General features: G+C 69.1%; 48 protein-coding genes. 19 read left to right on the top strand and 29 right to left on the bottom strand.

The window, feature by feature from the left end; translation table 11 throughout:
* A partial coding sequence (locus tag ACFE65_RS12890; protein ID WP_375382765.1) for a hypothetical protein occupies nt 1–219 on the top strand: 219 nt, incomplete at its 5' end.
* A 24-nt stretch (nt 220–243) separates the two neighbouring features.
* Here the strand turns inward: ACFE65_RS12890 and murA are convergent.
* From murA to ACFE65_RS12870, 4 genes are all read right to left on the bottom strand, one after another.
* Nucleotides 244–1,527, bottom strand: a complete 1,284-nt coding sequence (gene murA / locus ACFE65_RS12885; protein ID WP_375382764.1) for a UDP-N-acetylglucosamine 1-carboxyvinyltransferase — start codon at nt 1,525–1,527, stop codon at nt 244–246.
* 240 nt (nt 1,528–1,767) lie between these two features.
* Entirely contained in the window at nt 1,768–2,103 is a 336-nt protein-coding gene (clpS, locus tag ACFE65_RS12880) for an ATP-dependent Clp protease adapter ClpS (RefSeq protein ID WP_375382763.1), read from the bottom strand.
* Between the two features lie 167 nt (nt 2,104–2,270).
* On the bottom strand, nt 2,271–2,972 hold the full coding sequence (locus ACFE65_RS12875) for a phasin family protein (protein WP_375382762.1): 702 nt from the start codon (nt 2,970–2,972) through the stop codon (nt 2,271–2,273).
* Between the two features lie 96 nt (nt 2,973–3,068).
* Nucleotides 3,069–4,811, bottom strand: a complete 1,743-nt coding sequence (locus tag ACFE65_RS12870; RefSeq protein WP_375382761.1) for a PHA/PHB synthase family protein — start codon at nt 4,809–4,811, stop codon at nt 3,069–3,071.
* Nucleotides 4,812–4,926: 115 nt separating this feature from the next.
* Here ACFE65_RS12870 and ACFE65_RS12865 point away from each other — a divergent pair, with 115 nt between their 5' ends.
* The 6 genes from ACFE65_RS12865 (at nt 4,927) to ACFE65_RS12840 (ending at nt 11,238) form a co-directional block, all read left to right on the top strand.
* Entirely contained in the window at nt 4,927–6,144 is a 1,218-nt protein-coding gene (locus ACFE65_RS12865) for an LL-diaminopimelate aminotransferase (RefSeq protein WP_375382760.1), read from the top strand.
* An 89-nt stretch (nt 6,145–6,233) separates the two neighbouring features.
* Nucleotides 6,234–6,365 (top strand): hypothetical protein, encoded by a 132-nt coding sequence (locus ACFE65_RS12860; RefSeq protein WP_375382759.1) that lies wholly within the window; start codon nt 6,234–6,236, stop codon nt 6,363–6,365.
* Nucleotides 6,365–7,141, top strand: coding sequence for a sulfite exporter TauE/SafE family protein (locus ACFE65_RS12855; RefSeq protein ID WP_375382770.1), 777 nt, complete (start codon nt 6,365–6,367; stop codon nt 7,139–7,141). Before ACFE65_RS12860 ends, ACFE65_RS12855 begins: the two co-directional genes overlap by 1 nt.
* Before the next feature lie 215 nt (nt 7,142–7,356).
* Nucleotides 7,357–9,468 (top strand): RelA/SpoT family protein, encoded by a 2,112-nt coding sequence (locus tag ACFE65_RS12850; RefSeq protein WP_375382769.1) that lies wholly within the window; start codon nt 7,357–7,359, stop codon nt 9,466–9,468.
* Between the two features lie 64 nt (nt 9,469–9,532).
* Complete coding sequence (locus ACFE65_RS12845) at nt 9,533–9,853, top strand: hypothetical protein (RefSeq protein ID WP_375382758.1); 321 nt, start codon at nt 9,533–9,535, stop codon at nt 9,851–9,853.
* A gap of 332 nt (nt 9,854–10,185) precedes the next feature.
* A complete protein-coding gene (locus tag ACFE65_RS12840; protein ID WP_375382757.1) occupies nt 10,186–11,238 on the top strand; it encodes a glycosyltransferase family 2 protein in 1,053 nt (350 codons plus the stop codon).
* Between the two features lie 42 nt (nt 11,239–11,280).
* On the opposite strand, the gene ACFE65_RS12835 is transcribed toward ACFE65_RS12840, so the two are convergent.
* Nucleotides 11,281–12,009: a class I SAM-dependent methyltransferase gene (locus ACFE65_RS12835; RefSeq protein ID WP_375382756.1), complete on the bottom strand. Its 729-nt coding sequence runs from the start codon at nt 12,007–12,009 to the stop codon at nt 11,281–11,283.
* Between the two features lie 25 nt (nt 12,010–12,034).
* Nucleotides 12,035–12,451 (bottom strand): GtrA family protein, encoded by a 417-nt coding sequence (locus ACFE65_RS12830; protein WP_375382755.1) that lies wholly within the window; start codon nt 12,449–12,451, stop codon nt 12,035–12,037.
* Nucleotides 12,452–12,676: 225 nt separating this feature from the next.
* On the opposite strand from ACFE65_RS12830, the gene ACFE65_RS12825 reads away from it, so the two are divergent.
* Nucleotides 12,677–14,410: an AcrB/AcrD/AcrF family protein gene (locus ACFE65_RS12825; RefSeq protein WP_375382768.1), complete on the top strand. Its 1,734-nt coding sequence runs from the start codon at nt 12,677–12,679 to the stop codon at nt 14,408–14,410.
* Here the strand turns inward: ACFE65_RS12825 and ACFE65_RS12820 are convergent.
* The 6 genes from ACFE65_RS12820 to ACFE65_RS12795 all read right to left on the bottom strand — a co-directional run bounded on the left by ACFE65_RS12820 (nt 14,407) and on the right by ACFE65_RS12795 (nt 18,445).
* Nucleotides 14,407–15,030, bottom strand: coding sequence for a MarC family protein (locus ACFE65_RS12820; protein ID WP_375382754.1), 624 nt, complete (start codon nt 15,028–15,030; stop codon nt 14,407–14,409). The genes ACFE65_RS12825 and ACFE65_RS12820 overlap by 4 nt on opposite strands.
* Nucleotides 15,027–15,938 (bottom strand): bifunctional methylenetetrahydrofolate dehydrogenase/methenyltetrahydrofolate cyclohydrolase FolD, encoded by a 912-nt coding sequence (gene folD / locus ACFE65_RS12815; RefSeq protein WP_375382753.1) that lies wholly within the window; start codon nt 15,936–15,938, stop codon nt 15,027–15,029. Before folD ends, ACFE65_RS12820 begins: the two co-directional genes overlap by 4 nt.
* A gap of 4 nt (nt 15,939–15,942) precedes the next feature.
* Nucleotides 15,943–16,254 carry a YggT family protein gene (locus ACFE65_RS12810; protein WP_375382752.1) on the bottom strand — a complete coding sequence of 104 codons (312 nt, stop codon included), beginning with the start codon at nt 16,252–16,254 and terminating at the stop codon, nt 15,943–15,945.
* Between the two features lie 70 nt (nt 16,255–16,324).
* Nucleotides 16,325–17,221, bottom strand: a complete 897-nt coding sequence (gene argB, locus ACFE65_RS12805; protein ID WP_375382751.1) for an acetylglutamate kinase — start codon at nt 17,219–17,221, stop codon at nt 16,325–16,327.
* 55 nt (nt 17,222–17,276) lie between these two features.
* Nucleotides 17,277–17,744, bottom strand: a complete 468-nt coding sequence (locus ACFE65_RS12800; RefSeq protein ID WP_375382750.1) for a hypothetical protein — start codon at nt 17,742–17,744, stop codon at nt 17,277–17,279.
* Nucleotides 17,744–18,445: a queuosine precursor transporter gene (locus tag ACFE65_RS12795; protein ID WP_375382749.1), complete on the bottom strand. Its 702-nt coding sequence runs from the start codon at nt 18,443–18,445 to the stop codon at nt 17,744–17,746. The genes ACFE65_RS12800 and ACFE65_RS12795 overlap by 1 nt, the downstream gene beginning before the upstream one ends.
* A gap of 240 nt (nt 18,446–18,685) precedes the next feature.
* Here ACFE65_RS12795 and ACFE65_RS12790 point away from each other — a divergent pair, with 240 nt between their 5' ends.
* Complete coding sequence (locus ACFE65_RS12790) at nt 18,686–19,963, top strand: NupC/NupG family nucleoside CNT transporter (RefSeq protein ID WP_375382748.1); 1,278 nt, start codon at nt 18,686–18,688, stop codon at nt 19,961–19,963.
* 128 nt (nt 19,964–20,091) lie between these two features.
* Here the strand turns inward: ACFE65_RS12790 and ACFE65_RS12785 are convergent, their stop codons facing one another.
* The 8 genes from ACFE65_RS12785 to ACFE65_RS12750 form a co-directional block, all read right to left on the bottom strand.
* Nucleotides 20,092–21,105 carry a Gfo/Idh/MocA family protein gene (locus tag ACFE65_RS12785; protein WP_375382747.1) on the bottom strand — a complete coding sequence of 338 codons (1,014 nt, stop codon included), beginning with the start codon at nt 21,103–21,105 and terminating at the stop codon, nt 20,092–20,094.
* 174 nt (nt 21,106–21,279) lie between these two features.
* The gene (locus ACFE65_RS12780; protein WP_375382746.1) at nt 21,280–22,245 is read right to left on the bottom strand and encodes a zinc-binding dehydrogenase; all 966 of its coding nucleotides are present in this window, start codon (nt 22,243–22,245) and stop codon (nt 21,280–21,282) included.
* A 17-nt stretch (nt 22,246–22,262) separates the two neighbouring features.
* A complete protein-coding gene (locus ACFE65_RS12775) occupies nt 22,263–23,363 on the bottom strand; it encodes an inositol-3-phosphate synthase (protein WP_375382745.1) in 1,101 nt (366 codons plus the stop codon).
* Between the two features lie 60 nt (nt 23,364–23,423).
* Nucleotides 23,424–24,281 (bottom strand): CDP-alcohol phosphatidyltransferase family protein, encoded by an 858-nt coding sequence (locus ACFE65_RS12770; protein ID WP_375382744.1) that lies wholly within the window; start codon nt 24,279–24,281, stop codon nt 23,424–23,426.
* Nucleotides 24,282–24,299: 18 nt separating this feature from the next.
* Entirely contained in the window at nt 24,300–25,076 is a 777-nt protein-coding gene (locus ACFE65_RS12765) for an NTP transferase domain-containing protein (RefSeq protein WP_375382743.1), read from the bottom strand.
* Nucleotides 25,073–26,011 carry a beta-xylosidase gene (locus ACFE65_RS12760; protein WP_375382742.1) on the bottom strand — a complete coding sequence of 313 codons (939 nt, stop codon included), beginning with the start codon at nt 26,009–26,011 and terminating at the stop codon, nt 25,073–25,075. Before ACFE65_RS12760 ends, ACFE65_RS12765 begins: the two co-directional genes overlap by 4 nt.
* Nucleotides 26,008–26,811 carry a TIGR04290 family methyltransferase gene (locus ACFE65_RS12755; RefSeq protein ID WP_375382741.1) on the bottom strand — a complete coding sequence of 268 codons (804 nt, stop codon included), beginning with the start codon at nt 26,809–26,811 and terminating at the stop codon, nt 26,008–26,010. The genes ACFE65_RS12760 and ACFE65_RS12755 overlap by 4 nt, the downstream gene beginning before the upstream one ends.
* Complete coding sequence (locus ACFE65_RS12750) at nt 26,812–27,408, bottom strand: histidine phosphatase family protein (RefSeq protein WP_375382740.1); 597 nt, start codon at nt 27,406–27,408, stop codon at nt 26,812–26,814.
* Between the two features lie 164 nt (nt 27,409–27,572).
* Between ACFE65_RS12750 and ACFE65_RS12745 the strand changes: the two genes are divergently transcribed.
* From ACFE65_RS12745 to ACFE65_RS12715, 7 genes are all read left to right on the top strand, one after another.
* Nucleotides 27,573–28,688: an NAD-dependent epimerase/dehydratase family protein gene (locus tag ACFE65_RS12745; protein WP_375382739.1), complete on the top strand. Its 1,116-nt coding sequence runs from the start codon at nt 27,573–27,575 to the stop codon at nt 28,686–28,688.
* Between the two features lie 154 nt (nt 28,689–28,842).
* Nucleotides 28,843–29,901 (top strand): SDR family NAD(P)-dependent oxidoreductase, encoded by a 1,059-nt coding sequence (locus ACFE65_RS12740; RefSeq protein ID WP_375382738.1) that lies wholly within the window; start codon nt 28,843–28,845, stop codon nt 29,899–29,901.
* Nucleotides 29,898–31,241, top strand: a complete 1,344-nt coding sequence (locus ACFE65_RS12735; RefSeq protein ID WP_375382737.1) for a glycosyltransferase family 4 protein — start codon at nt 29,898–29,900, stop codon at nt 31,239–31,241. Before ACFE65_RS12740 ends, ACFE65_RS12735 begins: the two co-directional genes overlap by 4 nt.
* Nucleotides 31,238–32,458, top strand: a complete 1,221-nt coding sequence (locus ACFE65_RS12730; RefSeq protein ID WP_375382736.1) for a glycosyltransferase — start codon at nt 31,238–31,240, stop codon at nt 32,456–32,458. The genes ACFE65_RS12735 and ACFE65_RS12730 overlap by 4 nt, the downstream gene beginning before the upstream one ends.
* Nucleotides 32,455–33,540: a glycosyltransferase gene (locus ACFE65_RS12725; protein ID WP_375382735.1), complete on the top strand. Its 1,086-nt coding sequence runs from the start codon at nt 32,455–32,457 to the stop codon at nt 33,538–33,540. The genes ACFE65_RS12730 and ACFE65_RS12725 overlap by 4 nt, the downstream gene beginning before the upstream one ends.
* 133 nt (nt 33,541–33,673) lie before the next feature.
* Nucleotides 33,674–34,768, top strand: a complete 1,095-nt coding sequence (locus tag ACFE65_RS12720; RefSeq protein WP_375382734.1) for a glycosyltransferase — start codon at nt 33,674–33,676, stop codon at nt 34,766–34,768.
* Nucleotides 34,769–34,776: 8 nt separating this feature from the next.
* Nucleotides 34,777–35,268 carry a nuclear transport factor 2 family protein gene (locus ACFE65_RS12715; protein ID WP_375382733.1) on the top strand — a complete coding sequence of 164 codons (492 nt, stop codon included), beginning with the start codon at nt 34,777–34,779 and terminating at the stop codon, nt 35,266–35,268.
* A 75-nt stretch (nt 35,269–35,343) separates the two neighbouring features.
* Here ACFE65_RS12715 and ACFE65_RS12710 read toward each other — a convergent pair whose 3' ends face one another.
* From ACFE65_RS12710 to ACFE65_RS12675, 8 genes are all read right to left on the bottom strand, one after another.
* Entirely contained in the window at nt 35,344–35,697 is a 354-nt protein-coding gene (locus tag ACFE65_RS12710) for a HesB/IscA family protein (protein ID WP_375382732.1), read from the bottom strand.
* Between the two features lie 120 nt (nt 35,698–35,817).
* The gene (locus ACFE65_RS12705) at nt 35,818–36,291 is read right to left on the bottom strand and encodes an SUF system Fe-S cluster assembly protein (RefSeq protein ID WP_375382731.1); all 474 of its coding nucleotides are present in this window, start codon (nt 36,289–36,291) and stop codon (nt 35,818–35,820) included.
* Between the two features lie 10 nt (nt 36,292–36,301).
* A complete protein-coding gene (locus tag ACFE65_RS12700) occupies nt 36,302–37,480 on the bottom strand; it encodes a cysteine desulfurase (RefSeq protein WP_375382767.1) in 1,179 nt (392 codons plus the stop codon).
* A 182-nt stretch (nt 37,481–37,662) separates the two neighbouring features.
* The gene (locus ACFE65_RS12695) at nt 37,663–38,733 is read right to left on the bottom strand and encodes a SufD family Fe-S cluster assembly protein (RefSeq protein WP_375382730.1); all 1,071 of its coding nucleotides are present in this window, start codon (nt 38,731–38,733) and stop codon (nt 37,663–37,665) included.
* A gap of 151 nt (nt 38,734–38,884) precedes the next feature.
* Nucleotides 38,885–39,748 (bottom strand): Fe-S cluster assembly ATPase SufC, encoded by an 864-nt coding sequence (gene sufC / locus ACFE65_RS12690; RefSeq protein WP_375382766.1) that lies wholly within the window; start codon nt 39,746–39,748, stop codon nt 38,885–38,887.
* Nucleotides 39,735–40,196: a hypothetical protein gene (locus ACFE65_RS12685; protein ID WP_375382729.1), complete on the bottom strand. Its 462-nt coding sequence runs from the start codon at nt 40,194–40,196 to the stop codon at nt 39,735–39,737. The genes sufC and ACFE65_RS12685 overlap by 14 nt, the downstream gene beginning before the upstream one ends.
* Nucleotides 40,193–41,677 (bottom strand): Fe-S cluster assembly protein SufB, encoded by a 1,485-nt coding sequence (gene sufB / locus ACFE65_RS12680; RefSeq protein WP_375382728.1) that lies wholly within the window; start codon nt 41,675–41,677, stop codon nt 40,193–40,195. Before sufB ends, ACFE65_RS12685 begins: the two co-directional genes overlap by 4 nt.
* A gap of 3 nt (nt 41,678–41,680) precedes the next feature.
* Entirely contained in the window at nt 41,681–42,160 is a 480-nt protein-coding gene (locus ACFE65_RS12675; RefSeq protein ID WP_375382727.1) for an SUF system Fe-S cluster assembly regulator, read from the bottom strand.
* A gap of 157 nt (nt 42,161–42,317) precedes the next feature.
* Here ACFE65_RS12675 and ACFE65_RS12670 point away from each other — a divergent pair, with 157 nt between their 5' ends.
* The 3 genes from ACFE65_RS12670 (at nt 42,318) to ACFE65_RS12660 (ending at nt 47,241) form a co-directional block, all read left to right on the top strand.
* Complete coding sequence (locus tag ACFE65_RS12670) at nt 42,318–43,391, top strand: quinone-dependent dihydroorotate dehydrogenase (RefSeq protein ID WP_375382726.1); 1,074 nt, start codon at nt 42,318–42,320, stop codon at nt 43,389–43,391.
* A 162-nt stretch (nt 43,392–43,553) separates the two neighbouring features.
* Nucleotides 43,554–45,287, top strand: a complete 1,734-nt coding sequence (locus ACFE65_RS12665; protein ID WP_375382725.1) for a gamma-glutamyltransferase family protein — start codon at nt 43,554–43,556, stop codon at nt 45,285–45,287.
* 133 nt (nt 45,288–45,420) lie between these two features.
* The gene (locus ACFE65_RS12660; protein ID WP_375382724.1) at nt 45,421–47,241 is read left to right on the top strand and encodes an AMP-dependent synthetase/ligase; all 1,821 of its coding nucleotides are present in this window, start codon (nt 45,421–45,423) and stop codon (nt 47,239–47,241) included.
* Nucleotides 47,242–47,255: 14 nt separating this feature from the next.
* Here the strand turns inward: ACFE65_RS12660 and ACFE65_RS12655 are convergent, their stop codons facing one another.
* Nucleotides 47,256–47,471: a hypothetical protein gene (locus tag ACFE65_RS12655; RefSeq protein ID WP_375382723.1), complete on the bottom strand. Its 216-nt coding sequence runs from the start codon at nt 47,469–47,471 to the stop codon at nt 47,256–47,258.
* Nucleotides 47,472–47,616 lie beyond the last annotated feature (145 nt).

The following is a 47,616-nucleotide window of genomic DNA, read 5'->3' as shown; positions in this document are numbered from 1 at the left end:
CATGGCGGCGTAATGTTCAACCGCCCGCCCACACACGGAAATCCTGACAGTCCCGGCTGCTTCTTATGTGGATTGTCTGATGAACGAGTAATCTGGCGCGCCGCACCCCTGTTGCCGCTCGTAGTCGATCCCGACATGTTCACGATCAAGATAAATGAAGTCGTTGCGCAGGAGCGTGCTCGGCTAAAGCTGGAGCCTCTGGATAAACAAGCATTCTGACGTCCGTGATTCGCCGTCGCTCCATTACCCATCCCCCACCCGCTCGATATCCGCGCCCACCGCACTCAGTTTCTCCTCCAGCCGCTCGTACCCCCGGTCGAGGTGGTACACGCGGCTCACCTGCGTCTCGCCCTCCGCCGCCAGCCCCGCCAGCACCAGGCTCATCGAGGCGCGCAGGTCCGTCGCCATCACCGGCGCGCCGGTCAGCCGCGCGGCGCCGCGCACCACCGCGGTGCGGCCGCGGACCTGGATATCCGCGCCCATGCGCGCGAGCTCCGGCACGTGCATGTAGCGGTTCTCAAAGATCGTCTCGGTCAGCACGCTCGCCCCGTCCGCCAGCGCCAGCATCGCCATGAACTGCGCCTGCATGTCGGTCGCGAAGCCCGGATAAGGCGCGGTCGACAGCGTGAGCGGCGCGAGCGGTCCGGTGGCGGTGACGCGCACCGAGTTGCCGCGCTCCTCGATCGTCACGCCCGCTTGCCCGAGCGCGTCGAGCGTCGCGCGCATGTCGTCGGGAGCGACGCCGGTCAGCGTCAGGTCGCCGCCGGTGATCGCCGCGGCGCAGGCATAGCTGCCCGCCTCGATCCGGTCGGGCATCACCGCATAGGTCGCGCCGTGGAGCCGGTCGACGCCCTCGATCTCCAGCGTCTCGGTGCCGATGCCCTCCATGCGCGCGCCCATCGCGACGAGGCAGCGGCACAGATCGACGATCTCGGGCTCGCGCGCGGCGTTCTCGATCCGCGAGGGCCCGCGCGCGGTGACGGCGGCCATCACGACGTTCTCCGTCGCGCCCACCGACACGATCGGGAAGGTGTAGCGGCCACCTTTCAGCCGTCCGCCGGGTGCCGACGCCTTCACATAGCCGGCGGTGAACTCGATCGTCGCGCCGATCGCCTCCAATGCCTTCAGATGCAGGTCGATCGGCCGGTTCCCGATCGCGCAGCCGCCCGGCAGGCTGACGGTCGCCTCGCCCGCGCGGCCCACCAGCGGCCCGAGCACCAGGATCGAGGCGCGCATCTTGCGGACGATGTCATAGGGCGCGGTGGTGCCGGTAAGTCGCCCGGCGCGCATCGTCATCACCCGGCCGAAATCCTCCGGCCGCGACCCCTCGATCAGCGTCGAGACGCCGAACTGGTTGAGCAGATGCCCAAAACTGTCGACGTCGGCCAGCCGCGGCAGGTTGCGCAGCGTCAGCGGCTCATCGGTCAGGAGCGCGCACGGCAACAGCGTGAGGGCGGCGTTCTTGGCGCCGGAGATGGGGAGCTTGCCCGACAGGCGCCGGCCGCCGCGGATGAGGATACGGTCCATCGAAGCGCGCATGTGCGCAAATGCTTTTGCGCACAAGACGCGCAAGATCGGCCGGCGGTCGGCCACGCCGAACGATCCGACGTCACGCGATTACCTCGCGTGACCGGCCTTGGGGCGCGTCAAGCCCGGGGTGACGAAGGGGTAGAAGGGGTCACGGCAAAGCCGTGACGTCAGACGCAGCTGCACTGCGCTGGCCGAGCTTGCGCGAGGTAGGCGGACGTGGCCGCCTCCCGCGCTGCGCTAAGCCTTCTCCATCGTGCACTGCAGCGGATGCTGGTGCTCGCGCGCGAAGTCCATCACCTGCGTCACCTTCGTTTCCGCGACCTCGTACGAAAACGTGCCGCAGATGCCGACGCCCTTCTGGTGAACGTGCAGCATGACACGGGTCGCCTCCTCCATGCTCATCCGGAAGAACCGCTGGAGGCACAGGACGACGAACTCCATCGGCGTGTAGTCGTCGTTTAGCATCAGGACGCGATACGGCGTCGGCTGCTTGGTACGGCTGCGCGTGCGGGTGGCGAGACCCGTTCCGCCGCCCTCGTCGTCGCTGCCGCCCGGACGTCGGCGTTCGGCCATGGATAACGGCTCGGTGATCGGATCGCAGGACATCGCTCACCGGAATATGGCAGCGGAGGTAGCGGGAGCAAGCGCTCGACGCTCCGGCGATGCAAAAAAGGAGCGGCAACCCGTGGATTGCCGCTCCCCATCGATCGATCGGCCCCGCCAAAGCGGCGCCGGACAGGTCAGGCCGCGACCTTCATCTTGTCGGCCGCGATCGCGGCGCGGTTCGACAGCGGCTGCGCGACGTCGTTGGCGAGCTTCATCAGCAGCTCGGTCGACTTCGATGTCTCGGCGACCATCGTGTCGAACATCGAGCGGGCATAGTCGCTCTGCAGCTTCATGAACTCGGTCGGCGAGCGCGTGGCGGCCAGCGTCTTCATCGCCGCGGTCGCGCTCTCGAACTGCTTGCGGCTGAACTCGGCGGCGCCCTGGCCCAGCGTCTCGATCCCCTTGGCGGCGATCTTGGACGATTCGACGATCGCCTCGAGGTTGCCCTTGCCGAACGAGCCCAGCTCCTCGGCCATGCGCGTGGTCTTCTCCATCGCATCCTTCGCACGGCCGTTCATGTCGGCGAAAACGGCCTGACCGCGACCGGTCATCTGCTCGGCGGCATCGTTCGCGGTGGTATCGATCGTATCCATGGTCTCATCCTCTATCGGGGGTTCCGCCATGACCGTGGCGGGCGGGTCGAAGGAAACGGGAGGCGTCGGCGCGGAACCGAGCAGTTCGCTGTGCGGCACGGCCGGCTGCTCGGCGGCCGGCATGGCGCCGGCATCCGCCGCCTTGGCGACACGGCGACGCTGCGCGGACCGGGTCGCGCGCAACGGCCGTGCATCGCTCTTGGACGTCGAGACAGCCTCAACGATCTTGGTCGGCAGGTCCATCGCCTCATCCTCTCGTCTGCTGCACTGCACAATAAACCACCCTGGACGTTGAAACAAGGGTTTTTGTGCACTGCACCATTGTCCGTAGCGCACCGATCAGCGTTGGCGGACGTAGCGCCCCGGCGCGTCTTCGAGCCCGGGCAGCGCGCCCTCGCCGGGGATGCGCGAGCCTGTGGCCGCGACCGTCTCTTCCCCGTGCGAGCGGAGCCAGGCGAGCCAGTCGGGCCACCAGCTTCCCTTCGTCTCGCGCGCGCCGGCGACGAACTCGGTCAATGAGGTCGGCACCGGATCGTCGTTGGTCCAATATTGGTATTTGCCCGCCGCCGGCGGATTGACGACGCCGGCGATATGGCCCGAGCCCGCGAGCACGAAGCGGATCGGCCCGGTGAAATGGCGCGTGATCTGCCATACGCTCTCCGCCGGTGCGATATGATCCTCGCGTCCCGCCTGGACGTACGACGGCGTCGCGACGCGCGTCAGGTCGATCGGCGTGCCGTCGACGCTCAGCGCGCCGGGTTGGACCAGCAGGTTGTCGCGATACAGGTCGGTCAGATAGCCGCGATGCCAGGCGGCCGGCAGGTTGGTCGTGTCGCCGTTCCAGTGCAGCAGGTCGAACGCCGCATAGTCCTGGCCCAGCAGATAGTTGTTGGCGACCGTGTTCCAGATGAGGTCGCGCCCGCGCAACAGGTTGAACGTCGCGGCCATGTACCGCCCGTCGAGGAACCCGTCAGGCGTCAGCGCCTTCAGCCGCGCGATCTGCTCGTCGTCGACGAAATGCTTGAGGTCGCCCGCGCCCGCAAAGTCGACCTGCGCGGTGAAGAAGGTCGCGCTGGCGACCGTGTCCGCCCGGTCCCGCGCGGCGAGCAGCGCCAGCGTCGCCGCGAGCGTCGTGCCCGCGACGCAATAGCCGATGGTGTGCGCCGCCGGCACGTCCAGCAGCGCGCGGACGGTGTCGACGGCCTCGATCTGCGCGGCGACGTAATCGTCCCAGGCGACATCCTTCATCGACGCGTCGGCCGAGCGCCACGACACCATGAACACGGTCAGGCCCTCGCCCACCGCCCAGCGGATGAAGCTCTTCTCGGGCGTGAGGTCGAGGATGTAGAAGCGGTTGATCCACGGCGGGAAGATCACCAGCGGCATCGCCAGCACCGTATCGGTCGTCGGCGAGTACTGGATCAGCTCGTAGAGCTCGGTCCGGTGGATCACCTTGCCCGGCGTGGTGGCGAGGTTGCGGCCGATCTCGAACGCGTCGGGCGCCACATGCGTCAGCTGGCCCTTGGCGGCATCGGCGAGCATGTTGCCCATGCCGGTGACGAGGTTTGCCCCACGCGTCGCCAGCGTCCGCTCGATCACCTCGGGGTTGGTCAGCGGGAAGTTGGCGGGGCTCATTGCGTCGATGAAGCCGCGCGTCGCGAAGCGGAGCTGCTCGCGCCCGCGCTCGTCCAGCCCCTCGATCCGGTCGACGCCCTCGATCAGTTGCGCGGACAGCAGCTCATAGCCCTGGCGGATCAGGTCGAAGGCGGGCGCGCGCCAGGCGGGAGCGCGGAACCGCTTGTCGCCCGCCGGCTCGGCGCCGGGCGCGGGGGCGAGGATCGGCTGCCACAGCCGCTCGGTCAGCGCCCACAGGTCAGGGACTGGGGGTGCGGCGGGGCTCCGCGCGCCCTCCGCGGCCGGGCCCGACGCCGGCGCCGCGGCCATCGCCTGCGTCATCGCGGTCGTGGCCGCCGTCAGCATCGCGCGCTGCGCCTCCGCCAACGACCGGAACCACGGCAGCGCGGTCATCACGGGCTCAGGCGCCCCAGCGGTCGAACCGGGCGCATCGGGTTGATCTGCCATCGCGGCTCTCCTCTCGATCGCGGTCATACTCCTTGTCCCCCCGTCGACGGAAGCGCGGATGCGCTATCGTTCGGCTGGTCAAGCGGATAGGCTGACCAGCGAAAGGTCCTGAGCCATGCCGACCGCGCCCAACGACGATTTCTACCGCATCAAACGGCTGCCGCCCTATGTCATCGCGGAGGTGAACGCGCTTCGCGCGCAAGCGCGATCACGCGGCGAGGACATCATCGATCTCGGCATGGGCAATCCGGACCTGCCGCCCCCGCCGCACGTGATCGACAAGCTGATCGAGGTCGCGCGCAAGCCCGACGCGCACGGATACTCGCAATCGAAGGGCATCCCCGGCCTCCGCCGCGCGCAGGCGAACTATTACGGCCGCCGGTTCGGCGTCGACCTCGATCCCGAGACCGAGGTGGTGGTGACGATGGGATCGAAGGAGGGGCTCGCCAGCCTCGCCACCGCGATCACCGCGCCGGGCGACGTGATCCTGGCGCCCAACCCCAGCTACCCGATCCACACCTTCGGCTTCATCATCGCCGGCGCGACGATCCGCGCGGTGCCGACGACGCCGGACGAGGCGTATTTCGAAAGCCTGGAGCGCGCGATGGCGTTCACCGTGCCCAAGCCCAGCGTGCTCGTGATGGGCTATCCCTCCAACCCCACCGCCGAAGTGGTGGACCTCGCCTTCTACGAGCGCGTGGTGGCGTTTGCGAAGGAGCATGGGCTGTGGGTGATCTCCGACCTCGCTTATTCCGAGCTCTATTACGACGGCTGCCCGACGCCCTCGATCCTCCAGGTGCCGGGCGCCAAGGACGTGGCGGTGGAGTTCACGTCGCTCAGCAAGACCTATTCGATGGCCGGGTGGCGGATGGGGTTCGGCGTCGGCAACAGGACGCTGATCGCCGCGATGGCGCGGGTGAAGTCGTACCTCGACTATGGCGCGTTCACGCCGATCCAGGCGGCGGCGGTGGCGGCGTTGAACGGCCCGCAGGACATCGTCGAGCAGAACCGCCGCCTGTACCACAAGCGCCGCGACGTGCTGGTCGACAGCTTCGCGCGTGCGGGCTGGGAGATACCCTCCCCGCGCGCGTCGATGTTCGCCTGGGCGCCGCTGCCGCCCGCATTGCGGCACTTAGGCAGCCTTGAGTTCTCTAAACAATTGCTCGTTCACGCTCAGGTCGCGGTCGCGCCAGGGGTGGGATACGGCGAAAATGGGGAAGGCTTCGTGCGGATCGCGATGGTGGAGAACGAGCAACGGCTGCGCCAGGCGGCGCGCAACGTGCGGCGCTACCTGCAATCGATGGGCGTCAACACGCCCGCGCGCGCGGGCTGAGGCATTTGGCATATCGGGATCACGACTCCCGGATTGCCGCCGGATTGGGCTGCACTGCAGGATTGGCGTTCTTCTTATGGGCCGTCCCGATGCTGCTTTTCGGCCCGATCAGTAATGCAGGTGCGCATGTCGCCTTCTGGTGGACCGCGATCCTCATTGGTCCATTCTTTGTTGCCTGGGCTGTGGGCAGGATTTTCAGCTTTCTGCGCCGCCGCCCGTGATCCACGTCGACCCCCGCTACTCGATAGCCGGCGTCCTCGTCGGGCTGCTCGTCGGGCTGACCGGCGTCGGCGGGGGATCGTTGATGACGCCGCTGCTGGTGCTCGTCTTCGGCTTCCACCCGGCGACCGCCGTCGGCACGGACCTGCTCTACGCGTCTGCCACCAAGGTCGCCGGCACCGGCGTCCACGGGCTTCGCGGCACCGTCGACTGGCGGATCGTTCGGCGGCTCGCGTCGGGCAGCCTGCCCGCGAGCGTCCTGACCCTCGCCGCGCTCTCGATCGCGCACCGCCATGCGGAGGACACCGATCACTGGATCGTCGTCACGCTGGGCGTCGCGCTGGTGCTGACCGGGATCGCCACCTTCTTCCGCGCGGCGTTGGTCGCACGGCTGACGATCGCGTTCGAACGGGTCAGCGAACGGCGCGTCCCCGCGCTAACGGTCCTGCTCGGCATCATGCTCGGGACGCTCGTCACGTTGACCTCCGTCGGCGCGGGCGCGCTCGGCATGACCGCGCTGCTGGTGCTCTACCCGCGCGCGCCGCTCGCGCGACTGGTCGGGTCGGACATCGCGCATGCCGTGCCGCTGACGCTGATCGCCGGGATCGGCCATTGGGCGATGGGATCGGTGGACGGATCGCTGCTTGTCTCGCTGCTGATCGGCTCGATCCCCGGCATCGTCGCGGGCAGCCTGATCGCGAGCCGCATCTCGGACCGCGTGCTGGTGCCGACACTGGCGGCCACCCTGGTGGTTACGGGCGCCAAGCTGCTGTTCTAGATCGGTTGCGATCGGACTGGATTACCCCTTCTCCGTTCGTCCCGAGCGAAGTCGAGGGACATGATCCGAACACTTGGCCACGTGTCTCGACTTCGCTCGACACGAACGGTTGTGCGGTGGATCAAACGGCGCGAAAACCGCTCTAACGGCGATCGATCACGATAAGTCGGACAAGTGTGTTGCCAAGCCGCATGACCCGGCCCCATCTTGGTGCCGTGCTGCGCCAATATGAACTCGTCGATCGCGTCCTCGACTATGATCCCGATGCCGACGAGGCGCTGCTCAACCGCGCCTATGTCTTCTCGCTCCACGCGCACGGCGGGCAGAAGCGCGCGAACGGGGACCCGTATTTCAGCCACCCGATCGAGGTGGCCGGCATCCTGACCGACCTGCACCTCGACGACGAGACGATCGCGACCGCGATCCTGCACGACACGATCGAGGACACGGTCGCGACGCGCGAGGAGATCGAGAGCCGGTTCGGCGCGAGCGTCGCAAGGCTGGTCGACGGCGTCACCAAGCTTAGCAAGATCGAGGCGCAGACCGAGAGCGAGCGCGCGGCGGAGAACCTGCGCAAGTTCCTGCTCGCGATGTCGGACGACATCCGCGTGCTGCTGGTCAAGCTCGCCGACCGGCTCCACAACATGCGCACGCTGCACTTCATCCCCAAGCCCGAGAAGCGCCGCCGCATCGCCGCCGAAACGATGGAGATCTATGCGCCGCTCGCCGAGCGGATCGGCATGTACGAGTTCATGAAGGAGATGCAGACGCTCGCCTTCGAACAGATCGAGCCCGAAGCATACACCTCGATCACCCGCCGCCTCGCGCAACTCAAGGAGGGCGGCGGGGATCGAATCGCCAAGATCGGGTCGGGGCTGAAACTGCTGTTGTCGCGCTCCGGCATCGAGACGGAGATATCGGGGCGCGAGAAGCACCCGTTCAGCATCTGGAAGAAGATGCAGGAGCGGCACATCAGCTTCGAGCAGCTATCCGATATCATGGCGTTCCGCGCGATCGTGCCGACGGAGGAGGATTGCTACCGCGCGCTGGGCGTCATCCACCGGCGCTGGCCGATGGCGCCCGGCCGGTTCAAGGATTACATCTCGACGCCCAAGCGCAACGGCTATCGCTCGCTCCACACCAGCGTCATCCACGCCGAGAACACCCGCGTCGAAATCCAGATACGCACGCCCGAGATGCACGCGGAGGCCGAGTTCGGCCTCGCCGCCCACTGGGCCTACAAGCAGAAGCCGGGCGGCCTGAGCGTGCGCCCGGAGACGCAGCACAGCTGGATCGCGGACCTGGTCGAGATCCTCGACACCGCCGCCTCGCCGGAGGAGCTGCTCGAGCACACGCGGATGGCGATGTACCAGGATCGCATCTTCGCCTTCACCCCCAAGGGCGAGCTGATCCAGTTGCCCAAGGGCGCGACCGCGATCGACTTCGCCTATGCCGTCCACACCGATCTTGGCGACCAGACGGTGGGCGCCAAGGTGAACGGCCGCGTCGTGCCGTTGAAGACGGTGCTGGAGAACGGCGACCAGGTCCAGATCCTCAAATCGAAGGCGCAGGCGCCGCAACAGGCGTGGCTGACCTTCGCGACCACCGGTAAGGCGCTGGCAGCGATCCGCCGCCACCTGCGCGCCGCCGAGCGCGACGAGCAGGTGAAGCTCGGCCGCAAGCTGTACGACGACATCGTCGCGCGGCTGCCCGCGACGCTGGGCGCGGGCGCGCTCGATCAGGCGCTGGTGCGGCTGAAGCTCGCGGACGAGCCAACGCTGATGCAGGCGATCGCGCGACGCACGCTGCCCGACGCGGCGGTGATGGAGGCGCTGATGCCGGGATCGGGCGGCGCGGACGTCGCGCGGGCGATGCCGCCACAGGCGGGCGCGATCTCGATCACCGGGCTGACGCCGGGCGTCGCCTTCGACCTCGCCGACTGCTGCCACCCGGTGCCGGGCGATCGGATCGTCGGCCTGCGCCGGCCGGACGCGGGGATCGAGGTCCACACGATCGACTGCGAAGGCCTGAGCGACGCGGAGCGCGCCGACGACGCGGACTGGGTCGATCTCGCCTGGGGCGACAAGGCCGAAGGCGGCGTGGCGCGCGTCTCGGTCGAGGTGAAGAACGAGCCGGGCGCCTTGGGCGTGCTCGCGACGGTGATCGGCGGCCACAAGGCCAACATCATCAACCTGCGCCTCGACGCCCGCGACAGCGCGTTCCACACCAACACGATCGACGTGGAGGTGCGCGACGTCCCCCACCTGATGCGCCTGATCGCCGGCCTGCGCGCGACGGACACGGTGAACGCGGTGACGCGGGTTTAGGTGACGGCGGCTTTTGCCAAGAAGCGGACGTTGACTGTTCGACGTAGGAGCGCGATCAATTATCATGCACGATGAGACTGCCGCTGCTTTCGCCGCGCTTTCGTCGAGAGCGAAGATAATGGTTCTCGCGCAGACGATTCACATGGAGACAATCCACGTTCGTGGCGCTCATTTGGATGATCCTACCGACACGGATAAACTGTATTTATCAAGCGAGTTTATACATCGCTTGTCCGGTTCTATCATGTCGATTACTAATGAAGAAGCGGAGGTAGAGAGCACCGACTACATCGCACTGATGCTGATTGAGGGCGTGAAGCCACGAGGCGCGCCCTACCTCCGTATGTTAGCGGATTGGATTAGCGCCGCCGAGACGATCCGATAGCCTCTGCTCTCCAGTAAACCAAGACGAGCGCGCGTTCGCGATCCATTGCAATGTTGGAGTAGTCGTGACAGCCGGGTCGCCGCTATTTCGCATCGTTACCATGCCTTCCCGTCTGCGGAGCCGTGCGACGATAGCTCGACGCCGTTTCCAACGGTCGGACCCCCATCCAGTCCGTTCGTGCTGAGCCTGTCGAAGCACCTGCCCGGAAGATCGGTCGTGCCGACTGAGAAAGGTGCGTTTGGTGTTACCTACTGTTACCTACTTTCGCGCGGACACGACGGTTCGGCGTCGATAGTGACGCCGCGCCCGCGCGCCGCTACGGTCGTTGCCGCATGAGCCGTCCCGTCCGCCCCCCCGCCCTCTCGATCGTCGTGCCCTGCTACAACGAGGCGGATTGTCTCGATCTGCTGCACGCGCGCGTGTCGGCGGCGGCGCGGGACGCGGTCGGAGACGATTACGAGCTGGTGTTCATCAACGACGGGTCGAAGGACGCGAGCTGGCCCGCGATGCAGCGGCTTGCCGCCGCCGATCCGCGGCTGGTCGCGATCAACCTGTCGCGCAACCACGGCCACCAGCTCGCACTGACCGCGGGGCTGGACCTGTGCGCGGGCGACCAGATCCTCATCATCGACGCCGACCTGCAGGACCCGCCCGAGCTGCTGGCCGACATGCGCGCGACGATGGCCGCGCAACAGGCGGACGTCGTCTATGCCGTCCGTCGCCGCCGCGAGGGCGAGACGTTGTTCAAGAAGCTGACCGCCGCGGGCTTCTATCGCGTGCTCGACCGCGTCACCGACACGCCGATCCCGCTCGACACCGGCGATTTCCGGCTGATGAGCCGGCGGGCGCTCGACGCGTTCCTGTCGCTGCCCGAACAGGCGCGCTTCATCCGCGGCATGGTCGCCTGGATCGGGTTCCGCCAGGTCCCGTTCGCCTATGACCGTGCCGAGCGCCACGCGGGCGAGACCAATTACCCGCTTGGCAAGATGATGCGGCTGGCGTTCGACGCCGTCACCGGCTTCTCCACCGCGCCGCTGCGGTTCGCGAGCCACGCGTCAGTGATCCTGGCCTTCGCGTCGATCCTGCTGCTGTTCTACATCGGCTGGGGGTTCTTCGCCGGCAACCCGGTCCAGGGGTGGACGTCGACGATGCTGGTCGTGGTGGTGCTGAGCGCGATCCAGATGTTCGTCCTGGGCATGATCGGCGAGTATCTCGGCCGGCTGTACGTCGAATCAAAACGGCGGCCGCTGTATCTGGTGGCGGACGTCGCCGGCCCGATACAGGGCCGCGCGACGCTGGGGTTCAAGGCGGAGGCTCCAAGCTTCTACGCTCCTATCCCCGTCTACCCTGAGCTTGTCGAAGGGCTGCCTTCTTCCTCCGAGTAGAAGGACAGTGCTTCGACAAGCTCAGCATGAACGGTGGTTCAGTCAGGCCGGCTCCGCCAGCGTGACGATCGAGACACCCGGCGTCATCGGCACGCGGCCGACCAGGTGCCGCTCCAGCCGGAAGATGCGCTCGAACAGCCGGTTGACCGGGCCGGGCGGCGGTGAGTCGTCGCTGTCCTCGCGCCCCGTCAGCTTGCCTGCGATCCGCGCGGCGGCGGCGAGCGGGAACAGCAGCGAGTTGAAATAGCCAAGCTTCTTCGGCGCCAGCCCGGCCGCGCGGATCGCTGCATTGAGGGTCGCCTTCGAGTAACGGCGATGGTGGTGGTTCACCACGTCGTGCGCGCTCCACATCCAGGCGTGGGCGGGCACCGCGATCAGGATCCTGCCGCCGGGCGCCAGGCAGTCGCGCATCGCCGCCAGCGCGGCGACGTCGTCCGCGATATGCTCCACCACGTCGAGCACCGCGATGAGGTCGTAAGCCCCTCGCGCGATGCCGGGCAGCTCGGGCAGCGGCGCGTCGCCGACCGGCCGGCCGAGCCGCTCGGTCGCGATCGCGCGAGCGTGCGCGTCGATCTCGATCGCGTCCACCGCGCCGAACCGCGCCAGCATCGGCAGATTATGCCCGGTGCCGCAGCCGATCTCCAGGATGCGCGCGTTCGCGGGCAGGCCGGCGTAGCGGGTCAGGTAATCGGCCAGGATGTCGCGCCGGGCGCGATACCACCAATGCGTTGAATCATGCGCCGCCATCCGGTCGTAGACGATGCGGTCCATCAGCGGGGGTCCTTCGGCGGCGCCATCAGGCGAACACCCAGTTGCGTTGCAGGCCGAACGTCACCAGCGGCGTCACGAACACGGCCGGTACCAGCGGCCACCACGTCGGCCCGTGGATCAGCGGCCCCGTCAGCAGCCAGATGAACAACTGGTTGAGCCCGAAGCCGAGCAGCTGGACGACGAGGAACCGGTGCGCGGTGCCGGGCGAGCGCGTGCCATGATCCTTGAAGCTGATCCGGCTGTGCGCGACCTTGCCGACGCCGGTCGCCGCGACGAAGGCGATCACGCCCGCCAGCAGCGGCCAGATCGCGCCGCCATGGCCATGGCTCCCTTCGATGGGAACGAGCCGGTAGCCATAGGTCGCGATCGGCCAATAGACGATCGAGTAGAACAATGTGACGCCGACGCCGGTGACGCCGAACCGGACGAGCTGGGCCAGCATGCCGCCGTTTCGCCAAGCCTCCCGCCATGTCTCCACGCGCTGTGCGATTCCCACCCGTCACTTGCCCTTCACTCGCCGCGCGATACAGCGGCCCGACGCCGCGACCGTTCGGGCCGAGCGACGATCTATGTGGCAAGGGCGTGTAATGCGGGTGGGCGAGTGAAGGAAGCGTTCTCGGGCGGCAAGACGTATCGCGACCTGGCCGAGGAGGCGGACCGTCACTGGATGCGGCTGACGCTGCTCGCCTGGCTGCTGGTGGCGGCATCGATGCTGTGGAGCCGCTACGGTTCGGTCTATTGGCTGGCGCTCGGCGATACCGACGACAACATGCGGCTGATGCAGGTGCGCGCGCTGCTGAACGGGCAGGCGTGGTTCGATCTGCGCAACCACCGCCTCGATCCGCCGGTGGGCGCCAACATCCACTGGTCGCGGCTGGTGGACCTGCCGATCGCGGCGCTGATCCTGGTGCTGCGCCCGTTCGTCGGGCCCGACTGGGCGGAGCGCTGGGCCTGCGGCATCGCGCCGCTGCTGCCGCTGTCGGTGACGATGCTGGGCATGGCCGCGACCGTGCGCCGGCTGATCGCGCCACTCGCCTGGCCGCTCGCGCTCGTGTTCCTGATGTGCTGCTCGGTCATGCTGTTCATGTTCATGCCCGAACGGATCGACCATCATGGCTGGCAGCTCGCGATGCTGAGCCTGACGGTCGCGGGCCTGTGCGACCCCAAGCGCCGCCGCGGCGGCGCGCTGGTGGGGATCGCGAGCGCGGTCAGCCTGACGATCGGGCTGGAGATGCTGCCCTTCGCCGCGATGGCGGGCGGCATCCTCGCGCTGCGCTGGGTGTGGGACCGGGCGGAGGCGGTGCGGCTTGAGACGTACGCGCTCACCCTCTCGGCCGGCAGCGCGATCGGCTATACGGGCTTCCAGGGCTGGGACTCGAGCGTCCTTCGCTGCGATGCGCTGACGCCGGTGTGGCTCTCGGTGATGATCGCTGCGGGTGTGCTGCTCTTCGTGCTGGGCCGCGTCAGTCCCGCCAGCCGGGCGTTGCGCCTCGGGCTCGCGGTGGCGGCGGGCGCGGCAATCGCGGCGGGGTTCGCGCATTTCTTCCCGCAATGCCTCGGCCGGCCCGAACAGGTATCGCCCGAGCTCGCGCGCAACTGGCTGCAGAACGTCAGGGAAGCCAAGCCGATCTACAAGCACCCGTTCCGCGACGACGTCCCGATTGCCGCGATGCCGATCGTCGGCTTCATCGGCGCGATCGTGGCGACGCTGCGGGCTCGGGGCGAGCGATTGTGGAACGGGTGGCTGCCGGTGCTGCTGTTCTCCACCTTCGCCGCGCTCATGCTGTTGTGGCAGATCCGCGTCGGGCCGGCGGCGCAGCTGCTGGCGGTGCCGGGCGTGACCGCGCTCGCCTGGTGGCTGGTGCCTTGGTGCCGGCGGCATCGCAGCCCGCTGGTGCGGGTGCTGGGCACGGTGGCGGTGGTGATGGTCGCGGGCGCCGGGCTGTTCGCGGGCACCGTGATGCGCTTCCTGCCGGTCGATCAGCCCAAGGCCTATGTGCGCCGGGTCAACCATGCGACGGGCATGTGCCTGACGCGGCCGGGGCTGGCGGCGCTGGACCGCTACCCGGCGCAGACGGTGTTCACCTTCATCGACCTGTCGCCGCGGCTCATCACCGTCACGCACCACGATGCGATCGCCGGACCCTATCACCGCAACGGCCCCGCGATCCTAGACGTGCAGCATGCCTTCACCGGAAGCCCCGACCAGGCGCATGCGATCATGCGCGCGCATGGCGCGACGCTGTTGGTGGTGTGCCCCAACATGGCCGAATCGACCGTCTACCGCGCCCGCGCGCCGGGCGGCTTCTATGGCCAGCTCGCGCGCGGCAAGCGCTTCCCTTGGCTGACGCAACTGCCGCTGCTGCGCGGCGATCCGCTACGCGTGTGGCGGATAAGCTAACGCAACTGCCCCGCCACGCCGTCGATCACGAACTGCACCGCCAGCGCGGCGAGCAGCACGCCGAGCAGCCGGGTGATGACCGATTCGATCTTCACCCCCAGCAGCCGCATCAGCGGCCCCGCCGCGACGAGCGCGGCGAGCGTCAGCAGCAGGATCGTCGTCATCGCGCCCAGCACCACCAGATGCGCCGCCAGGCCCGGGTTGCGCGCGCCCAGCAGCATGACGGAGGCGATCGAGCCCGGCCCCGCGATCATCGGCATCGCCATCGGAAAGATCGACACGTCCTCCGCCTGGACGGGATCGGTCGCGACCTTGGCGGCGCGATCCTCGCGGCGCTGGGTGCGCCGTTCGAACACCATCTCCAGCGCGATCAGGAACAGCATGATGCCGCCGGCGATCTTGAAGCTGTCGAGCTGGATGCCCAGGCCTTTGAGCAGCCCCTCGCCGAACAACCCGAAGGCGAGCAGGATCAGGCCGGCGACGCCTACCGCGCGGATCGCCATCGCGCGCCGCTCGATGGGCTTCGCATCGGTGGTCAGCCCGGCGAAGATCGGCGCGCAGCCCAGCGGATCAATGATGACGAAGAAGGTGATGATCGACGAGACGTAAAGCTCGATCACGCCCCTCCGTCCTCCGGCGCATCCACCCGCGGATCGATCGCCGCGCCCTCGCGCCGGCAGGCGGAGACATAGGCGTTGCGCATCAGGCAGGCGATCGTCATCGGTCCCACCCCGCCCGGCACCGGCGTGATCGCACCGGCGACTTGAACTGCGGACGCAAAGTCGACGTCGCCGACCAGGCTTGAGCTTCCATCCGCGCGGACGATGCGGTTGATGCCGACGTCGATCACGGTCGCGCCCGGCTTGATCCAGTCGCCCTTGACGAGGCCGGGCACGCCCACGGCGGCGACCACCACGTCCGCCTGGCGCACGCGGCCAGGCAGGTCCCGCGTGCGGCTGTGCGCGATCGTGACGGTGCAGCTTTCGGCTAGCAACAATTGCGCCATCGGCTTGCCGACGATCGCCGACCGGCCGACCACCACCGCATCAAGGCCCGATAGGCTCAGCGCCACGCCCTTGAGCAGCATCAGGCAGCCGAGCGGAGTGCAGGGCACGAAGCCTGCCAGCCCCGACGCCAACCGGCCGACGTTGACCGGGTGGAAGCCGTCGACATCCTTGTCCGGATCGATCCGGGTGATGACGGCGTCGGCGTCGATCTGCGCCGGCAGCGGCAACTGGACGAGGATGCCGTCCACCGCGGGATCGGCGTTCAGCCGGTCGATCAGCGCCAGCAGATCGGCCTCGCTCGTGTCGGCGGGCAGCCGGTGCTCGAACCCGCGCATCCCGGCTTCCCCGGTCGCGCGGTTCTTGGAGCGGACGTACACCGACGAGGCCGCATCCTCGCCCACCAGCACGACGGCCAGCCCGGGCGCACGACCGGTCACCGCCCGGAACGCCGCGACCGCGGTCGCCACCCGTCCGCGCAGCGCGGCCGCATGCGCCTTGCCGTCGATGATGCGCGCGGTCACCCCATCAGCTCGGGTAGCTGGAGGTCAGCACCGCGACGTCGATGTTGTTCAGCACGTACATCAGGATGCGGATCACGATCAGCGCCGCGAACGGTGACCAGTCGATCCCGCCGCTGGTCGGCAGGAAGCGCCGGAACGGGCGGTACATGGGCGCGGTGATCTGATCGAGGCCCGACGCGAGGCCGGCGACGAAGCCGTTGTGCCGGTTGACGACGTTGAACGCGAGCAGGATCGAGACGACCGCCTGGATCAGGATCAGGAACGACGCGACGTCGAGGATGATCTCGAGCACGCCGATGATGGTGTGGACGAACAAGGGACTGTTCCTTCGTAACGGGAGGCGGCGGTTTAGCCGATCCGCCCCACGGGGAACAGGGCGTGTATCCTCAGCACCGCACCAACGTCCCCACGCCGGCCCGCGTGAAGATCTCCAACAGGAGCACGTGCGGCACGCGGCCGTCGAGGATCACCGCCGCGTCCACGCCTGCGCCGACGGCGTCCATGCACGTCTGGAGCTTGGGGATCATCCCGCCGGTGATGACGCCCTCGGCCATCAGGCGGCGGATCGCGGTCGGCGTCAGGTTGGTCTGCAGCTCGCCGTCCTTCAGCACGCCCGCCACGTCCGTCAGCAGGAAGAAACGCGCGGCGCCCAGCGCGGCGGCGATCGCGCCGGCCATCGTATCGGCGTTGATGTTGTAGGTATGGCCGTCCGCGCCCGTCGCGATCGGCGCGATCACCGGGATGATGCCCGCGCCCGACAGCGTGTCGACGATCCGGCGATCGACCGCCACCGGCTCGCCGACGAAGCCGAGATCGACGTGCCGCTCGATCCCCTTCAGCGGATCGGCCTCGCGCCCCGTCACCTTCTCCGCGCGCACCAGCCCGGCGTCCTTGCCCGAGAGCCCCACCGCGCGGCCGCCGGCCTGGCCGATCCAGGCGACGATCTCCTTGTTGATGCTACCGGCGAGGACCATCTCGGCGATCTCGGCCGTCTCCTTGTCCGTCACGCGAAGACCGCCGACGAAGGTCGATTCGACGCCCAGCCGCTTCAGCATCCGCCCGATCTGCGGCCCGCCGCCGTGGACTACGACCGGGTTGATGCCCACCGCCTTCATCAGCGTGACGTCCTCGGCGAAGTCCTGCGCCGCCGCGGGATCGCCCATCGCGTGGCCGCCGTATTTGATGACGAACGTCTTGCCGGCATAGCGCTGGAGATAGGGCAGCGCCTCGGTAAGCGTCTCCGCCTTGGCGAGAAGGGCGGGATCGGGGGCGTGGTTCGTCATGGGGTGGGTCTTAGCGGGGGTGCGGGCGGGGCTGAAGCCGCAAACTCGTTCATCTTCATCCTTCCGCTTGGCGTCTACCGACCCACCGAAAGCTCAGCCCGCCGACGCAGCCGGCAAGTGCGCCGGGCGGAACCAGTCCCCGCAGGGTAGTGAGAAACGTCACTTCGCTTCCGTCGTCGGCCACGGACGGGAAAGTCGACCAGAGGATGAAGGCCACGATCATGATGCAAGCCAGGCCGCTGAACGTGCCTGCCACCCCCCAATATCGCCAGTCATTCGTGTTGAGCTTATCGGCAGCCAACGCCGACAAAAAAGCAAAGGGAAATGCCAAGACGGAAGCTAGGATCGCGGTGGCAGCGAAGACAATCGGGATCATGATGAAATCTGACCAAAGGATCGCCATCGAAACGCGATTCCAGACGAAGAACAAGGTCGGCAAGCTAAAATACAGCGTGAAGCACCCACTGGCCGTGCCGACCGCCCCAAGATAAGCGGGCATAACCCTGATTGGAGAGTAGCTCACTACCCCCGCCCGTCCAGCCACCGCCCCAGCGCCACCGCCGCATAGATCGCCGGCGGCACCAGCACCGCCGACAGCAGCACCTTGACGATCATCTGCCCGAGCAGCAGCTCGCGGATCGGGAAGACGCCCACAAACGCGATCGTCACGAACAGCAGCGTGTCGACCACCTGGCTGCCGACGCTCGCAACACCCGCGCGCAGCCACAGCAGCCCAGCGCCCTCGCGCCCTTTCAGCCACGAGAAGATCGTCACGTTGAGCGCCTGGCTGACGCCGTAGGAGATGAAGCCCGCCACCCACAGCCGCAGGCTGGAGCTCATCATCATCGCGAACGCCTCGCGGCGGACAGGCTCCATGTCGGACGCAGGCGGCAGCGCGACGACCAGGATAGACAGCGCCATCGACACGATCAGCGGCACGAAGCCGTACACCACCAGCCTGTTCGCCACCGCGCGGCCGTGCAGCTCGGCGATCGCGCTCGACACCACCACCAGCAGCAGGAACGCAAAGATGCCCGCCTCGATCGCCAGCGGCCCCAGCCCCAGCACGGGCCCGAGCGCCGACAGCGGGCCCAGCGCGATCTGCTTGTTGCCCAGAACGCCCGCGATGCACACCATCCCGCCGTAGAAGATGGATAGCGCGAAGAGGGATCGCGGGATGCCGGCGTGAACGGGTGCGTGGGCGACGGGCGTGGGGGCGAGCATGGCGGCAAGCTACGGGGTTTGAGGGGCGGGTCAATGCGCGCCCTCCTCTCCCGTCACCCCGGCCTTGAGCCGGGGTCCCGCTGTTTCGCGCGAGATCAGAAGAAGCGGGATCCCGGATCGAGTCCGGGATGACGGGGGAGCGAAGGGGGAGGAGGCCGGCGGGGCTTGTGCGGCGCGGCATCGCCCGGCCATAGTCGGGGCGGCGTCGCGGGGGAGCGGCGGGGGAGTATCGGTTCGGCCATGACTCGCATCCTGACCGGCATCGCCGGGATCGTCGTGATCCTGCTGATCGCCTTTGCGCTCTCCGCCGACCGGCGCGCGATCCGGCCGCGGATCGTCGGCGCCGCCTTCGCGCTGCAGGTCGCGATCGCCGTCATCGTGCTGTACTGGGGCCCGGGGCGCGCGGCGCTGGCGGGCGCGTCAGGCGGCGTCGCGGCGCTGCTCGGCTATTCGCAGAAGGGCACCGAGTTCCTGTTCGGCAACCTCGCCAGCCCCGCGGTCGGCGGCACCAGCTTCGCGATCGCCGCGCTGCCCGTCATCATCTTCTTCGCGAGCCTGGTGTCGATCCTCTATTACCTCGGCGTCATGCAACTGGTGGTGCGCTGGGTCGGCGGCGCGATCGAGTGGGTGGTCGGCGCGTCCAAGGTCGAATCGTTGTGCGCGGCGGCGAACATCTTCGTCGGGCAATCGGAATCGCCGCTCGTGATCCGGCCGTATCTCGCGGGGCTCACCCCGCCGCAGCTCTTCACCGTGATGACCAGCGGCATGGCCGGCGTCGCGGGCACGATCCTCGCCGCCTATGCCTCGATGGGGATCAGGATCGAGTTCCTGCTGGCGGCGAGCTTCATGGCCGCGCCGGGCGGCATCCTGATGGCCAAGATCATCATGCCTGATTCTCGCGGCGTCCCTGCGATCGAGCCCCCGTCCGACGCCCCGACCTCCGCTCTTCCCGCCGACATCCCCGGCGAGCCGATGCCGGACGCGAGCCACGACGAGGAGAAGCCCGCCAACATCATCATGGCCGCCGCACAGGGCGCGCAGACCGGCGTGAAGCTGGCGGTGGCGGTCGGCGCGATGGTGCTGGCGTTCGTGGCGCTGGTGGCGCTCGCCAACGGGCTGCTGGCGGGCGTGGGCGGGCTGGTCGGGCTGCCGGGGCTGAGCTTCCAGAGCCTGCTCGGGCTGGTGTTCAAACCCGTCATGTACCTGCTGAACGTGCCATGGGACGAGGCGGGCGCCGCCGGGGGCCTGTTCGGCGAGAAGATCGTGCTGAACGAGTTCGTCGCCTATATCGACCTCGGCAAGCAGGCCGGGCATCTGTCGCCGCACACCGTCGCGGTCGTGACGTTCGCGCTGTGCGGCTTCGCCAATTTCTCGTCGATCGCGATCCAGATGGCGGTGACGGGTAGCCTTGCCCCCAACCAGCGGCCGATGATCGCCCGGATGGGCCTGCGCGCGCTGGCGGCGGGGAGCCTGGCGAACCTGATGAGCGCTGCGCTGGCGGGGTTGCTGCTGGCTTAGAGCACCATTGGGATAGTGACCCGTTCTGAACCGTTCGTGTCGAGCGAAGTCGAGACACCTGCCGCCCGCTCGCCATGTCCCTCGACTTCGCTCGGGACGAACGGATGGGAGTAGCTGTGACCCGCGCCTCACTCCGCCGCGTAGATCGCGTCCAACACCTGCGCGACGCGCACCAGGCCCGCCGCCTGGGCGTCGAACCGCTCCCCCGCCGCCAGCCGCCGCGCCCAGTCCGCCGCCGCGCGGCCGCCCCAGCCCGCGGTGCCCTGGCCCGAGTCGGTCGCCAACGGCTCGCGCGACGTGCCGCTGAACCGGGTCGCCTCGAAGTCGTAGAACGAGCCGCAGACGTTGCGGAAGCTCGCGCCGCCGCCGGTGCCATAGAAGGACGCCTCGATGACTGCGTCCTGTCCCGCCGGCAGCCGCCACGAGCAGGCGAGCCGCACCGCCGTGCCGCCGTCGTCCTTGCCACCCAGCCGGAAGCGGGCGCTGGCATAATCCTCGACGCCGCCGCCGCCGGTGACGGGCGAGCCGCCCGCGAACAGGTCCGCGCCCACCGCGCCCGCCAGCTCGGGAAAGTCGGACACCCACAGCGCGAGGTCGACGAGGTGGACGCCCAGGTCCATCACGCAGCCGCCGCCCGACAGCGCGCGGTCGTAGAACCATGGCTTGTCGGGGCCGTAGGCATTGTGGAACGTCAGATCGATCGCGAAGACATGGCCGAGCTCGCCGCGGCGGACGAGGTCGGCGATCGCCGCCATGCCGCTGGTGAACCGGTAGGAGAAGTCGACGCCCAGCAGCCGGTCCGCCGCCCGCGCGGCGGCGACCACGCGCGCGGCCTCGGCGGCGTTCCGGCCGAGCGGCTTCTGGCAGAACACCGCCAGCCCGGCCTCCAGCGCCGCGATCGACTGGTCGGCGTGGAGCGCGGACGGGGTGGCGATGACGATCCCGTCGAGGTCCATCGCCAGCATCGCGTCGAGCCCGTCGACCCGCATCGCATCCGGCGCGAGCGCCTGCGCCTCGGCGGCGGCTTCGGGCGAGGCGTCGGCGATCGCCGCGGCCGCGACCGCGCCGGTCGCCAGCATCGCCGCCATGCGGTGGCGGCCGATCCAGCCGGTGCCGAGGAAGCCGATGCGGGGGAGGGTCATGGGTGGGCCTGTTTGAGAACCATGGTGGTGCCGGCACCATATCCGTCATCCCCGCGAAAGCGGGGACCCATCTCCTGCGCCGTCATTCTCGCCACCGGCCGGCCGTGATAATCACGAGATCGGGAGATGGGTCCCCGCGTTCGCGGGGATGACGGTGGTGGTCGGCCGGTGGGATCAGAACGTCACCAGTGCCTTCAGGAACCCATCCGGCCGATCGCGCGCGGCGTCCAGTGCCTCGCCGAGCCGGTCGAGCGGATAGCGGTGCGTGTACAGCGGCGCGGGATCGATCCGCCCGCTCGCGACCGCCGCCACCGCCTCGCGCAAGCCCCGCATCTGCACGGCCGGGTCACGCTCGTGCGCGTTGACGACGTCGATGCCCTTCCAGTTCCACGCCTGCATGTTGACCTGGCGCGGGCCGTCCTGGTGATAGCCCGCCACCACCAGCCGACCGCCGAAGCCGACCAGCTCGCCCGCGAGATCGAGCGGCCACTGCTTGCCGACGCATTCGATCACCCGCTCGCACCCTGCGTCACCGGTCAGCCCGTTGACGCGCGCGATGATCGCGTGATGGTCGTCCATCGGGATCGCCTCGGCCGCGCCGTACTGGCGGGCGAGGTCGAGGCTGAACGGGCGGCGGCTGATCGCAATCACCCGCGCGCCCGCATCGGTGCAGAGCCGCGTCAGCAGCGCACCCAGGAAGCCGATGCCGATGATCGCCACCGTCTGCCCCGCCTGGATGTCGGCGCGGCGGAAGATGTTCATGACGCAGCCGAGCGGCTCGCCGGGCACCGCCATGCCGGCGAGCGTCGCGGGCAGCTTCACCGCCATGTCGGCGCGCGCGAGGTCGAACTGCGCGAAGCTGTGGCCGGCGAGCGTCGCGACCCGGTCGCCCACCGCGAAGTCCGCGACGCCCGCGCCCACCGCATCGACCACGCCCCAGCCCTCATGCCCCAGACCGCCCGGCTCGCCGGGGTAGCTCGACCAGGGCTGCCCCTCCCACGGCTCGACGTTGGACCCGCACACGCCGCAGCCCTCCAGCCGGACGCGCAACTCGCCGATGCCGGGCTCGGGCACCGGCACCTGCTCGACGCGCATCGCCCGCGCGCCGGTGAGCACCGCCGCGTCCATCATCCCGTTCATGCGGCCAGTCCCGTGGCTTACGCGGCCTTGTCGGCGATGAACGCCTCGACCATCGTGAACGCCTGATCGTCGGTCATCTGCTTGGCGGGGTGCTTGCAGAAGAATGCCGATGCGCCCTCGACCGGGCCGCCGATGCCACGGTCGCGCGCGATCTTGGCGCATCGAACCATGTCGATCGCAACGCCGGCGGAATTGGGGCTGTCCTCGACCGACAACCGCATTTCCAGGTTCATCGGCACGCCGCCGAACAACTGGCCCTCCATGCGGATGAAGGCGACCTTGTTGTCGTTCTGGAACGGCACATAGTCGCTGGGGCCGATATGGACGTTGTCGTCGTCCAGCCGCTCGGCGGCCACGGCCTGAACCGCCTCGGTCTTGCTGATCTTCTTGCTCTTCAGCCGGGTTCGGTTCGACATGTTGAGGAAGTCGGTGTTGCCGCCGGTATTGAGCTGATACGTCCGGTCGAGCTTCACGCCGCGCTTGGCGAACAGGTCGGTCAGCACGCGGTGGACGATCGTCGCACCCATCTGCGCCTTGATGTCGTCGCCCACGATCGGCACGCCCGCGTCAGTGAAGCGCTTGGCCCAGAGGGGATCGCTCGCGATGAAGACCGGGATGTTGTTGACGAACGCGACGCCCGCTTCGAGCGCGCATTCGGCGTAGAACTCGGTCGCCTCCTGGCTGCCGACGGGCAGATAGTTCATCACCACGTCGACATTCGCCGCGCGCATCTGCGCCACCACATCCGCGCGGCTGGGCTGCGCCTGATCGGACAGGATGAAGGTGCGGTCGTCGGTGGGATAGTCGAGCATGTGCTCGGCGACGCCGTCGAGCACCGGTCCCATGCGGACGATCGCGCCGCTCGGATCCACCTCCGGCTCGAACACCGCGGTGCAATTGGGCTTGGCGAAGATCGCATGCGACACGTCCTGGCCGACCTTGCGCGCATCGACGTCCCACGCCGCCACCACCTTGATGTCGGACGGGGTGTAGCCGCCCAGATCCCAGTGCATCAGGCCGGTGACGTCGTTCGTCCCCTCACGGTAGTGATGCAGCCCCTGCACCAGCGAGCTGGCGCAATTGCCAACGCCGATGATGGCCATCCGAATCTCATTCATCGGTTCCGTACTTCCCGTCCCTTGTTGTTCCTGCCGCGCGGCCACTTGGCCCTGCGCGCCTTACGTGCCGGGGTGCAACCCCGCGTGCTGAGCCGCGACGGCAGACGCCGGCCCGGAGGCCACGCCACCCGCCACGCGCCGCTCCGCCGTCCGATGCCACGCCATCGTCACCACCGCCACCAACGTCAGCGGCCCCAGCTCGATCCACCACGCCAGCGTCGGCTCCCGAACCAGCACCGCCAGCGCGAAAAGACCGACGCGCACGTTCGCGCTCAGCAACGCCATCGCCCGCATCGGCGGCACGGCGCAGGCGGCGTAGCGGGCGGCGATCGCCGGACCCGCCGGCCCAGCGAGCTGCGCATCCAGCCGCACGCCCGCGCGATCCGCGGCGGTGGCGATCCGGTCGTACAGCACCACATGCGTCTCGGCGGACTGCGGCGCCTGGAGCCGCAGGCGGCGATGGAAGCGCGCGCGCTCCCCCTCGTACAGGCTGGCCTGCACGACGTGCGCGACGCCGGCGCTGATCGCCACCGCCCAGTCGCCCGCCGTCCCGATCGACAGCGCGAGCCCCACGTAGATGAGGATGAACACGCCGTGGTCGCACAGGCCGTCAAGGATCCGCCCGGTACGGCTCGCAGTGCCGGTGGCGCGGGCGATCATCCCGTCCAGCCCGTCGGCGACCAGCCAGCAGGCGGCAAGCACCAGGCCCAGCGCGGCGCCACGCCAGCCCGGCATGTCGACGAAGGCGACCATCGCCAGCACCCCGAGGCCGAAGCCCATCACCGACACCGCGTTGGCCGACAGGCCCCGGCGGATCGCCATCGGCAGCAACGCTCTAGCGACCGGATGGATGACGTACAGGTTGCTGAGATCCTCGATCCGGCGATCGCGCGATCCGTCCGGCGGCGGGATTGTCATGCCTTCGTCATGCGCGTTTCAGGGCCTTGACGCAAGCGGCAGGCGTCGCAAACGCGAGGCGCCAAGCGCCTTTGCGGGGATCGGCCGCTCCATCCGTCGCTCCGCCATGGCGAGCGCGGGCGGGTCGTCGACGTCGATCCAGTCGAGCGAGCCCACGTCCTCGACCAGCGCCAGGCCCTGCGCAGCGAGCACCCGGACGCCCTCGGTGATCGAGGGGGCATCGAGCGCCGCGAGCGCCGCGTAGAACGCCGGTCCGACCGCGAACACGCCGGTGTCGAACGCGTCGTAGCTCGCGAGGCCCTTGCCGATCGCGACGATGCGGGTGGCTCCATCCGTCTCGACGCAGGTGACGTCGTCAAGATCCACCGCATCCGAATCGAGGTTCCGGTCGATCCCCAGCCGCAGCCCCGCGCCGGCGCCGACCTCGGCCATCAGCCGGTACAGCGCCGGGTTCACCAGATGGTCGCACATGACGAGCAACGACGCGCCACCCGCCGCACGCCCGCCCGCCAGCGCCGACACGCCGTTGGGCAACGCCCAGTCCGTCACCGCCACCGTCTCGACCGCCAGCGGCCAGCCTTGTCCGGTCTGGCCTCCGGCGGCGAGATGCGCGGTCAGTTCGGCGCCGCGATAGCCGGTGACGACGATCGCGCGCGCGATGCCCGCCATCGCCAGCCGTTCCAGCGCATGGTCGACCAGCGGCTTGCCGCCGACCGGGCACAGCGGCTTGGACGGCGCGGCGGCGCGAAGCCGGGTCCCCTCCCCGGCCGCCAGGATGATGGCGGTGTCGATCATGCGAGCGCCCGCGCCGTGACGGGAGCGGCGACCGCGCGCACCGGTACGGCGGGCGCATAGCGGTCGATCGCCCAAGCGCAGAAGTCCGCGAACCGCTCGGGCTCGCGCGCCGGGCTGGTGTGGTGCGGCTCGACGCCCATGTGGGCCGGGGTGAAGCAGAAGGTGACGGTGGTGTCGAACGGCGCCAGCGCGTCCATCATACGGTCGAACCACTCGACGGCGCCCGGGCGGAACGAGTCGGCCCAGCTAAGCCCCGTGCGCAGCCGCCGCGTACCCAGCCGCTTCATCCAGCCGACCGCGTCGTCGAGCCGCGGGTCCTGGAAGTGGAACCACTGCATCAGCCCCATCTCGCCCGCGATCTTTGCGTAATCGTCGAGCGCGGGCTTGGGCGTGCCGTCCTCTCGGATGAGTCCCATGTAGAAATGGCGATAATAGCTCGATCCCTCCGCCTCGCGGTGCCGCGTCTCCGCGCCCCATGCCATCGGCAGATCGAACAGCGAGTACCAAAAGACGCGCGGCACGCGGCGAAGCAGCAGTTCGGCGGTGCGCTTGAGGCCGAATACCTGCACCTCCTCCGCGCCGAAGCTGCCGACGCCGACCTCCGTCACCCAGATCGGCAGCCGCGTCACCGCCTCGATCTCCGCGATCTTGTCGGGCCAGGCGTGGATCGGCCACAGGTTCCAGTCGAGCGGGAAACCATGGACCGCGACCACGTCGACATGATCGAGCGCGCCATGCTCCTCCAGCCGCCGTATCCAGACGGGATCGATCGGCGACATGCCGCCCAGCACCCGCGGGATCGCCGGATTGGCATCCCGGATCGCCTGCCCCGCCAGCCGGACCATGTGCGAGAAAAGCGACCAGTCGGGATCCTGTCCGATGTCCCAATGCGACTTGTTGTTGGGCTCGTTCCAGATCATCGCCGCTTCGATCAACGGCCGTCTCCTCTTGCGGGGTAAACCGCGGCCGGCCCCCGGTCGCCATAAGGCACCGGCGCGACGCGGCACCAATAGACCTCGTCCTCGGGATGCGATTCGATCGCGAAGCCCGCGGCGCGCAGCATCGCCTCGCTGCCGGCACGGTTGGGCGCCCACCAATTGGTCCAGTCGCCCGCGAACCGCCGTTCGATGAAATGCATCTTGGGGTAAGCAGGATCGTCGAAATACGCGGGCCGGTCATGGGTGCCGGGTTCGAAGAACGGGTGATCCTCCGGTGCCGCATGCGCGTCCTTCGACCCCTGCCGCATCGTCTGGAACAGCATCGCGCCGCCCGCCCCCTCCTCACTCACGGCGTGCTCGCGGATCAGGTCGAGCGCGAGGAGCGGATGGCGCAGGTGATAGAGCACGCCCATGAACACGACGACGTCGAACTTTTCGGCAAGCGCGCCGACGTCATAGACCGACAGCTTGGCGAACGCGACGTCGCCATAGCCCAATGCGTCGGTCGCGAGCCGCGCCTGCGCGAGATAGCGATCGTCCGAATCGATCCCGAGCACGCGCGCCGCGCCGCGCCGCTTCATCTCGACGCAGTAGAAGCCCGCGTTGCAGCCGATATCGAGGACCGACTTGCCGGTCAGGTCCGTGGGGATCGCGTCGGCGAAGCGCGCATATTTGAACGCAGGATAGTCGCCGAGGAAATGATCGGGTGCCGTCCGCAACCCGCCGCCCAGGTCGATATTGTGGAACCAGGGCGCCAGCGCATCGACGCGCTCGCGCAGGCTCTCGCCATCAGCCATTCAGCCCAGCCCCTCGTTCATCGACATCACGCGCGCGCCCCACTCGCCCGCCACGACGCGTGTGACCGACGCGGGGTCGATATCGAACCGGTGGATGTTGGCCAACCCCAAACCCAATGTGTCGCACACGCTCGCACGGATCAGGTCCGAATGGGTGACGAGCGCGATCGTCGCGCCGACCCGCTCCGCCGTCAGCCGCCGCATCAGCGCGACGATGCGCGCCTGCACCTCGGCCATGCTCTCGCCGCCCGGGCAGCGGGCGGTGGCGCGCTCGGCGTTCCAGGTCGCCCAGCGCGGATCGGTACGCAGTTGATCGAAGCCGACGCCCGTCCACTCGCCGACGTCGATCTCCAGCAGCGCGTCGTCGGTCTCGACGGGCACGCCGGTCGCGCGGCCGATCGCCCCGGCCGTCTCACAGGTGCGCTCCAGCGGGCTCGCGATAATCGCGTCGGGCGGCCGCACCGCCAGCCGGGCGCCGAGCGCGGCCGCCTGGGCGACTCCGGCGGCGCTCAGCGGCACGCCCGGCCGCCGACCCGACATCCGCACGTCGACGTCGGCGGTGACGGCGTGGCGGACGAGGAGGAAGGTCGTGGTCATGCGTCTCCCCTTGCCGGCGGTGTGGCGCCGTGATTGACACCGGCAGGAACAAAGATGAAGAAGCCGGGCTATCCGACTGCACAGAAGGCGCAACAGGGAGTAGCCGAACGCATGGCAAGCAACACCGAACGCGGTATCGGGTCAACCCCCAGGGCGTCGCGGGCGTGAGCGAGACCGTCCTCGTCACCGGCGGCGCAGGCTTCATCGGCCGGGCCGTCACGCAAGAACTGCTCCGCCGCGGCAACCGCGTTCGCGTGCTCGACAGCCTGATTGAGCAGGTCCACGGCCAGGTCGACGGATCGAAGATGCTGTCCCCCGACGCCGAGCTGATCCGCGGCGACGTGCGCGACAAGGACGCGGTGGCGCGGGCGCTGAACGGCGTCGACAGCGTCATCCACCTGGCGGCCGAGGTCGGCGTCGGCCAGTCGATGTATGAGGTGGAACGCTATACCTCCACCAACGACGTCGGCACGGCGGTCCTGTTCGAGAAGCTCATCGACCAGCCGGTGCGCCGCGTCGTCACCGCCTCGTCCATGTCGATCTATGGCGAGGGGCTGTACCGCGATGCCGACGGCGCGCTGGTGGAGGATGCGGACCGTCCCGGTCTGCGCGACGGACTGACGATATGGGACCCGGTCGACGCGCACGGCCGCCCACTGGTGCCGGTCGCGACGCCGGAGTGGAAGCGTCCCGCGCTCTCGTCGATCTATGCGCTCAACAAATATGTGCAGGAGCGCACGACGCACATCATGGCCGCGCCCTATGGCATGGAGGGCGTGTGCCTGCGGCTGTTCAACGTCTATGGCCCGGGCCAGGCGCTGTCGAACCCGTATACCGGCGTGCTGGCGATCTTCGCGTCGCGCTTCCTCAACGGGCAGAAGGCGATGATCTTCGAGGACGGCGAGCAGCGGCGCGACTTCGTCCACGTTTCCGACGTCGCCCGCGCGTTCGCGGACGCACTGGTGCTGCCGGGCGCGGCGGGGGGCACGTTCAACATCGGATCGGGGCACGACCGCTCGGTGACAGACGTGGCGCGCGAGCTTGCCCGCGCGATGGGGCGCAACGACCTGGAGCCCGAGATCGTCGGCAAGGCGCGGATCGGCGATATCCGCCACTGTTTCTGCGACACGACGCTCGCGGCCGAGAAACTGGGCTTCCGCGCAACGCAGGATTTCGGCGCCGGGCTGGCGGTGCTCGCCGACTGGGTGGCGGACCAGACCGCGACCGACAACGTCGCCGCCGCCCGCGCCGAACTGGAAAAGCGGGGGCTGGTCGCGTGAGGGGCGACAATCCAATCCTCCCCATGCAGTGCATGGGGAGGGAGACCAGCGCAGCTGGTGGAGGGGCGGCGCGCAGCGCCGGCTTCGCCGGCCCCTCCACCACCGGCTTCGCCGGCGGTCCCCCTCCCCCCGCTCCGCGCGGGGAGGATTGGCTGTGAACCCTGTCCTCGTCACCGGCGGCGCGGGGTTCATCGGCTCCAACCTCGCCGACCGGCTCGCGCGCGACGGGCATCGGGTGCGGGTGTATGACGCGCTCAGCCGGCCGGGCGTGGAGGCGAACCTTGCGTGGCTGCGGGCCAGCCATGGCGAGCAGGTCGAGTTCGTCCACGCCGACGTGCGCGATCATGACCGGCTGACCGCCGCGACTTCGGACGCGAAGGCGGTGTTCCATTTCGCCGCGCAGGTCGCGGTCACAACGTCGATGACGGACCCGGTCGACGACTTCCAGATCAACATCGGCGCCACCTTCGCGCTGCTGGAGGCGCTACGCCATAAGGGCGACGGCACGCCGCTGATCTTCGCCTCCACCAACAAGGTCTATGGCGACCTCGCCGACCTCGACTTCGCGCTGGAGAACGAGGCCTATGTCCCCGTCGACGCGGACGTGCGCGCGCACGGGATCGGCGAGGGCCGCAGCCTCGACTTCCACACGCCCTATGGCTGTTCCAAGGGCGCGGCGGACCAGTATGTGCTCGATTATGCGCGCAGTTTCGGCGTGCCGACGTGCGTCCTGCGGATGAGCTGCATCTACGGCCACCGCCAGATGGGGACGGAGGACCAGGGCTGGGTCGCGCATTTCCTGATCCGCGCGCTCGAAGGCAAGCCGATCACGCTGTACGGTGACGGGCATCAGGTGCGCGACATCCTCGACGTCTCCAACGCGGTCGACGCGTACGTGCGGGCCTGGGAGCGGATCGGCCAAGTGAAGGGCCGAGCGTTCAACCTGGGCGGCGGGCCCGCCAACGCCGTGTCGCTGCGCCAGTTGCTGGCGCACATGGGGCAGCTGATCGGCCGCGAGGTGGCGATCGAATCGTCGGACTGGCGCGCGGGCGACCAGCGTTACTTCGTCGCCGACACGCGCGCGGCGCAGGCGGCGCTCGATCTGGGCCCCCGCGTCGACTGGCGCGAGGGCGTGGCGCGGCTGGCGGCGTGGCTGGCGAGCGAGCGGCGGCTGAACCTGTCCGTCGGCCAACCCCAGGGCGCGGTGGCGTGAAGCTGCTGATGACCGCCGACCGCGTGGGCGGCGTCTGGCAATATGCGACCGAACTGGCGGCCGCGCTCGCGCCGCTGGGCGTGGAGACGGTGGTGGCGGTGATGGGGCCAAGAGAGCCCGATCAGTTCCCCAACTCCGTTCAGGCTGAGCCTGTCGAAGCCCTGCCCTTTTCTTCGGCGAAGAAGGACAATCCCCTTCGACTGACTGCCTACGGCAGTCGCTCAGGACAGGCTTCGACAAGCTCAGGACGAACGGAAAGAGGGGACGCAATCGTCGGCGAAATGACGATCCTCGACACTCACCTCCCCCTCGACTGGCTCTGCGACGGCCCCGGTCCCGTCCGCGCCGCCGCCGCCGCGCTCGCCGCCCTTGCCCGAGACGTCGGCGCCGATCTCGTCCACCTGAACTCCCCCGCCCTCGCCGGTGCGACCCGCTGGCCGGTGCCGGTCGTGGCCGTGGAGCATGGGTCCGTCGCGCCCTGGTGGGAGGCTGCGCACCCGGGCGAGCCGCTGCCCGCGCCATTCGCCTGGCACGCGGCGATGGTTCGCGACGGCCTCCTCGCCGCCGACGCCGCGATCGTGCCCAGCGCGAGCTACGCCACCGCCGTGCAGCGCCGCTACCATCTGCCCCGCTCGCCGGTCGCTATCCACAACGGGCGCACGCCCTCTCTCCTCCCCACCGCCGCCCCCGCGCGATACGCCCTCACCGCCGGCCGGCTGTGGGACCGCGTCAAGCGCACTTCGTTGCTCGATCGGGTCGCGGCGCTCACGCCGATCCGCGCCGCCGGGCCGCTGACGGGGCCGCATGGCGAGACGGTCGTGTGCGAGCACCTGCGTCACCTCGGCACCCTCTCCACATCCGCCCTCGCCGCAGCGCTCGCAGCCCGGCCGGTGTTCGTCTCCGCCGCGAGCTTCGAGCCGTTCGGCCTCGCGGTGCTGGAGGCGGCGCAGGCGGGCTGCCCGCTCGTCCTGTCCGACATCGCGACCTTCCGCGAGCTGTGGGACGGCGCCGCGCTGTTCGTGACGAGCGAGGACCCGGCCGACTGGGCCGCAGCGATCGACCGCGCTCGGGCCGACCGCGAGACGCTGGGCGAGGCCGCCCAAGCCCGCGCCGCCCGCTATACGCCCGAGGCGACCGCGGCGGCGATGATGGCGGTCTATGACCAGATCCTCCGCCGGCCCCTCCTATCCTCCCCCGCCAGGGAGCGCGAGGTTGGAGGGGGCGGAGCCCCGACACCACGGGACAGGACTCCTCCCCCTCCACCGCCTTCGGCGGTCCCCCTCCCCCTGGCGGGGGAGGATCGCGAGATCGGCCGCCTTGACCGGGTTCGCGTCGCATGAGGATCGCCTATCTCACCCACAGCCTCGCAAGCTGCTGGAACCACGGCAACGCGCACTTCCTGCGCGGCGTGCTGCGCGAGCTGATCGCGCGCGGCCATGACGTGCGCGCGCTCGAACCGGCGGGCAACTGGAGCCTTACCAACCTGATCGCGGACGCCGGCGACGCGGGGCTCGACGCCTACCGCGCCGCCTATCCCGAGCTGTCGTCCACCGCCTTCGCGCCCGACACGCAGGTCGACGAGCTGGTCGGTGACGCCGATCTCGTGATCGTCCACGAATGGAACGAGCCGGCGCTGGTCGCCGCCATCGGCGCGGCCCGCAAGGCGGGCGGGCGGTTCACCCTGCTGTTCCACGACACCCACCACCGCGCCGTCAGCGATCCGGACGCGATCCGCGCGTTCGACCTGTCGGGCTATGACGGCGTGCTCGCGTTCGGCGAGACGCTGAGCGAGGTGTACCGCCGCTGGGGCTGGGGCGACCGCGTGTGGACGTGGCACGAGGCCGCCGACACGCGGCTGTTCCACCCGCCCGAGCAGGAAGGCCCGCGCGACGGCCTCGTCTGGATCGGCAACTGGGGCGACGGCGAACGCACCGCCGAGCTGGAGAGCTTCCTGTTCGCGCCCGCCCGCGCCGCCGGCTTGGGCCTCGACATCTACGGCGTCCGCTATCCCGACGAAGCGCGGGCGACGCTAGCGCGTTACGGCGCGCGCTATCACGGCTGGGCGCCCAACGCGCGGGCGCCCGGCATCTTCGCGCAGGCCCTGGCGACCGTCCACGTACCGCGCCGCTATTACACCACCATCCTGCCCGGCATCCCCACGATCCGCGTGTTCGAGGCGCTCGCCTGCGGCCTGCCCCTCGTGTCGGCACCGTGGAGCGACAGCGAAGGCCTGTTTCGCGGCGGCGAGGATTTCCTGATGGTAGCGGACGGCGCTGCGATGACGAAGGCGCTCGCCAGGCTGCGCGACGACCCTGCCGAGCGCGCGGCGCTCGCGGCCTCGGGACTGGAGACGATCCGCGCCCGCCACACCTGCGCGCATCGGGTGGACGAGTTGCTGGGGATCGTCGCCAGGCTCCGTAGCGACCCACCCTCCCCCGTTCAGGCTGAGCTTGTCGAAGCCCTGCCCTTCTTCGCGCAGAAGAAGGACAGCCCTTCGACAAGCTCAGGGCGGACGGAAGAAGGTGGAGTGCTTATCGAACAAGGACCCTTGAAGTGAAGATCGCCTTCTACGGCTCCAGCCTCGTCTCGTCCTACTGGAACGGCGCGGCGACCTATTACCGCGGCATCCTGTCGGCGCTCGCCACCCATGGCCACGAGATCACCTTCTATGAGCCCGACGCGTTCGACCGGCAGCAGCATCGCGACATCGATCCGCCCGCCTATGCGCGATCGGTGGTGTGGTCCGCGACCGACGAAGGCCTGCGCTCGGTGCTGGCCGAGGCGGGTGCGGCGGATGTCGTCGTCAAGGCGTCGGGCGTCGGCGTGTACGACCGCGAGCTGCTGGAGGGCATCCTCGACGCGGGCCACGCCCACGCGCTCAAGATCTTCTGGGACGTCGACGCCGCCGCGACGCTGGACGAGATGCGCGCCGATCCCGGCCACCCGGTGCTTGGCGCGCTGGACGAACTCGATCTGGTGCTGACCTATGGCGGCGGCCCGCCGGTGATCGACGCCTACGAGGGGTTCGGCGCGAAGGAGTGCGTGCCCGTCTACAACGCGCTCGATCCCGCGACCCATCATCCGGTGCCGCGCGACGAGCGGTTCGCGTGCGACCTCGCCTTCCTCGGCAACCGCCTGCCCGATCGCGAGGCGCGCGTGGAGGAGTTCTTCCTCCGCCCCGCGGCGATGCTGCCGGCGCAGAGCTTCCTGATCGGAGGCAACGGCTGGCAGGACAAGGCGATGCCCGCCAACGTCCGCCACCGTGGCCACGTCTACACCGCCGAGCACAACGCGTTCAACTGCACACCCCGCGCGGTGCTGAACGTGGCGCGCGACTCGATGGCGAGCATCGGTTTCTCCCCCGCCACCCGCGTGTTCGAGGCCGCGGGCGCAGCAGCGTGCCTGATCACCGACGCGTGGGAGGGGATCGAGCAGTTCCTGATCCCCGACACCGAGGTGTTGGTGGCCCGCGACGGGCAGGACGTGGCCGAGCATCTGGCGGCGCTCACCCCGGAGCGGGCGAAAGCGATCGGCGAGGCGGCGCTGGCGCGCGTGCTGGCCGAGCACACCTATGCGTTGCGCGCGCGGCAGGTCGACGCGCTGCTGCGCGAGCGGGTGGCGCGGATGCGGGGAGCGTGATGGCGGTGGGACAAGAGAAGGCAGGGCTTCGACAAGCTCAGCCTGAACGGGGTTGGGGCAAAGATAGCCTCACCCAAGAACCGTCTAGGCTGAGCTTGTCGAAGCCCTGCCCTTCTCCTTCCACTCCTCGCCCATGAAACTCGTCGTCCTCGGCCTGTCGCTGTCGTCCTCCTGGGGCAACGGGCATGCGACCACCTATCGCGCGCTGCTCAAGGCGTTCGCCGCCCGCGGCCACGACATCCTGTTCCTCGAACGCGACGTGCCCTGGTACGCAGGGCAGCGCGACCTGGCGGACCCCGATTACTGTCGCCTCGCCTTCTACCGCGACCTCGACGATCTGGCCGGCTGGGCGCCCGAGGTGGCGCGCGCCGACGCGGTGATAGTCGGGTCGTACGTGCCCGACGGCGTCGCGGTGGGCGAGTGGGTGCAGGCGACCGCGACAGGCACCACCGGCTTCTACGACATCGACACGCCCGTCACGCTCGCCAAGCTGGCGCGCGGCGACCTCGAATATCTCTCGCCCGCGCTGATCCCCGGCTACGACGTGTACCTGTCGTTCACCGGCGGGCCGACGCTGCGCCGGATCGAGGCCGAATACGGCTCGGCGGCGGCGCGCGCGCTCTACTGTTCGGTCGATCCCGCCGCCTACCAGCCGACCGGCGAGCCCAAGCGGTGGGACCTGTCGTACCTCGGCACCTATTCCCCCGATCGCCAGCCGGTGCTCGAACGGCTGCTGATCGAGCCCGCGCGCCGGTCGCCCGACAGGCGCTTCGTCGTCGCCGGGCCGCAATATCCGGCCGAGATCGACTGGCCCGCCAACGTCGAGCGGATCGAGCATCTGCCGCCGTCGGACCACGCCGCCTTCTACTCCGCGTCGCGTTGGACGCTGAACGTGACGCGGGCGGACATGGTGGCGGCGGGATGGTCGCCGTCGGTGCGGCTGTTCGAGGCCGCCGCCTGCGCGACGCCGATCGTGTCGGACCGGTGGGACGGGCTGGCCGAGCTGCTGGTGCCAGATCGCGAGATCGTGCTGGCCGGCAACGGAGAAGGCGGCGCGGACGACGTGCTCGCGGCCCTGGATCGTCCAGACGCCGCCGCGATCGGGCTTGCCGGACAGGCGCGGGTGCTGGCGCAGCACACCGCCGCGCACCGGGCTCGGGAGCTGGAGGATCACCTGCTCGAAGCCGCCCGGCGCGCGGCGCTCGTCACCGCTGGCCGGGCAAGGTAGGAAGCGCCATGATCCTGCTTCCGCTCCTGATCCTCGCCGCCGCCCAGCGCGCCGACCACTCGACCGACCGGCTGCCACCCGCCGACCCGCTGCCGCTATCGTCGGACGGCGCCGCGGCGGAGGTGCTGGCGACGGTGCAGCGCATGCTGGCGGGGCTGGCCGCGCGCGATCCGGCGGCGATCCTCGCCGACGTGCGTGCCGACGGTGGCGCCACCGCCGTGACGGCGGACGGCGTTCACCATTATGGGTGGGCGGAGTTCGCCGCCCGCATCAAGCCCGGCTCGCAACGCTATGAGGAGCGATTGTCCGATCCGGCCGTCGAGGTGGACGACAATATCGCGATGGTCTGGAGCCCGTATCAGTTCCGGATCGACGGTCGCGTCGATCATTGCGGCACCGACCACTTCGACCTGGTGCGCGAGGGCGGCCGGTGGCGGGTGCTTAACGTCACCTGGACGCAGCGGACGGATTGCGAGCCGCCTTCGTCATCCCGGCCCTGAGCCGGGATCCCGCTTCTTGAACGGACGATCGACGTAGAAGCGGGACCCCGGATCAAGTCCGGTGTGACACTACGATCAGACCGTGAAGCTCTCCCCGCACCCGCAGGCGCCCTTGGCGTTGGGGTTGGCGAACACGAAGCCGGCGGTGAAATCGTCCTCCACCCAATCCATCGTGCTGCCGATCAGGTAGAGGATCGACCCGCCGTCGACGAACAGCGTGCCGCCCGGCGTCTCGATCCGCTCGTCAAACGGCTTGGCGTCGGGGACGTAGTCGACTGAATAAGCCAGCCCCGAACAGCCCCGCCGCGGCGTCGAGAGCTTCACGCCGACCGACCCCTCGGGCGCGCGCGCCATCAACGACGCGATCCGCGCCTCGGCGGATGCGGTCAGGTGGAGCGCCGCTGGGCGGGGTCGTGCAATCGTCGCCATCAGTTCAATCCGTTCGCTTCGAGCGAAGTCGAGAAGCCAGTACGCGGATACCGTTTCTCGACTTCGCTCGAAACGAACGGCAATCCCTTAAGTCGATCAAAGTACCACTTTGACCGACGATCACAGCATTCCCAGTTCAAGCCGGGCCTCGTCGCTCATCTTGGCGGGATCCCACGGCGGGTCCCAGACGAGGTTGACCTCGGCGGCGCGCACGCCCGGCACCGCGCTCACGCGCAGTTCGACCTCGGCGGGCATCGACTCCGCGACCGGGCAGTTCGGCGTCGTCAGGGTCATCGTCACCGCGACATCGCCGTCGCCGGTCACGTCGACGCCATAGATCAGGCCGAGCTCGTAGATGTTGACCGGGATCTCGGGGTCGAAGATCTCCTTCAGCGCGCCGACGACGGCCTCGTACAGCTCGCCCCCCGGCTCGCCCGCGCCCGCCGCCACCGGCTGCTGCGCGAGGAAGCCCGTCAGGTAATCGCGCTTGCGGCCGAACGTGTCGGCCATGCTCTCGGCGGACGCGCCCTCCACGCGCGCCTTGGGGGGCGGCGTCACGCTCTCCACTTCCTCGACCCGGAACGGCTCGCTCATCCGCCAGTCCTCATCCGAAAATCTTCCTTACCCGCTCGAGTCCCCGCACCAGCGCGTCCACGTCGGCCGGGCCATTGTACACGCCGAAGCTCGCCCGCGCAGTCGCCTCGACGCCCAACGCCTGCATCAGCGGCTGCGCGCAATGATGGCCGGCGCGGATCGCGACCTGCGCCTCGTCCAAGATGGTGCCGACGTCGTGCGGATGCACCCCCTCGACCTCGAACGAGACGATGCCAGCCGAGTCCGGCGGCCCCAGCAGCCGCACCGAGTTGAGCCCCGACAGCGCCTCGCGGGTGGCGCGGACCAGCGCGGTCTCGTGCGCGTGGATGCGGTCGAGGCCTATGTTCTCGACATAGTCGATCGCGGCATGAAGCCCGAGCGCGCCGACGATGTGCGGCGTCCCCGCCTCGAACCGGCCCGGCGGCGCGGCATAGGTCGTGCGCTCGAAGGTGACGCGGTCGATCATCGACCCGCCGCCTTGGTAGGGCGGCATCTTCGCCAGCAGTTCCGCGCGGCCCCACAGCACGCCGATGCCGGTCGGGCCGTAGAGCTTGTGGCCCGAGAAGACGTAGAAGTCGCAGCCGATCGCGGCGACGTCGACCGCCATGCGCGGCACCGCCTGGCACCCGTCGATCAGGATCGTCGCGCCGACCGCATGCGCCAGCTCCGAGGCGCGCCTGGCGTCCAGCACCGAGCCGAGCACGTTGGAGACGTGCGACAATGCGACTATCTTGTGCGCGGGGGTGATCATCGCCGCCATCGCGTCGAGGTCGATACGTCCGTCGTGGGTCAGCGGAACGACGTCGATCGCGGCGCCCCCCCGCTCCGCGGCCATCTGCCATGGCACGATGTTGCTGTGGTGCTCCAGCATCGACAACAGGATGCGGTCACCGGCCTTGAGCTGCGTCGCCGCCCAGCATTGCGCGACGAGATTGATGCCCTCGGTCGCGCCGCGCACGAACACGCACTCGTCAGGACGGCCACCGATGAACCGCGCGACGGCACCCCGCGCCGCCTCATAGGCGACCGTCATGTCGGCGGAGCGCTGGTACACGCCGCGGTGGACGGTGGCGTAGGTCTCGCCATAGCCGCGCGTGATCGCATCGATGACGGGCCACGGCTTCTGCGAGGTGGCGGCGGTGTCGAGGTACGACCAGCCGGAGGGGATGGCGGGGAAGTCGGCGAGCAGGTCGAGCGCGTCTTCTCGATCCTCCCCGAGCTTGCTCGGGGAGGGGGACCGTTCGCCTTCTTCAGGCGAATGGTGGAGGGGCGGCGGGCGACGACTGCCGTCTAAGACGGCCCCTCCACCACTCGCTTCGCGAGCGGTCCCCCTCCCCGAGACGAGCTCGGGGAGGATTGAGATGCCTTCGCTCACAACGCGTTCTCCAGCCAGGCGTCGGCGTCCGCCGTGAATGCGTCGCGTACGGCCTCATCCCCGATCCGACCCAGCGCATCCGCCACGAACGCATGCGTCAGCAGCGCCTGCGCGCGCGGTTTCGGGATGCCGCGCGACTCCATGTAGAACAGCGCGCGCGCGTCGAGTTCGCCCACCGTCGCGCCGTGCGCGCATTTCACGTCGTCGGCGAAGATCTCGAGCTCGGGCTTGAGGTTCACCGTCGCGGTGCGCTTGAGCAGCAGCCCGCGCAGCGACTGCTCGCCATCGGTCTTCTGCGCATGGCGCGCGACCTCGACCGCGGCGGCAAGGCTGGCGGTGGAGCGGTCCGCCGCCACCGCGCGCCAGAGCTGGTGCGACTGGCCGCCCGGCGCGGCATGATGCACGCGGATCGCGCACTCCTGCTTCTGCTCGCCCGCGATCAGCAACGCGCCGCCGATCTCGGCATAGCCGCCCTCGCCCACGCGGACGTGTCCGTCGATGCGGGTGCCGGCCTGACCCGCACCAAGGAACGTCGTCACCAGCCTGGCACCAGCACCAATCACCGCCTCGTCGCGCAGGCTCGTGAAGCCCGCCGACTGGATCAGCCGGACGGCGCGCATCAGCCGCGCCGAGCGGCCGAGCGTGACCCGGGTCGCACGGTTCTGCCAGCCTGCGCCGACAAAGGTCTCCACCACCTGGCCGACCGCGTCATCGGCAAGGATGATCTCGGCGGGCAGGTGGTTCTCAGCGCCGGTGGCGACGTGGACGACCTGCACCGGATCGGCGACGGCGTTCCGGTCGAGCCGCAGCGACCAGCCGGTGCCGGCGGCATGCTTGCCGAGCGCGTGGTCACCCGCCGCGAGATCGGCCAGCGTCACCGGGCCGAGCGTCGAGCGCGACTCGTCCAGCACGCCGTCGACGAACAGCAGGCGGGCGCCCGGAAGATCAAGGAAATCATGCTCCGGCGCCGCCACCGGCGCGAGCGCGGCGGCGGCGGCAAGCCCGCCGAGATCGGCCCACCGCCACGCCTCGGCGCGGGTGGAGGGGAGGTCGAGGAGAGTGCTCACGCGTCATCCTCCCCCGAGCAGAGAGAGGGGGACCCGCGCAGCGGGTGGAGGGGGGTGAGCGCCGGACGGCCAGAAGACGGCCGCCCCCTCCACCAGCTTCGCTGGTCCCCCGCCCCCGGAGCCATGCTCCGGGGGCGGATGAGAAAGGGGCTCACGCGCTCACCTGCGCATAGCCTTCGCGCTCCAGCTGCAGCGCCAGTTCCGGGCCGCCGGTGCGCGTGATGCGGCCCGCCTCCAGCACGTGCACCACGTCCGGCCGCACGTAATCGAGCAGGCGCTGGTAATGGGTGATGAGGATCACCGCCTTGTCGGGCCCCCCCGCCTTCTGGCGCATGATGCGGTTGATGCCGTCACCCACGATGCGCAGCGCGTCGATGTCGAGGCCGCTGTCCGTCTCGTCGAGGATCGCGAGGCGGGGGTTGGTGATCCCCATCTGCACCATCTCGTTGCGCTTCTTCTCGCCGCCGGAGAAGCCGACGTTGACCGGGCGCTTGAGCATCTCGGCGTCCATTTCCAGCGCAGCGGCCTGCGCGCGGGCGAGCTTCAGGAACTCGGCGCCCGACAGCGGCTTCTCGTCCCGGCTGCCACGCTGCGCGTTGAGCGCCTCGCGCAGGAACTGGACGTTGGAGACGCCGGGGATCTCGACCGGATACTGGAAGCCGAGGAACAGGCCGGCGGCGGCGCGCTCGTGAGGGGCGAGGGAGAGGAGGTCGATCCAACCTTCTCCTTCTTCGTCACCCCGGACTTGATCCGGGGTCCCGCTACCTTGCGCGCCGTCGGAAGAAGAAGCGGGACCCCGGGTCAAGCCCGGGGTGACGGGTGTGGGGCTGAAGCGCACGCTCCCCCCCGTCACCTCATACCCCGGCCGCCCACCGAGCACATAGCCGAGCGTCGACTTGCCCGCGCCATTCGGCCCCATGATCGCATGGATTTCACCCGCGTTGACGGTAAGGGACAAGCCCTTGAGGATTTCCTTGCCGTCGATTTCGGCGTGGAGGTTTTCAATCTTCAGCATTACGCTCTCGAATTTGATGGAGCGCCTGAGCTCTTTCCTGCTCAGCCGCATCAATTAACTTCTTCTGTCGAACAATCGCTATTCGCGCCTCCGCGAATGCGATGTCGCGTTCAAGGCGATCGCCGATAAACTCGTTCTTTATCCAACGGTTGATAGGAACAAACGGCAGTTGAGCTTTGGGATGATTTGCTAGGAATCGCTCAACGTAATCAGCAACCCTCTTTCTCAGGAATGTGTCTCGTTCACGCTCTTTCTTAAGACGAGCGAACTTAGCCCTGATTTCCTCGAGATCACCTAGCTCCTTGACTGCACGAACGTGCAAATTTTGAGGTTTGAAATCATAGATCCGGGCAGCTTCTTCGACAGCAGCAGTCACAGCGACACCGTCTGCGAGAAGGCCCTCGAGATCAGCTAACGCATCGGCAATGCGCTGCTCGACCCCGCTCATCCCACGCTCCCCTCCAGCGAAATCCCCAACAGCTTCTGCGCCTCGACAGCGAACTCCATGGGCAGTTGCTGCAGCACCTCGCGCGCGAAGCCGTTGACGATCAGCGCCACCGCCGCTTCCGCGTCCAGCCCGCGCGACATGGCGTAGAACAACTGGTCCTCGCTGATCTTGCTCGTCGTCGCTTCGTGCTCGATTTGCGCGCTCGGGTTACGCACCTCGATGTACGGGATCGTGTGCGCGCCGCATTGGTCGCCGAGCAGCAGGCTGTCGCACTGGGTGAAGTTGCGCACGTTCTCCGCCGTCGGGCCGACGCGCACCAGACCGCGATAGGTGTTGTCCGACCGCCCCGCGCTGATCCCCTTCGACACGATCGTGGACTTCGTGTTCTTGCCCAGGTGGATCATCTTGGTGCCGGTGTCCGCCTGCTGGCGGTTGTTCGTCACCGCCACCGAATAGAACTCGCCGACCGAGCCGTCGCCCGCCAGCACGCAGCTCGGATATTTCCAGGTGATCGCCGAACCGGTCTCGACCTGCGTCCACGACACCTTGCTGTTCTTGCCTTGGCACAGCGCGCGCTTGGTGACGAAATTGTAGATGCCGCCGACGCCGTTCTCGTCGCCCGGATACCAGTTCTGCACGGTCGAATATTTGATCTCGGCATCGTCCATCACGACCAGCTCGACCACCGCGGCGTGAAGCTGGTTCTCGTCGCGCATCGGCGCGGTGCAGCCTTCGAGATAACTGACGTACGAACCCTTGTCGGCGACGACCAGCGTGCGCTCGAACTGGCCGGTGTTCTCGGCGTTGATCCGGAAGTAAGTGCTCAGCTCCATCGGGCAACGCACGCCCTCGGGAATGTAGACGAACGTCCCGTCCGAGAAGACCGCGCTGTTGAGCGTCGCGAAGTAATTGTCGTGCTGCGGCACCACCTTGCCCAGCCACTTGCGGACGAGATCGGGATATTCCTTGATCGCTTCGCTGATCGACCGGAAGATGACGCCGGCGGCCTCCAGCTCCTTGCGAAAGGTGGTCGCGACCGACACGCTGTCGAACACCGCGTCCACCGCCACGCGGCGCTTGGGGTTGCCGTCCGCATCGAGGTCCTCGACACCGGCCAGCATCTTCTGCTCGCCGATCGGGATGCCGAGCTTCTCGTACACGCGCAGGATCTCGGGATCGACCTCGTCCAGGCTGCCGAGCTTGGGCTTCGGCTTGGGCTCGGCGTAGTAATAGGCGTCCTGATAGTCGATCGGCGGCACGTTCATCTTCGACCAGTCAGGCGCCGCCATCGTGAGCCACTTCGCATACGCCTTCAGCCGCCAGTCGAGCATCCACTGTGGCTCGCCCTTCTTGGCGGAGATGTAGCGAACCGTGTCCTCGCTCAGCCCCTTGGGCGCGAAGTCCTGTTCGATGTCGGAGTGGAAACCCCACTCGTACGTCTTGGCGACGGCCGCATAGGCTTCAGCGTTCTTGGTGGCCATGATCTAAACCTGAACCTCTAAAACCGTTCGCCCTGCGCTTGTCGAAGGGCGTGCCGCAGGTGCTTCGACAAGCTCAGCACGAACGGTGGAAAGCTGGGCGAGACTCACGCCCGCCAGCGCCCCGCGCACCGCCTCGTTCACCACGCCCCAATGCGGCTTGACCGAGCAATGGTGATCGAGCGCGCAGTCGTGCGTCTGCGTGTCGACGCAGGTGGTGAGCGCGATCCGACCCTCCACCGCCTCGATGATGTCGGCGAGGCTGATCGCGCCCGCCGGTCGCGCGAGCACGAAACCGCCGCCGGTGCCGCGGGTCGATTCGATCAGGCCGGCGGCGGCAAGGCGGCTGACCAGCTTCTGCGCGGTGGGCAGCGGCACACGCGTTTCCTCGGCCAGCCGCGTCGCGTTCAGGCGCGCGTCGAGGCCGTGGCGCGCGGCGGCGCACATCATCACGATCGCATAATCGGCAAGGCTGGAAAGGCGCATTGTTGCGAAGCGTTCTCAAATCGGACCGATCTGATCCGATTGCGAGATGGTGCGACGCGGCGCGTCGATCAACCGCTATCTTTGCGAACGTCTCGCAAGGCGTCATGGGTTGCCGCGCCGCTTTGACCGCGCTCGGCACCGCTGCCATGTCGAGCGCATGATCTATCGTGCGATCCGCCCCGCGCTGTTCCTGCTCGATCCGGAGCGGGCGCATGGCGTCGCGTTGCGCTCGCTCGCGCTCCGGCCTGCGCGTGCGGCTGCGCCGCGTCCCCGGCTGGCGACGAAGCTCGGGGAACTGTCCTTCGCCAACCCGATCGGCATCGCGGCGGGGCTCGACAAGGACGGGCGCGCGATCGACGGGTTGTTCGGGATCGGCGCGGGCGCGGTGGAGATCGGCACGCTGACGCCGCTGCCCCAGCCGGGCAACCCGAAGCCGCGGATGTTCCGGCTGGTCGCCGACGGCGCGCTCATCAACCGGCTGGGCTTCAACAACGGCGGGCTGGAGGCGGGGCTGGCGCGCGCCCGATCGGCGAGGCGGGCCGGCCGGCCCGCGCTCAAGACGGGGCCCGCGCTCAGGACGGGCGTGCTGGGCATCAACGTCGGCGCCAACAAGGATTCGGCCGATCGGATCGCCGACTATGCCTATGGCGTCGCCGCCGCGGCGCAGGTGGCCGATTACGTGACGATCAACATCAGCTCGCCCAACACGCCGGGGCTGCGCGACCTGCAGCATGGGGACGCGCTGCGCGACCTGCTCGCGGTGTGCGACGGTGCGCGGATGGCGGGCGGCCGCACGCCGCTGTGGCTGAAGGTCGCGCCCGACCTCGACCCCGCGGCGATCGACGCGATCGCGCGGGCGGCGATTGCGGGCGGGGTGGACGCGCTGGTGGTCGGCAACACCACCGTCTCGCGCCCGGCGGCGCTCCGGTCGGCGCATGCCGGGCAGACCGGCGGGCTGTCGGGCGCGCCGCTTGGCGCCGCCGCCCGCGCCACGCTGGCGGCGTTCCGGGACGCGACCGGGGGCAGGCTGCCGCTGGTGGCGGTGGGCGGGATCGGCAGCGCGGCGGAGGCCTATGCGCGCATCCGGGCGGGGGCGAGCCTGGTCCAGCTCTACACCGCGCTGGTGTACGAGGGCCCGGGGCTGGTGGCGCGGATGCTGACGGGGCTGGATGCGCTGCTGGCGCGGGACGGGTTTGCGGGCGTGGCGGAGGCGGTGGGGGTAGACATGTAAGTACCGACAGTTCTTTTCCCGTTCATGCTGAGCCTGTCGAAGCACTGTCCTTCTTCTTAAGAAAGGACAGCCCTTCGACAAGCTCAGGGTAAACGGAAGAAGTGAGACAACCCTAAGCCTCGCGGCTTGCACCGCCGCCCGGCGCCGCTACGCTGCGGCGCGATGAGAACCCTCCTCACGCTCGCCGCCGCTCTCGCCCTGCCCGCCGCCGTCGCCGCGCGGCCGGCTCCCGCACCGGCCACCGGCATGGTCAGCGCGTCGGACCCGCGTGCGGCGGCGGCGGGCGTCGAGATGCTGCGCGCCGGCGGCACCGCCACGGACGCGGCGATCGCGACGATGCTGGCGCTCAACGTCGTCGAGCCGCAGAACAGCGGCATCGGCGGCGGCCTGTTCTGGGTCGGCCACGACGGGCGCACCCACGCCTTCACCACGATCGACGGCCGCGAGACCGCCCCCAAGGCCGCCGACGGCCACTGGTTCTACGGCGACGACGGCCAGCCGATGGGTCATTTTCAGGCGGTGCCCGGCGGCCGCAGCGTCGGCATCCCCGGTGCGCTCCGCGCGATGGCGGCGGCGCATCGCAGCGGCGGTAAGCTGCCCTGGGCGACGCTGTTCGGCCCGGCGATCCGGCTGGCGGGCGATGGCTTCGCGATGACGCCGCGGCTGGTTAACGGGCTCAACAATTTCGGGACGCACGTCGATCCCTGGGCGCGCGCGCACTTCTTTGCAGGCGACGGCAAGGCGCTGCCCGTCGGCACCGTCCTCAAGAACCCGGACCAGGCAGCCTTCCTGCGCGAGATCGCGACCGGGGGCGCCGAACGCTTCTACGCCGCGCCCGATGCCGCCCGGATCGTCGCGGCCGTCAACGGCGCCGCGCGCAACCCGTCGAAGATGACGGTCACCGACGTCACGAGTTATCGCGCGAAGCCGCGCCCGCCAGTGTGCGGGACGTACCGCGGCTATCGCATCTGCGGCATGGGCCCGCCCTCGTCGGGCGGCGTCGCGGTGCTGCAGATACTGGGCCAGCTCCAGCGGTTCGACATGACGGGGCTGGGCAAGGACTCGCCCACCGCCTGGCACCTGTTCGCCGAATCGGAGCGGCTGGCCTATGCGGATCGCGACCGGTATCTGGGCGATCCGGATTTCGTATCGGTGCCGGTGAAAGCCCTGATCGACCCTGTGTACATCGCCGGCCGCTCGGCGCTGATCGCGCCCGACGGCACGATGGCGACCGTCACCGCCGGCGCGCCCGCCGGCGCCCCGCCGCGCAAGACCGTGCCGACCAGCGAAGTTCCCGGCACTACCGACGTCGCGGCGGTCGACGCGGCCGGCGACGTCGTCGAGGTGACGACCACGATCGAGGGCTATTTCGGCTCCGGGCTGTCGGTCGGCGGGACGATGCTGAATAACCAGCTGACCGATTTCGACTTCGCGCCAGCGAAGGACGGCTACCTCGTCGCCAACCGGGTGGAGGGCGGCAAGCGGCCGCGCTCGTCGATGTCGCCGACGATCGTCTATGGCCCGGACGGCGCGGTGCGGCTGGCGGTGGGCGCGGCGGGCGGGTCGACGATCATTGCGCAGGTGGCGAAGGCGATCGTCGGGGTGATCGACTGGCATCTGTCCGCGCAGGACGCGATCGCGCTCGGGCTGCTCTACGCGCCGGGGCCGACCGCGACCGCGGAGAAGGGCACGCAACTCGACGCGATGGTACCCGCGCTCCAGGCGCTGGGCGAGCGGGTGCAGTCGGCGCCGCTGGGGCTGAAAGCCAATGCGATCGAGCGGGTCGGCGACACGTGGGTCGGCGCCGCCGATCCGCGCAGCGAGGGCGTCGCGATGGGGACGGACGGATCGGTGACGCAGATCGTCCGCACCGGCCAGCCCCGCCCGGCGGAGTAACCACTATTCCGTCACCCCGGGCTTGACCCGGGGTCCCGCTCTCTTCCACCTCGCAGGAAAGAAGAAGCGGGACCCCGGCTCAAGGCCGGGGTGACGGCGGTTAACTCTGCACCCGCCGGTCATCGGATAAGCAATGCGCAAGCTCGAACGTTTCCCCAATCTCGTCGCGATGTTCTTCGCGCGCGCCCGGACCGGCGACGATGCGCCGTTCCTGTGGCGCAAGACGGATGGCTCTTGGGCCGCGATCTCCTGGGCCGACGCGGCGCGTCAGGTCGCGAGCCTCGCGGCGGGCTTGCGCGCGATCGGGCTCGTCCCCGGTGACCGGGTGATGCTGGTCTCAGAGAACCGCCCCGAATGGTGCCTGTCCGATCTCGCGATCATGGCGGCGGGCTGCGTGACGGTGCCGACCTATGTCACCAACACGACGCGCGACCACGGCCATATCATCGAGAACTCGGGCGCTCGCGCCGTCATCGTCTCGACGGACAAGCTCGCGCGGGCGCTGATGCCAGCGGTCCTGCGCGCCGACGCCATGCGGCTGGTGATCGGCATCGATGCGATGCGCGCGGGCGCCGCCGCCGCCGCGTCCGGCGTCGTCTTCCATGACTGGCATGCGCTCGTCGCCGCCCATCCCGCCGACCCGGCGGACGCGGAAGCGGCGGCGACCTTCGCGCGCGAGGACCTCGCCTGCATCATCTACACCAGCGGCACCGGCAGCTCCCCGCGCGGCGTGCGCCAGCATCACGGCGCGATCCTCCACAACGTCGCGGGCACCAGCGCGGCGATCGCGCAGGACATCGGCTGGGGCAGCGGGGACAAGGGGGAGGTGTTCCTGTCGTTCCTGCCGCTGTCGCACGCCTATGAGCATAGCGCGGGTCAGTTCCTGGCGATCGGCCTGGGCGCGCAGACCTATTACGCCGAAGGGCTGGAGAAACTGGCGAGCAACATCGAGGAGGCGCGCCCGACGATCATGGTCGTCGTTCCCCGCCTGTGCGAAGTGCTGCGCACGCGGATCGTCCAGGGCGTCCAGAAAAAGGGCGGGATCGGGGCCCGGCTGCTCGTCCGCGCGGCGGCGATCGAGGCGCGGCGTGACGACGGTCGCGTCCGCCTCGCCGATCGTCCCGCGTCGCTGGCGGTCGCCCTGCTGCTGCGGCCCCGGGTGCGCGCGCGGTTCGGCGGCCGGCTGAAGGCGATGATCTCGGGCGGCGCGCCGCTCGCCCCGGCGGTGGGGGACTTCTTCTCCGCGGTCGGGATGCTGGTGTTGCAGGGCTATGGCCAGACGGAGGCGGGACCGATCATCTCGTGCAACCGCCCGCGCGCCGGGATCGCGATGGAGACGGTCGGACCGCCGCTCGGGGAGATCGAGGTGCGGATCGCCGACGACGGCGAGATACTGGTGCGCGGTGAGAATGTGATGCACGGCTATTGGCGCAACGACGAGGAGAGCGCGCGCGTGCTCGTCGACCCCGTCCCGCAGGATGGCGCAGGCGCCTGGCTCCATACCGGCGACATTGGCGAGTTCGATCCGCGCGGCCGCATCCGCATCACCGACCGCAAGAAGGACCTGATCGTCAACGACAAGGGCGAGAACGTCGCGCCGCAGAAGGTGGAGGGGATACTGACGCTGCAGCCGGAGATCGGCCAGGCGATGATCGCTGGCGACCGGCGGCCCTATATGGTGGCGGTGATCGTGCCGGACGCGGAGTGGACCGCCGGGTGGCGCGCCGCGCATCCGGACGTAGGGACGGACGATCCGACGTATCGCGCCGGGCTGTCGGCGGCGATCGACCGGGTGAACCGCGACCTGTCCGCCGCCGAGAAAATCCGCCGCTTCATCCTGGCGGACGAGCCGTTCACCATCGAGAACGGCCAGATGACGCCTTCGCTAAAGATCAGGCGGCACGTGCTGCGCGAGGTGTATGGCGAGCGGCTGGACGGGTTGTACCGGGGGTGAGCAGCGCAAGCGGACTAACGGCTCACCGCTACAATGCCTTGCTCACCGCCACTGAATCTGTGCTGCTGCCCGCGCACGATCGCGCCCGGCTGGAACTCCCACGTTTCTCCGTCGGGCACCGGGCCGAGGATGCGATAGCCGTCACTCGGCAGCGACTCGGCCTCGACCGGACGCCACACATCCACTCCCTCGTCCAGAAGCCGCATATAGAGGCTGATGTGCTCGCCCATTCTCGTCCCCTGCTGCAAGCCCGCGCCGAACGACCTTGCTGGCAATGTCTGGTTTTGGGAAGAGCGGCGCAGTCCACCTAAGTCCGTTCTTGTGAAGGAAATCGGGCACCGGCAGGTGTACGATATCCTCCAAGGCAGGAAGCCG

The organism is uncultured Sphingomonas sp., from assembly GCF_964237335.1.
Classification (GTDB): Bacteria; Pseudomonadota; Alphaproteobacteria; order Sphingomonadales; family Sphingomonadaceae; genus Sphingomonas.
The sequence above is the reverse complement of the archived record's forward strand: the minus strand, read 5'-3'. Positions and strand labels throughout refer to the sequence as shown.

Coding starts and splice junctions, on each gene's coding strand:
- murA (WP_375382764.1), bottom strand. CDS start 1,527: ATGGACCGTATCCTCATCCGCGGCGGCCGGCGCCTGTCGGGCAAGCTC.
- clpS (WP_375382763.1), bottom strand. CDS start 2,103: ATGGCCGAACGCCGACGTCCGGGCGGCAGCGACGACGAGGGCGGCGGA.
- ACFE65_RS12875 (WP_375382762.1), bottom strand. CDS start 2,972: ATGGACCTGCCGACCAAGATCGTTGAGGCTGTCTCGACGTCCAAGAGC.
- ACFE65_RS12870 (WP_375382761.1), bottom strand. CDS start 4,811: ATGGCAGATCAACCCGATGCGCCCGGTTCGACCGCTGGGGCGCCTGAG.
- ACFE65_RS12865 (WP_375382760.1), top strand. CDS start 4,927: ATGCCGACCGCGCCCAACGACGATTTCTACCGCATCAAACGGCTGCCG.
- ACFE65_RS12860 (WP_375382759.1), top strand. CDS start 6,234: ATGCTGCTTTTCGGCCCGATCAGTAATGCAGGTGCGCATGTCGCCTTC.
- ACFE65_RS12845 (WP_375382758.1), top strand. CDS start 9,533: ATGCACGATGAGACTGCCGCTGCTTTCGCCGCGCTTTCGTCGAGAGCG.
- ACFE65_RS12840 (WP_375382757.1), top strand. CDS start 10,186: ATGAGCCGTCCCGTCCGCCCCCCCGCCCTCTCGATCGTCGTGCCCTGC.
- ACFE65_RS12835 (WP_375382756.1), bottom strand. CDS start 12,009: ATGGACCGCATCGTCTACGACCGGATGGCGGCGCATGATTCAACGCAT.
- ACFE65_RS12830 (WP_375382755.1), bottom strand. CDS start 12,451: ATGCTGGCCCAGCTCGTCCGGTTCGGCGTCACCGGCGTCGGCGTCACA.
- ACFE65_RS12825 (WP_375382768.1), top strand. CDS start 12,677: ATGCGGCTGACGCTGCTCGCCTGGCTGCTGGTGGCGGCATCGATGCTG.
- argB (WP_375382751.1), bottom strand. CDS start 17,221: ATGACGAACCACGCCCCCGATCCCGCCCTTCTCGCCAAGGCGGAGACG.
- ACFE65_RS12795 (WP_375382749.1), bottom strand. CDS start 18,445: ATGCTCGCCCCCACGCCCGTCGCCCACGCACCCGTTCACGCCGGCATC.
- ACFE65_RS12790 (WP_375382748.1), top strand. CDS start 18,686: ATGACTCGCATCCTGACCGGCATCGCCGGGATCGTCGTGATCCTGCTG.
- ACFE65_RS12785 (WP_375382747.1), bottom strand. CDS start 21,105: ATGACCCTCCCCCGCATCGGCTTCCTCGGCACCGGCTGGATCGGCCGC.
- ACFE65_RS12780 (WP_375382746.1), bottom strand. CDS start 22,245: ATGAACGGGATGATGGACGCGGCGGTGCTCACCGGCGCGCGGGCGATG.
- ACFE65_RS12775 (WP_375382745.1), bottom strand. CDS start 23,363: ATGAATGAGATTCGGATGGCCATCATCGGCGTTGGCAATTGCGCCAGC.
- ACFE65_RS12770 (WP_375382744.1), bottom strand. CDS start 24,281: ATGACAATCCCGCCGCCGGACGGATCGCGCGATCGCCGGATCGAGGAT.
- ACFE65_RS12765 (WP_375382743.1), bottom strand. CDS start 25,076: ATGATCGACACCGCCATCATCCTGGCGGCCGGGGAGGGGACCCGGCTT.
- ACFE65_RS12755 (WP_375382741.1), bottom strand. CDS start 26,811: ATGGCTGATGGCGAGAGCCTGCGCGAGCGCGTCGATGCGCTGGCGCCC.
- ACFE65_RS12750 (WP_375382740.1), bottom strand. CDS start 27,408: ATGACCACGACCTTCCTCCTCGTCCGCCACGCCGTCACCGCCGACGTC.
- ACFE65_RS12730 (WP_375382736.1), top strand. CDS start 31,238: ATGAGGATCGCCTATCTCACCCACAGCCTCGCAAGCTGCTGGAACCAC.
- ACFE65_RS12720 (WP_375382734.1), top strand. CDS start 33,674: ATGAAACTCGTCGTCCTCGGCCTGTCGCTGTCGTCCTCCTGGGGCAAC.
- ACFE65_RS12715 (WP_375382733.1), top strand. CDS start 34,777: ATGATCCTGCTTCCGCTCCTGATCCTCGCCGCCGCCCAGCGCGCCGAC.
- ACFE65_RS12710 (WP_375382732.1), bottom strand. CDS start 35,697: ATGGCGACGATTGCACGACCCCGCCCAGCGGCGCTCCACCTGACCGCA.
- ACFE65_RS12705 (WP_375382731.1), bottom strand. CDS start 36,291: ATGAGCGAGCCGTTCCGGGTCGAGGAAGTGGAGAGCGTGACGCCGCCC.
- sufC (WP_375382766.1), bottom strand. CDS start 39,748: ATGCTGAAGATTGAAAACCTCCACGCCGAAATCGACGGCAAGGAAATC.
- ACFE65_RS12685 (WP_375382729.1), bottom strand. CDS start 40,196: ATGAGCGGGGTCGAGCAGCGCATTGCCGATGCGTTAGCTGATCTCGAG.
- sufB (WP_375382728.1), bottom strand. CDS start 41,677: ATGGCCACCAAGAACGCTGAAGCCTATGCGGCCGTCGCCAAGACGTAC.
- ACFE65_RS12675 (WP_375382727.1), bottom strand. CDS start 42,160: ATGCGCCTTTCCAGCCTTGCCGATTATGCGATCGTGATGATGTGCGCC.
- ACFE65_RS12670 (WP_375382726.1), top strand. CDS start 42,318: ATGATCTATCGTGCGATCCGCCCCGCGCTGTTCCTGCTCGATCCGGAG.
- ACFE65_RS12665 (WP_375382725.1), top strand. CDS start 43,554: ATGAGAACCCTCCTCACGCTCGCCGCCGCTCTCGCCCTGCCCGCCGCC.
- ACFE65_RS12660 (WP_375382724.1), top strand. CDS start 45,421: ATGCGCAAGCTCGAACGTTTCCCCAATCTCGTCGCGATGTTCTTCGCG.
- ACFE65_RS12655 (WP_375382723.1), bottom strand. CDS start 47,471: ATGGGCGAGCACATCAGCCTCTATATGCGGCTTCTGGACGAGGGAGTG.